Genomic DNA, 54,803 nt, shown 5'->3' with positions numbered 1-54,803 from the left:
GAATTATGGCTGACCACGACGCGCGTGACGCGAACGTGGGCGGCGAAATTCTCTTCACGGTGTTCTGAGGAAGGGAAGAATTATGTCACGCGTAGGCAAAAAGCCCGTCCCGATCGTCTCCGGCGTCACCGCCAACGTCGAAGGGCAGACCGTCAAGATGAAGGGGCCGAAGGGCGCTCTTCAGTTTGTGGTTCACGACGACGTGTCGGTCGAGCTCAAGGACGGCGCGATCCGTGTCGCGCCGCGCTTCGAAACCAAGCGCGCGCAGTCGCTGTACGGCACCGCACGGGCCCAGATCGCAAATCTGGTCGAAGGCGTCACCAAGGGCTTCGAGAAGAAGCTTGAAATCACCGGCGTCGGTTACCGCGCCGCGTTGCAGGGCAAGAACCTGCAGCTCGCGCTCGGTTACAGCCACGACGTGATCTATCCGATCCCGGAAGGGATCCAGATCACCGTGCCGAAGCCGACCGAAATCACCATCGTCGGCAACGACAGCCAGCGCGTCGGCCAGGTCGCCGCCGAAATCCGCAGCTATCGTCCGCCGGAGCCCTACAAGGGCAAGGGCGTGAAGTACGCCAACGAATTTATCTTCCGCAAGGAAGGCAAGAAGAAGTAACGGAGCCGGTCATGTCGAAACTCAAGGTCACGAATGCCCGGCGCAAGCAGCGCGTGCGTCTCGCGCTGCGCCGGACCGCGAACGGGCGTCCGCGCCTGTCTGTGTTCCGCTCGTCGAAGCACATCTACGCTCAGGTCATCGACGACCTGAAGGGCGAAACGCTGGCGTCTGCCTCGTCGCTGGAAAAAGCCATGCGCGACGGCGGCAAGACCGGCGCCGACATCGATGCGGCGAAGGCTGTCGGCAAGTTGCTGGCGGAACGCGCTGTGAAGAACGGCGTCAAGGAAGTGGTTTTCGACCGTGGTGGTTATCTCTACCACGGCCGCGTCAAGGCGCTTGGCGATGCTGCCCGCGAAAGCGGTCTCAGCTTCTAAGCTGCTGGTTTGAAAATTTGAGTTTGAACGGACACAAGGACAGGAACGCAAGTTCCTCAAGGATTGGAAAACACCATGGCAGGTGAACGCGAACGCGGTGGCGGCCACAGGGGCGGCCGGGAAGAGCGCGATAGCGAGTTTGTCGACAAGCTCGTCCACATCAATCGTGTGGCGAAGGTCGTCAAGGGCGGCAAGCGCTTTGGTTTCGCAGCCCTCGTCGTTATCGGCGATCAGAAGGGTCGGGTCGGATTCGGCCACGGCAAGGCGCGCGAAGTTCCTGAAGCGATCCGCAAGGCGACCGAGTCTGCGAAGCGCAACCTGACGCGCGTTGCTTTGCGCGATGGCCGCACGCTGCATCACGACATCGCTGGCCGTCATGGCGCCGGTCGCGTCTATCTGCGCGCTGCACCGGCCGGTACCGGCATCATCGCCGGCGGCCCGATGCGCGCCGTGTTCGAGACGCTCGGCATCCAGGACGTTGTGGCGAAGTCGATCGGTTCGTCGAATCCGTACAACATGGTTCGTGCGACTTTCGACGCGCTGAAGCATCAGGATTCGCCGCGTTCGGTCGCGGCACGCCGCAACATCAAGGTGTCCACGCTGCAGTCCCGCCGCGTCGGTGGCGATGCGGAAGCGGTTGCCGAATAGTTTGGTGCATGATCCGGAAAAGTGGTCTTCCGGTTTTCCGATAAGATCATGCCGCTCTAGAGAGACTTTTTGGAGTTAAGACAATGGCCAAGGCCGCAACGAAAACCATCAAGGTCGAGCAGATCGGCAGCGCAATCCGCCGCCATCACTCGCAGCGCGAGACGCTGATCGGCCTGCGTCTCAACAAGATCGGTCGCGTCGCCGAGTTGCAGGATTCGCCTGCCATTCGCGGCATGATCGCCAAGGTTCAGCACCTCGTTCGCGTCGTCGACGAGAAGTAAGTTCGCGTCGCAAGACAGCGGAACGCAAGAAGGAATCGAACGATGAAGCTCACCGAGATCGCCGACAATCCCGGCTCGCGCAAGAAGCGTATGCGGGTTGGCCGCGGCATTGGCTCCGGCAAGGGCAAGCAGGCAGGCCGCGGCGGCAAGGGCCAGACCGCGCGTTCAGGCGTGCGCATCAAGGGCTTTGAAGGCGGCCAGATGCCGCTGCATCGCCGTCTGCCGAAGCGCGGCTTCAACAACATTTTCCGGCTCGACCTGACCGAGGTCAATCTCGACCGTCTTCAGGAAGCCATCGACGCCAAGAAGCTCGACGGCAAGGCCACCATCAACGCTGAATCGCTGGTGAAGTCCGGCCTGCTGCGCCGTTCCAAGGACGGCGTGCGGCTGCTCGGCCGTGGCGAACTCAAGGCCAAGGTCAACATCGAAGTGCACGGCGCGACCAAGTCCGCGATCGAGGCAGTCGAGAAGGCCGGCGGCACGGTGAAGATCCTGGCGCCTGCCAAGGACGCAGCCGCGCAGAAGGCTGCTGCCAAGAAGCCGAACAGGAAGGCCTCGTAACGTCGCGATCCCGCCCTTGTGACGGGTATTCGCGGCGTGACTACCTATATGCTCGCGGGAAGTCGCAGCACTATGGGGCACCGAAGCCGGTCATGACGGACAACGGGATCGGAGCCGGCGCTGCGAAAATGATGCGAACTTCGGATTCGGGACACTAGTTATGGCCTCTGCAGCGGAACAACTGGCGGCAAATCTCAACTTCGCGGCATTCGCAAAGGCTGACGAACTCAAAAAGCGCATCTGGTTCACACTGGGTGCGCTGCTTGTTTATCGGCTGGGCACCTACGTCCCGCTGCCGGGCATCGATCCGAATATCTGGAGCCAGATCTTCAAGTCCCAGGCCGGCGGTATTCTGGGCATGTTCAACATGTTCGCCGGCGGCGGCATCAACCGCATGGCGATCTTCGCGCTGAACATCATGCCGTACATCTCGGCGTCGATCATTCTTCAGTTGCTGACCAGCGTGTCGCCCCAGCTCGAAGCGCTCAAGAAAGAGGGCGAGTCGGGCCGCAAGGTCATCAACCAGTACACGCGCTATCTCACGGTCGTGCTCGCGACGTTCCAGGCTTACGGCATTGCCGTCGGCCTTGAAGGCGCAGGCAACGTCGTCGCCGATCCCGGCATGTTCTTCCGTCTCTCGACCACGATCACGCTGGTCGGCGGCACCATGTTCCTGATGTGGCTCGGCGAGCAGATCACCTCGCGCGGCATCGGCAACGGCATCTCGCTGATCATCATGGCGGGCATCGTCGCGGAATTGCCGTCGGCCATCGCCGGCACGCTTGAACTCGGCCGCCAGGGCGCGTTGTCCACGTTCCTCATTCTCGCGATCATCATCATGGCAGTCGCGGTCATCGCGCTGATCGTGTTCGTCGAGCGCGCGCAGCGCCGACTGCTGATCCAGTATCCGAAGCGTCAGGTCGGCAACAAGATGTTCGAGGGCCAGTCCTCGCATCTGCCGCTGAAGCTGAATACGTCGGGCGTGATTCCGCCGATCTTCGCATCGTCGCTGCTGTTGCTGCCGACCACCATCGCGAGTTTCAACGCGGGCAGGGGACCGGAGTGGTTCCAGTGGCTGACGACACAGCTCAGCCACGGCCGTCCGCTGTTTCTCGTGCTGTATCTCGGCATGATCGTGTTCTTCGCGTTTTTCTATACCGCGATCGTGTTCAACCCGACCGAGACCGCCGACAATCTCAAGAAGCACGGCGGCTTCATTCCGGGCATCCGTCCGGGTGAGCGCACCGCCGAATACATCGATTATGTGCTGTCGCGCATCACGGTCGTTGGCGCGATCTATCTCGCGGTGGTCTGTCTCGTTCCGGAAATCCTGATTTCCTACGCGTCGGTGCCGTTCTATCTCGGCGGCACGTCGCTGCTGATCGTCGTCAGCGTGACGATGGATACGGTCGCCCAGGTGCAGGGCTATCTTCTTGCGCACCAGTACGAAGGGCTGATCCGTAAATCCAAATTGAGGGGCCGCCGTAAATGAGGTTGATTCTTCTCGGGCCGCCGGGGGCGGGCAAGGGAACACAGGCGCAAAGACTGGTTCACAAACACGATATCGTTCAACTCTCCACCGGAGAGATGCTGCGTGCCGCTGTTGCAGCCGGAACGCCGATCGGTCTCAAGGCGAAAGACATCATGGCCAGCGGCGCGCTGGTCCCTGACGAGGTTGTGGTTGGAATCATCGCCGATCGCATCGAGGAGCCGGACGCCAAGAAGGGCTTCATTCTCGACGGCTTTCCGCGCACCGTTCCGCAGGCCGCTGCGCTGGACGAATTGCTCAAGAAGAAGCACCTCAAGCTCGACGCCGTGGTCGAACTGCGCGTGAACGAAAGCGCGCTGCTGGAGCGCGTCGAGACCCGTGTCGCGCAGATGCGCGAGCGCGGCGAAGAGGTTCGCATCGACGATACGCCGGAGGTGCTGTCGAAGCGCCTGGCCAGCTATCGTGCGCAGACCGAGCCGTTGGTTCACTACTACTCGGAAAAGCGGAAGCTCATCACCATCGACGGCATGATGACCATCGAGCAGGTGACGGCGGCCATCAATCGCGTGCTGGCGGCTTTGACCGCGACCGAATCGACGGCCAAGGCGACCAAGGCCAAGACGGCCAAGAAGAAGTCCGGCACCAAGACCGCGGCCAAAAAGGCCAAGAAGGGTGCCAAGAGCTCCGCCAAGACGGCCAAAAAGGCTGTGAAGGCGTCGGCTAGGAAAGCCAAAAAGGCCGCTAAACCGGCCAGCAAGGCTTCCAAGGGGCGTAAAAAGCCGGTTGCGAAGGCCAAAAGCCGGGCCAGTGGAACCAAGGCGGCCAAGACCCGGAAAGTGGCCAAAAAGGTCGCTAAAAAGCGAGCTAAGGCCGTCAAACGGTTGACGAAACGCCGCTGAATACATTAATAAGCCCGCATCCAGTCGGATAGTTCAGACGATGCCGGGCCCCGAACCAAAAGTGGGGAGGGCGTCGTGTTCGCCGTTTGTGAACACCCGCCCGACGCCAAAGACTTAACAAGACAGGCCGTCCGACACGGATGGCGACAGGAGCGAAGACCGTGGCCCGTATTGCAGGCGTCAACATTCCGACCAACAAGCGCGTGCTGATCGCGCTTCAGTACATTCATGGCATCGGCCAGAAGAATGCCGCGTCCATCGTCGAGCAGCTCAAGATTCCGGCCGAGCGCCGCGTCTCGCAGCTCACCGACGCGGAAGTCTTGCAGATCCGCGAAATGATCGACCGCGACTTCCTCGTCGAGGGCGACCTGCGCCGCGAAGTCGGCATGAACATCAAGCGCCTGATGGACCTCGGCTGCTATCGCGGCCTGCGTCATCGCCGCGGCCTTCCGGTGCGCGGTCAGCGCACCCACACCAATGCGCGCACGCGCAAGGGTCCGGCCAAGGCCATCGCCGGCAAGAAGAAGTAATTTCGTATCGACGACCAAACCGATCCGGTCCGCAAGGGCCGGATGATCACCTGAAATTCCCCAGCGTCTGGCACCACGGACGCGCTTGAAGGAAGAGACCAAGACTATGGGTAAAGAAGCCACTCGCGTCCGCCGCCGTGAACGCAAGAACATCGCATCCGGCATCGCGCACGTGAATTCGTCGTTCAACAACACGACCATCACCATCACCGACGCGCAGGGCAACACCATTGCATGGTCGTCGGCCGGGACGATGGGCTTCAAGGGATCGCGCAAGTCGACTCCGTATGCGGCGCAGGTTGCCGCCGAAGACGTGTCGAAGAAGGCGCAGGAGCACGGCATGCGCACGCTCGAAGTCGAAGTCGCGGGTCCGGGTTCGGGCCGTGAGTCGGCGCTGCGTGCCCTGCAGGCGGCGGGCTTCACCGTGACGTCGATCCGCGACGTCACCACGATCCCGCACAACGGTTGCCGTCCGCGCAAGCGTCGGCGCGTCTGATTGTTTTTTACTGCCGCGGGCAATATGTGCCCGCGTTGTTTTTAAGATGCGATGACGCGGGTCGCTCCCGCGCCGCAAACCTCCAACGCCAAGAATTCGAGTGGCATGGGTGAACAAGTGACGATCCAGAAAAATTGGCAAGAACTCATTCGTCCGAACAAGCTGGCGGTCACGCCGGGTTCGGATCCGACCCGTTTCGCAACCCTCGTCGCTGAGCCGCTCGAGCGCGGCTTCGGCCAGACGCTCGGCAACGCGCTGCGCCGCGTGCTGCTGTCGTCGCTGCAGGGCGCTGCCGTGCAGTCGGTTCACATCGACGGCGTGCTGCACGAGTTCTCCTCGATTGCAGGCGTCCGCGAGGACGTGACCGACATCGTGCTGAACATCAAGGACATCTCGATCAAGATGCAGGGCGAAGGCCCGAAGCGCATGGTCGTGAAGAAGTCCGGCCCGGGCGTCGTCACTGCCGGTGACATCCAGACCGTCGGCGATGTCGTCGTGCTGAACCCGGATTTGCAGATCTGCACCCTCGACGAAGGCGCCGAGATCCGCATGGAGTTCACCGTGAACTCCGGCAAGGGCTACGTCGCCGCCGAGCGCAACCGTCCCGAGGACGCGCCGATCGGCCTGATCCCGGTGGACAGCCTGTTCTCGCCGGTTCGCAAGGTGTCCTACAAGGTTGAGAACACCCGCGAAGGTCAGATCCTCGATTACGACAAGCTGACGCTGACCATCGAGACCAACGGCGCGATCTCGCCGGACGACGCGCTCGCTTACTCGGCGCGCATCCTGCAGGACCAGCTCAACGTGTTCGTGAACTTCGAGGAGCCCCGCAAGGAGGTTGCCGCCGAGATCATTCCGGATCTCGCCTTCAACCCTGCGTTCCTCAAGAAGGTCGACGAACTCGAACTGTCGGTTCGTTCGGCCAACTGCCTGAAGAACGACAACATCGTCTACATCGGCGACCTCGTGCAGAAGTCGGAAGCGGAAATGCTTCGCACTCCGAACTTCGGCCGCAAGTCGCTGAACGAAATCAAGGAAGTGCTGGCCCAGATGGGTCTGCACCTCGGCATGGAAGTGCCCGGCTGGCCGCCGGAGAACATCGACGAGTTGGCCAAGCGCTTCGAAGATCACTACTGAGCGATTCAATCGTCGTGGCCGGGTGCAAGCTCGGCCACCACGTTTTGGGCGAACGCAGGCAGCCCACCTGAGCAGCATCTCCGGCAAGCCGTCGGGATAGAGATTGAGGACTAAACTATGCGTCACGGAAAAGTACATCGTAAGCTCAACCGCACGGCAGAACACCGCAAGGCGATGTTTGCAAACATGTGCGCCGCGCTGATCAAGCACGAGCAGATCATCACCACCTTGCCGAAGGCGAAGGAATTGCGCCCGATCGTCGAGAAGCTGGTGACGCTCGGCAAGAAGGGCGGCCTCTCGATGCGCCGTCAGGCGATCAGCGAGATGCGCGATCTCACGCAGGCCAAGAAGCTGTTCGACGTTCTGGCTCCGCGTTACAAGGATCGTCAGGGCGGCTACACCCGCATCATCAAGGCCGGCTTCCGCTACGGCGACAATGCGCCGCTCGCGGTGATCGAGTTCGTCGACCGCGACGTCGATGCCAAGGGCCTCGACTCGGGTCCGGTGCAGGAGAAGTCGGCAGACGCCGCCTAAGCTTCCTCACTTCAGACATTCGGAAAAAGCGGCGTCTCAAGCGCCGCTTTTTTGTTGCCCGATCCCTGATGTTTCCCCTGAGGCCACGATGCCGTGAACCCGGGGACACGGTCCTGCGATGGCGTTCGCGCTTTCGCACGCCATATGAGGCTCCGTAGCAAAGGAGCATTCCATGAAGATCGATCTTTCAGGCACCACGGCTGTCATTACCGGCTCGACCGGCGGCATTGGACTCGCCATCGCCAGGGGCCTCGCCGGAACGGGCGCCAGCGTGGTGGTCAATGGACGGACACAGGCCAAGGCTGACGCGGCGGCGGCTGCCATCGTCCAGGCTGTGCCGGGTGCGAAAGCGCGCGGTGTCGCCGCCGACGTGTCCACCGCAGCCGGCTGCAAGACGCTGGTCGCCGCCGTGCCCGACGCGGACATTCTCATCAACAACGCGGGCATCTTCGAGCCGAAGGACTTCTTCGAGATATCCGACGAGGACTGGAGCCGCTTCTTCGACGTCAACGTGATGTCCGGCGTGCGGCTGTCGCGCGCCTACATGCCCGGAATGCTGAAGCGCAACTGGGGCCGCATCGTTTTCATCTCGTCGGAATCCGCGATCAACATTCCGAAGGAGATGATCCACTACGGCACGACCAAAACGGCGCAGCTTGCGATTTCGCGCGGGCTCGCGGAGATGACCAAGGGCACCAATGTGACGGTCAATTCGGTGCTGCCGGGGCCGACCATGTCGGAAGGCGTCGAGACCTTCGTGAAGGATCTCGCCAAACAGAACGGCCAGTCGGTGGAGGAGGCGGCGTCCCAGTTCGTCAAGCAGCATCGCGGCACATCGCTGATCCAGCGGTTCGCGCGCGTCGACGAGATCGCCAACATGGTGGTCTATGTCTCGTCGCGTGAAGCCTCCGCGACCAATGGCGCAGCGCTGCGGGCTGAAGGCGGCATCATCCAGACGATCGCGTAAGTCTGGATACCTGCAGGCTTGTGAGAAACAAAAAAGGCGGCGCAGGGTGCGCCGCCTTTTTCAGATGCCGGCCCGCGGGCATGCGAGCGAAACATGGAAGGTTCTGAGCGAAAGAGGCACGCACCCGAAAGGCAGAAACCGCTTTGAAACTCGGGCGGAAGCTAAAAGCTTTCGATGACAGATTTGTAACAACGGCCTGATCGTTGCTGCAACGCGGCCATGCGCCGCAATGCGGCACGAAGATCACGCACATCGAGAATCGCAGCAACCGCGACGGAGGTATGATTGAAAAAAGAGAGCAGCGTTTGGCGCTGCTCTCTTTGAATGCGTGATCCCAAATTTGAAATTACGCGAGGTGCTGTAATACAGGCGGAACTTACCAGCCTTCCAGCACCAGCTTTCCGGTCGAGCGTCCACCCTCAATCGCTACGTGCGCTGCCTTGAGATTTGCCGCGTTGATGGTGCCTATCGTCTTGTCGAGTGTTGTCCGCAGCACGCCGCTGTCGATCAAGCTGGCAACCTCGTCGAGCAGCTTGTGCTGTTCGATCATGTCCTCGGTCTGGAATGACGAGCGCGTGAACATCGATTCCCAATGCAGCGATACGGCTTTGCCTTTCAGCAGCATGACATTCGGCGGCGTCGCGGGATCGTCGATCAGGCCGATCTTGCCTTGAGGGGCGATGATGTCGGCGAGCGCCTGGAAATGCTGCTCGGTGTTGGTCAGCGCGGCGATCAGTCCGACAGGCGGTGCGTTGAGGGCCGCAATCTGCTCCTTCATGGACTTGGAGTGATCGATGACATGATGGGCGCCGAGATCGAGACACCATTTGGTGGATTCCGGCCGCGATGCCGTGACGATCACGGTCAGGCCGGTCAGCTTGCGGGCGAACTGAATCAGGATCGATCCGACGCCGCCTGCGCCGCCGACAATCAGCAGCGAACGCGGCTCGGCGGTTTTGCCTTGCTGCGCGCCGAGGCGGTCGAACAGCAGTTCCCATGCGGTGATCGAGGTGAGGGGAAGTGCAGCCGCCTGCGCAAATGACAGCGTCTTCGGCTTGCGGCCGACGATGCGCTCGTCGACCAGATGAAACTCCGAGTTGGTGCCCTGACGCAGGATCGAGCCGGCGTACCAGACTTCGTCGCCCGCCTTGTAGAGCGTGACGTCCGGTCCGACCGCGTCGACAATTCCTGCCGCGTCATAGCCGAGGACCTTGGTTTCGCCTGCCGGCGGTTCGGCCCGCTTGCGGACCTTGGTGTCCACAGGATTGACCGAGATCGCTTTCACCGCGACGCGGATGTCGCGCCCCTTCGGCTCCGGCTTTGCGGCGTCAAAGTCCACCAGCGCGTCCGGTGCATCGATCGGAAGTGATTTTTTGTAACCCACGGCTTTCATTTCTGGCTCCAATTGATGATCGGCGGTTTGTCGGAACCTACGTGTCTCGCTTAAGCCCGAATTGCAAGTACTGTCGTTTTGGGGATATAGTCACCGTTCGGATACCAATGGATTTATCTCATGAAACGACGAGATTTCGGCTGCGCCCCGGGCTGCTCCGTGGAGGTCACGCTCGATCTGATCGACGGCAAGTGGAAGGGCGTCATCCTGTACCACCTGCAGGAGGGGCGGTTGCGCTTCGGCGAACTGCGCAAGCGGTTGCCCCGGATCACGCAGCGGATGCTGACAAAGCAGCTTCGTGCGCTGGAGGAGGATGACCTCATCATCCGCAAGGTGTATGCCGAGGTTCCGCCACGGGTGGACTATGAACTGTCCGAGACGGGCCAGCGGCTGCGGCCGGTGATCGATGCGCTCAAGTCGTGGGGCGATGACAATCGGGCCCGGCTTGACGCGTCCTCTGGAGACAAAGCCGTGACGACAGGACAGAAAAGCAGGCAGCCGCCCGAGACAGCGCCTCGTGCGTCGACGCAGCCGCAACCCGCGTGACTTCATTCGCCGTATTTGGGCGCGACTTTAACTTAGGCATCAGATTCAGGACCAATTTCATGATCGTCGTTCGCGCGCTCATTGCGCTTGTTATCTCCTCGGCTTTCACCGCACCGGCGCTGGCGCAGGATCGCATCGTTCCGGTCTCGCCGAACCAGCTGCGCATGTCGTATGCGCCCATCGTGCAGCGCGTACAGCCGGCGGTGGTGAACGTCTACGCCGCCAAGGCGATCCCGCGTAATCCAATGCTCGACGATCCGATGTTCCGCCGCTTCTTCGGCGTGCCGGGCGGACAGCCGGAGCAGATGCAGCGCTCGCTGGGCTCCGGGGTGATGGTCGATCCGTCGGGTCTGGTCGTGACCAACAATCATGTCATCGAAGGCGCGGACCAGGTGAAGATCTCGCTGTCCGACAAGCGCGAGTTCGAGGCCGAGATCGTGCTGAAGGACAGCCGGACCGATCTCGCCATCCTGCGGATCAAGGACGCCAAGGAGAAATTCCCGACGCTCGAATTCTCGAACTCGGACGACGCGCTGGTCGGCGATGTCGTGATCGCCATCGGCAATCCGTTCGGCGTCGGCCAGACGGTGACTCACGGCATCATCTCGGCGCTGGCGCGCACCCAGGTCGGCGTCAGCGACTACCAGTTCTTCATCCAGACCGACGCCGCCATCAATCCCGGCAACTCCGGCGGCGCGCTGGTGGACATGACCGGCAGGCTGGTCGGCGTGAACACGGCGATCTTCTCGCGTTCCGGTGGGTCGCAGGGCATCGGCTTTGCGATTCCCGCCAACATGGTGCGTGTCGTCGTGGCCTCGGCAAAGAGCGGCGGCACCGCGGTGAAGCGTCCGTGGCTCGGCGCGCAGTTGCAGGGCGTGACGCCGGAGATCGCGGACACGCTGGGAATCAAGCGTCCCACAGGCGCTCTGGTGACGAACGTGCTGTCTGGAGGTCCGGCTGCGCGCGCCGGCCTCAAGGTGTCCGACCTGATCGTGGCCGTCGACGGCCAGGCGATCGATGATCCCAACGCGTTCGGTTATCGCTTCGCCACGCGCCCGCTCGGCGGTTCAGCGCAGGTGGAGGTGATGCGTGCTGGCAAGTCGGTCAAGCTCACAGTTCCGCTCGAAACCGCGCCGGACACCGGGCGCGATGAAATCGTCATCAAGGCGCGCTCGCCGTTCCAGGGCGCGAAGGTCGCGAATATCTCTCCGGCCCTTGCCGATGAATTGAAACTCGATACGAGCACCGAAGGCGTGGCCGTGACCGAATTCACCGACGACGCGCTGGCAGCGAATGTCGGATTCAAGAAAGGTGACATTATTCTGGCCGTGAACGGCCAGAAGATCGCCCGCACGTCGGACCTTGAAAAGGTTACGCGCGAAGGCGCGCGGCTCTGGCGCATCACGGTCCTCCGCGGCGGCCAGCAGCTCAACGTGGTTCTCGGGGGGTGAGCCCGAAGCGACCACAGTCGTCAGCGAACCTCTTCGCCGCCGCCGGCCTGGAGCAGGACGCACCGCGTCCGCTGCCGGACAAGCTGCGGCCGCGTTCGCTTGCCGAGGTGGTCGGACAGGATCACATCCTGGGGCCGGATGGCGCGCTGACCCGGATGCTGGAGACGCGCTCGCTCGGCTCGCTGGTGTTCTGGGGACCGCCCGGCACCGGCAAGACCACGGTGGCGCGGCTGTTGGCGGACGCGACCGAACTTGAGTTCGAGCAGATATCGGCAGTGTTCTCCGGCGTCGCCGATCTCAAGCGCGTGTTCGACGCCGCGCGCGCCCGCCGCGAAATGGGCAAGGGCACGCTGCTGTTCGTGGACGAGGTGCATCGCTTCAACCGCGCCCAGCAGGATTCATTCCTGCCGGTGATGGAAGACGGCACCGTGGTGCTGGTCGGCGCGACCACGGAGAACCCGTCGTTCGAGTTGAACGCGGCGCTTCTTTCACGCGCGCGGGTGCTGGTGTTTCATTCGCTGGATACCGCGGCGGTCGAGAAACTCTACGCCAACGCCGAACAGGTCGAAGGCAAGAAGCTGCCGCTCGATGCGGAAGCCCGCGCCGTGCTGGTGCGGATGGCCGATGGCGACGGCCGCGCTGCGCTGACGCTGGCGGAGGAAGTCTGGCGTGCCGCGCGCGCCGATGAAGTGTTCAACGCCGCGCAGTTGCAGGACATTCTCCAGCGCCGCGCGCCGATCTACGACAAGTCCGCCGACGGGCATTACAACCTGATCTCGGCGCTGCATAAGTCCGTGCGCGGTTCCGATCCGGATGCGGCGCTGTATTATCTCGCGCGGATGCTCGACGCCGGCGAAGACCCGTTGTTTCTGGCGCGGCGGGTGGTGCGGATGGCGGTGGAAGACATCGGCCTTGCCGATCCGCAGGCGCTGGTGATCTGCAACGCCGCCAAGGATGCCTATGACTTTCTGGGGTCGCCCGAAGGCGAACTCGCCATCGCGCAGGCGGTGATCTATCTCGCCACCGCGCCGAAATCCAACGCGGGTTACATGGCCTACAAGGCCGCTATGCGCACGGCGAAGGAAGGCGGCTCGCTGCTGCCGCCGAAGCACATCCTCAATTCGCCGACCAAGCTGATGAAGTCCGAAGGCTATGGCGGCGGCTACGAATACGACCACGACACCCCGGAGGCTTTTTCCGGGCAGGACTACTTTCCCGAGGCGCTTGGCCGCCAGACGTTCTACGATCCGCCGGACCGTGGGTTTGAACGTGAGATTCGCAAGCGGCTCGATTACTGGGCCAAGCTGAGAAAAGAAAAATCATCATGAGCCGCCGCGTCAGAAAACCATTGGCCAAAAAGTCTGTTCGTGACGCGGGAAAGCGCACAGGTCCCAAACGCGCGTCAGACAAGCGTGGGTCGGAGAAGTTCGACAAGCGGGACGGCGAACGCGGGCCGGTCCGGTCGACCGCCGGCAAGTTTCCGCCACGCCGTCCGGCCGCTGAGTTTTCGCGCTCGGCAAAGCCCATGCGTGAGCAACGTCCTGAGCCGGTGAGGGAAGAGAAGCCCGCGCCGCCGCCGTTGCCGACAAAGGTGCAGACCGTTGTCGTCACCGCCGACGAGAACAACATGCGCGTGGATCGGTTTCTCGAGCACCGTTTTCCCGGCCTGTCGTTTTCCCACATCCAGCGCATCGTCCGCAAAGGCGAGCTGCGGATCAACGGCAAGCGCGCCGACAGCAAGGACCGGATCGAGGAAGGCCAGAGCATCCGCATCCCCCCGCTGCAACTCGATACGCCGAAGGTCGGCGGCGAACTGTCCGAGGCGGCAAACAAGACGCTCGACGAATTGCGCAAGATGACGCTGTTCGAGGACGCCGACGTGATGGTGCTGAACAAGCCAGCGGGCCTGGCGGTGCAGGGCGGTTCGGGTATCACCAAGAACGTCGACCAGATGCTGGAAGTGATGCGCGACGCCAAGGGCCAGAAGCCGCGCCTTGTGCATCGTCTCGACCGCGAGACCTCCGGCTGTCTCTTGATCGCCAAGACGCGCTTCGCAGCGACCGCGCTGACCGGCTCGTTCCGTCATCGCTCTGCGCGCAAGATCTATTGGGCGCTGGTCGCCGGCGTGCCGAAGCCGAAGCAGGGCCGCATTTCGACTTATCTGGCGAAAGACGAGAGCGAGGACGATTCCATCATGCGCGTGGCCGCCCACGGCGATGAGGGCGCGGCCCATGCCGTGACGTATTACGCGGTGGTGGAAGCCTCGGCGCAGAAGCTGTGCTGGGTGTCGCTGAAGCCGGTGACGGGGCGCACGCATCAGTTGCGCGCGCACATGGCGCATATCGATCACGCTATCGTGGGCGATCCGAAATACTTCAACAAGGAAAACTGGGAACTGCCCGGCGGGATGCAGAAGCGGTTGCACCTGCTGGCGCGGCGCATTGTGATTCCGCATCCGCGCGGCGGATTCATCGACGCCACCGCGCCGTTGCCGCCGCACATGCTGCAATCGTGGAACCTGCTCGGCCTCGAGGCCGACCGTTTCGATCCGATCGAGAACGCGCCGGAGGAATGATCACTCAAGGGTGATCCTCTTGCCGCCACGCTGCGGGATGACGATATGGTTGTGATGAACAAATTTGCTTTTGCAGTTCTGGTTGCGTTGTCTGTGGTTGCCGTTTCCGGCGGCGCGAACGCGCAGCTCTTTCCGCCTGGCGGCATCAACAACCAGCCCGTTATCCCGTATCCGACTGCGCCGGCCGCGCCTCCGCCGCCCCGGATCGAAGTGCCGGTGGTGCCGCAGATGAATTCGCCGCCGCCGTTTGCGCTTCAGAACACGAGGCCGGGAGTCGTGACGCAGGACACGCCGCCGAAACAGGTGCTCAAGCGCGACCGCCGCCCGTCGTTCAGCGACCGCGTGGCGCGCTGTCTTGACGACGGCGCTGCGTGGGGCATGAATCCGAACCAGCGGGCGGCCTATTCGCGCTCGTGTGCGAACCAATAGGGCATGACCCCGAAAAGTGGGTACCGTTTTCGGAAAAGGTCATGCCTAAAAAATGAGAAGGCTGGCGAGCGTATGCGCGAACTGTTCGATGAAGTTGCAGGCAAGTCGCCGCTCGATCCCCGCGAGGCTGTGCGCAATTCGTCCCGCACGCCGCTGCGCAAGCGTTTCTACACGACTGCGGGTGTGACCGAAGGACCGGAAGGTTTTGCGGTAACGCTCGACGGCAAGCCGGTTCGCACGCCGGGGAAGAATCTGCTCGCGGCGCCGACGCGCGAGCTTGCCGAGGCGATGGCCTCCGAATGGGAGGCGCAGACAGACAATATCGATCCGATGGCGATGCCGCTGACGCGGCTGGCCAACAGCGTGATCGACGGGGTCGCGCGCGATGTTCAGGCCGTCGCGGACGATGCCGCGAGGTATTTCGAGACCGATCTGCTGTTCTATCGTGCGGGCTTCCCCGAGGGCCTGATCGCGCGGCAGGCCGAGCATTGGGACCCCGTGCTGCGCTGGGCGGCCGACCATCTCGGTGCGCATTTCATTCTCACCGAAGGCGTCATGCATGTGCAGCAGCCGGAGACGGCCATCGCTGTAACACGCGCCGCATTGCCGGCCGATGCCTGGCCGGTCGGCGCGTTTCATGTCGTGACCTCGATCACAGGCTCCGCACTGCTGGCGCTGGCGTTGAAGCACGGCGTGCTGGACGCGGCGCAGGTCTGGGCCGCGGCGCATGTGGACGAGGACTGGAATCGCGAGAAATGGGGCGCCGACGACGAGGTTGAGGCTCTCCGCGCCGCCCGGCTCAGGGATTTCGAGGCTGCGGCGAAGGTGCTGAAGGCGCTGTCCTGACCGGTTCGGTTAACAAGACGTTTACGACGCTGGGCTAGCTTCCGGCGAGCATGATGCCGAAAAGTGTGAAGCGGTTTTCGGACAACATCATGCTCCAGATTCACGGAAACCGTCCGCATGTCGATTGCCATTAATCCCGTCTTTCCCGTCGTTGCGGCCCAGGGGGTCGCGGCGGGCGTGGCATTGCAGCCGGGCACTGTGATCGACGCGACCGTGCTCAAGCAGCTCGACGCCAATCTGGTCCGGATCGCGATTGCGAACCTCACCATCGAAGTGTTGTCGGAAGTCCAGTTGCAGGTCGGGCAGACGCTGCAACTGGCGGTGTCGCAGACGCCGCAGGGCGTGCGGCTTCAGATCGTGCCGGGCGAGGGCGACGCCCAGTCCCTGCCTGCCGCATCCGCTGGAGCAGCGAAGGTCGATAGCGTCAGCGTCCCGAAATCCGATGTGCCGGTGCAGGCCGCAGCGGCGGGACGCGTGCTGACCAATCTCGAAGCGCTGGCGGTGTCCGCCGCCGTGCAGACAGCTGCCGCGCGGCAGGGCAGCCTGTCGCCGCTATTCGCGAACCTGAGCGTCGCGGCGCAATCCTCCGCATTGCCCCAGACCCTTCAACAGGCGGCGGCGCAACTGTTGGCGCAGCGCACGCCGCTGGGCGACAACCTGACCGGCGATGCCCTCAAGACGGCGTTTCAGAAATCAGGATTGTTTCTCGAACAGACTCTTGCAAGCGCATCGCCGCCGTCGGCATCCACGCCCGACATGAAGGCGGCGCTGATCGTGTTTCGCCAGACCGTTGCGTCGTGGCTCGGCAATGCGCCTGCAACTGCGGCGACGCCGCAGCCGTCGACTGTGCCGCCATCCGCCGCGCCACCGCTGTCCCCGGAGGGTGACGTCGAAATCCTTCTTCCGCAGGCGCCGATCGTCATTGCCGATGATGCTGCCGGGCCTGATGCCAAGGTCCGCATCTTCGCGCCGAACGAGCCGTTGCCGACGGCGGCGAACCGCGCCGCATTGGCGAGCGCCGGGCTGACGGAGATGCAGGAGATCCTGCAAGGTTTTCCGAAGGGCGTTCGCGATGCCGTCGCGAACCTGCTCGATGCCGAGGGGCGCGCGATGCCGCGCGCGGCAGCGGACGGCGACGCCGCATTGGCGCATACCAACATTCCGCCGCCGCCGTTTCGCGGATCGGCGACCAGCGCACAACCCATCGCCTTGCCGTCGCTCGCGCCGGACGATGCGCCGGTCATGATGGCTCATCGCCTGATCGAGGATACCGACGCAGCACTCGCGCGGCAGACGCTGCTGCAAGTGGCCTCATTGCCGCTCGATGCGCCGGGCGTCCGGGCCGATCCGGCGATCCCGCGCTGGAATTTCGAGATCCCGTTTGTGACCCCGCAAGGTACGGCCGTGGCGCAGTTCGAGATTTCGCGCGATGGCAAGGCGGGAGAGCTTGAGGCCGCACAGCGCGTCTGGCGTGCGCGTTTCTCCCTCGATGTCGAACCGAGCGGGCCGGTCCATGCGCTGGTCTCGCTGAGCGGTGGGCGAACGTCGGTGCGGATGCGGGCGGAACGGCCTGCGACAGCGGCGCAGTTGCGGATCAACGCGCCGCAGTTGTCGCACGCGCTGCGCGAGGCCGCCCTCGAGCCGGGCGACATTGTGATCGGCGAGGGCGCGCCGCCGAAGGCCGCGCCGCCTGCCGGACATTTTCTGGATCGTGCGCTATGAGCATCGACGTCAAGAACACGCTCGCGGTCGCGCTGCATTACGACAAGAAGGGTGCGCCCCGCGTCGTCGCCAAGGGCCGGGGCACGCTCGGCGACAAGATCGTCGAGATCGCCAAAGAGAACGATATTCCGATTCAGGAAAACGAAGTGCTGGCGGGCGCGCTGTCCAATGTCGAGCTTGGCGAGGAAATTCCCGCCGAGCTTTACAAGGGCGTCGCGGAAGTTCTCATTTTCGTCATGCGGCTGACGGGACGGCTGCGCTAAACGGCAGGCGCGGGTCCGAAAAATCCAATCATCTTCGTCAGGCGGCCATCGGGGCCGATCTCGCCGATATCGATCGACGTATCGCCACGGCTGCCGTCGCCGCGCACGAGCCGCCAGAGAAAACGCAGCACATTGTGATGGGCGTCGACGCCGCTCATGAATTCGAGATAAGCGCCGGGCCGTCCGGCCTGAACCTCGGCGATGCGGCGGGAGAGGCCAGCGCGTCCGGTAATCTCGACGTTCGGATCGACATAGATGCCGTTCTCGGCCCAGCATGAGGCCAGCAGCGCGTCGCGCGCGGCGGCATCGGTCTCGTTCCATGCCGCAATGTACTGCCGCACAATCTCGCCGGTATCGCTCTTCGTCATTAACGCTCGCTCCCTGATTTTCCCGACAGTAGCCCGGCTGCTGTCATGCTTTCAACACGAAGCACGGGACATTGGCTGGCGGTGTCTGGAGACCTTACGATGATTGATCGCCGCAACGTCCTTGCCTTGCTTGCCGGTGCCTGTGTCCCGGCGCGGGCGCTGGCCGATACCGCGCCCCGGCGCGAGAGCCGCCCCGGTTTGCTCAAGTATTTTGCGGACGAAGGCACCGTCGGGACGTTCGCGGCTTACAAGGCAGGCGACAACGCGATCATCGTCAGTGACGACACGCGGTCGCGCGCAGCCGTCCTGCCGGCATCCACCTTCAAGATTGCGAATTCCATCATCGCGCTAGACACCGGCGTGGTCTCCGATCCCGACAAGGATATGTTCAAGTGGGACGGCGTGACGCGCAGCATTCCCGACTGGAACAAGGATCACACCCTGCGCTCGGCCATCGCGGCCTCTGCCGTGCCGGTGTATCAGCAGATCGCGCGGCGGATCGGCGCGGAGCGGATGCAGAAATATGTCGATGCGTTCGATTACGGCAACCGCAACATCGGCGGCGGCATCGATCGCTTCTGGCTGACGGGCGATCTGCGTATTAGCCCGATGGAGCAGATCGCGTTTGTCGACAAGCTGCGGCGCGGCGTGTTGCCCGCCTCGAAGCGCGCGCAGGATCTGACGCGCGACATTCTTCCCGTCACCATATTCGGCGACAGTCTCATCCGCGCCAAAACCGGACTGATCGGCGTCGATGACCGGACCGCCATCGACGGCATCAAGAGTTCGCTGGGCTGGCTGGTGGGCTGGGCGGAGAAGGGCAGTGCGCAGACCGTGTTCGCGCTGAACCTCGACATTCGCGAGCCGAAACATTCCGCCAGCCGCGCCATCATCGCGCAGAAATGTCTCGCGGACATCGGGGCGATCTGACGTTTTGTCCGGTTTCGCAGGGATGCGAGATGCGTTACGCTCACCCCAAGAACATAAAATCAGGGAGAGCCAGCCATGTCGTCGTCAGCAGCAGCAAAGATTGCGCCGTCCGCATCCTGGAAGGACATCGCGACCCGCTACAACGCCGCGTGGAACGCGCACGATATTCCGGCGATCATGGCGATGCACGTCGACGACACCAGCTATCAGCGTCACGGCAACCCGAAAGTTTACAAGGGCAAGGACGCCGTCGCCGAGCAGTTCGGCAAGGATTTCTCCGGGCTGCCTGGACTGCATTTCGAGGGCGTCGCGCTCTACGGCAGCGACGATCATTTCGTCTCGGAATCGATTCTCACCGCGACCAGGCCCGACGGCACGCCGGTGACGATGGAGCTGGTCGACGTCATCACGCTGCGCGACGGCAAGGTGGTGCACAAGTCGAGCTATTTCGTCGCGAGCCGTCCGCCGAAAACATAAGGCGAGTCCTTTTACCTCTCCCCGTTTACGGGGAGAGGTCGGATCGTGAAACGATCCGGGTGAGGGGCGCTTCCAGCGATCAAGCTTTGCCCCTCACCCCAACCCTCTCCCCGCTAGCGGGGAGAGGGAGCGCATCTTCAAGTGCGCGCCGCGTCCTTCCCGATCCGCCCGAGATGCGTGAACGAAAATCCCGCGTCGTATTTCAGGCCGTAGCCGAGCGCGCGGTCGATGCCGATATGCGTCAGCCAGATCAGCGACAGGTGCATCGCGAGCGGTGAGGGCATCACCATCCCGGCGATGCACAACAGCGTCGGCAGGATGCTGGAATGAACCGTGTTGTAGGCCGCGGCCCCGGCGCGGGGACCGGCGAGATAGCCGAGAAAGCTCAGATCGGGCGCCAGCAGCAGGATCGCGAACATCCACCAGGAGCCTTCAAAAACGCCGTAGAACACGATGGCCGCGAGGCCGAGCGCGGCGCCCTCCAGCCGCAGCAGGGTGCGGACCCCGCCGGTGGCGGCGCCCGTCGTGGCCGGTATGGTCGTCCTGTCGGTCATGGCCGCGAATCCCCTGTAAAGAGCGCCTTTTACCATGCGGTATGGGCTGTCCGGACCCGCCAATTCGAGCCCGCCGGGCCATTTTCTCCCGCTCGAACAGCGTGCTAGAAAGCTGGCCACATTCGTGAGAGGGCGGCGCCCGCCGCCAAGCTGGGGCGACATCCATGAAGCATATTCTCGAAGCACTCGATGACCGGCGCGCGGGCGCAAAAAAGGGCGGCGGCGACAAGCGCATCGAGGCGCAGCACGCGCGCGGCAAGCTCACCGCCCGCGAGCGCATCGAACTGCTGCTCGACAAGGGCTCGTTCGAGGAGTTCGACATGTTCGTCGAGCATCGCTCGGTCGAGTTCGGCATGGAGAAGAACAAGATTCCCGGCGACGGCGTCGTCACCGGATGGGGCACGGTCAACGGCCGCACCATCTTCGTGTTCGCCAAGGACTTCACGGTGTTCGGCGGCTCGCTGTCGGAAACCCACGCGCTGAAGATCACCAAGTTGCAGGACATGGCGCTGAAGGCGCGGGCCCCGATCATCGGGCTTTACGATGCGGGCGGCGCGCGCATTCAGGAAGGCGTCGCGGCGCTGGCGGGTTACTCCTACGTGTTCCGCCGCAACGTGCAGGCCTCGGGCGTCATTCCGCAGATCAGCGTCATCATGGGCCCGTGCGCGGGCGGCGACGTCTATTCGCCGGCGATGACCGACTTCATCTTCATGGTGAAGAACACCAGCTACATGTTCGTCACCGGGCCGGACGTGGTGAAGACCGTGACCAACGAAGTGGTGACGGCGGAAGAACTCGGCGGCGCCAGCGTTCACGCCACGCGCTCGTCCATCGCCGACGGCGCGTTCGAGAACGACGTGGAGACGCTGCTGCAGATGCGCCGGCTGATCGATTTCCTGCCGAGCAACAACACCGTCGGCGTTCCGGAATGGCCGAGCTTCGACGACATCGAGCGGGTGGACGACTCGCTGGACACGCTGATCCCGGCGAATCCGAACCAGCCTTACGACATCAAGGAATTGATCCTTAAAGTTGTGGACGAGGGGGATTTCTTCGAACTCGCCGATACGTTCGCCAAGAACGTCGTCACCGGCTTCGGCCGCATCGCGGGCAAGACGGTCGGCTTCGTCGCCAACCAGCCGATGGTGCTGGCGGGCGTGCTCGACAGTGACGCCTCACGCAAGGCCGCGCGCTTCGTGCGTTTTTGTGACGCATTCAACATTCCGATCGTGACGTTTGTGGACGTGCCGGGCTTCCTGCCGGGTACCGCGCAGGAATACGGCGGGCTGATCAAACACGGCGCGAAGCTGCTGTTTGCCTACAGCCAATGCACCGTGCCGCTGGTCACCGTCATCACGCGCAAGGCCTACGGTGGCGCGTTCGACGTGATGGCCTCGAAGGAAATCGGCGCGGACATGAACTACGCCTGGCCGACGGCGCAGATCGCGGTGATGGGCGCGAAGGGCGCGGTGGAGATCATCTTCCGGCAGGACATCGGCGATGCGGAGAAGATCGCCGCGCGCACCAAGGAATACGAGGACCGTTTCCTGTCGCCGTTCATCGCCGCCGAGCGCGGCTATATCGACGACGTCATCATGCCGCACTCGACCCGCAAGCGCATCGCCCGCGCGCTGGCGATGCTGAAGGACAAGCATGTCGACGTGCCGATGAAGAAGCACGACAATATTCCGTTGTGATTATTTTGAGGGCTCAGAGATCAAACCCGAGGCCATGCGCTGAACTATTGCCTTTTCAATAAGCAGCTTAACGATTGAATCGATATTCTTCAGCTCTAGCTTGGTGGAAAATTCTAACGGCCCTAACTCGAGAAAGAGTTTCCCAAAAACCTCATCTGCGAAGCTGCTCGAGACCAAGTTGATGTCGGTAAAGTCAACTACAACCCTATTGCCTTCGAGGAAGCTTATAAGATTTTTAAGCTTCTTTCTGACTGGAGTGCCTGCAGTCCTAGAGCCGAAGGACGCACTTTCCTGCTTTAGTAAGAATAGAATATTACCATCTGCGGACGCTTCATACTTAAGTTCGATCATGTCAACAGGGGAGTAACCGCGCGATTTGATGTTTAATGCCTCCTCCAAGAGAAGGGGTTGAGTGTAATCGATGCCGCACACCACCACGGTGCCGTGTAAAGGAACGAACTCTTTTCGAGTATGCATTCCGGTTTTTGGAGTGTAGTAGAGTGTAGCATTGCCTGAATGGACGCTAAAGTTAGCTCCGCTTTTAACTGCGATTTGATAGCTCCCATAAAGGCCGTTTCCCTGTCCGACCGATTTGTCTCGCGTCACGCCTTGTTCAATAGCCTTTGCCAAGGCGTCAACGTCTGAGCCAACATACAATCCGGAAGATTTGAGTGATTTAGGGACTCCGATACCGCTATCGCAAACTACGAATTCGACTCTTTTGGTATTCTTCATCGCCGTAAGCTGGAGGAATCCGCCATGTGATGATTCCGAATGTACTAAAACGTTGTCAGTGATTTCGTTGATGGACCATTCGATCGCTTTAAAGTGGGAGCGATTGAAATCAGTAATGCTTCCCAGAATTTTGTTGAGAATATCGTCCACAAGACGATGTTGATCATCGGGCGTCCTATACCGCAATGCAGGCATATGAATAGGGCTTGCAAACTCAGACGGAGCAAATGCCGACGGTTGGATAATGTGTGCCCAATTCGAGTTCTGAAAGAGCCGATTAAGTGTCTTGTCTGTCGGTAGAATCAGCTCAAAATCTATCCTGCTTTCACGATAATATTCGGTTGCGGTTGCAAGCGCGAGCATGGGCGGTGCATGAGTGAAGGAGCATTCTGAGAAATCCAATACGATGTCGAGGTATCCTCGATCAGCGATTAGTTCGCGAATGGCCCCGAGAGATCGGCGGAATTGTGAGATATCATACCGTCCAATAAACTTTGCAGTGTTTCCCGTTGTGACGAGATTGAATCCATTGGAGGGAAATTTGGCTTCCGGGGGCATGATGCACTGCTCTGGAATTCGGTGGTAAAGAGCTTGTTTCTAGCGCGTTGAGTCGTTTCGTGTGCCGATTGGAAATAGTGGAACAAATACCAGTGGCCCACAAGCCTTCGTAGGCATTGGACGCATCTTACAACCAACGCGGAGTGACGCTTGCCCCTTCATATCCTCTGCATCCGCGCCACTGTCCCCGATGAATCAAAGCGCGCTACGTTCGATGCGTGGTATTCGCGCGAGCATCTGCCGATGCGGTGAAGTCGTTCGGCTCGAAGCGTGCGTGGCGCTACTGGCTCGCCAACGATCCCGCCGTGCATCTGGCGATGTATGAATTTCCGGACCGCGCGTCGCTGGATGCCGCCGCAGGCGGCGAGGAGATGAAGCGGCTGGTGAAGGATTTCGACCGCGACTGGCCCGAGGTGAAGCGCTCGCGCGACATCATGGTGCAGGCGGAAGAATATTCGGGCGCGTAGCTCGGATGCAGCGAAGCGCAATCCGGGATTTTCGTGGGATGCCGCCTCCGCATTTCGCTGCGCTTCAAGCGGGCTACGGCTCGCTTTACAAAAACTTCGCATCTTCGCCGGTCAGCATATCCCTCGCGTGTTGGGGGACGGGCAGGCCGAAGCCGTTCCAATCCGAACTCCAGTTAAGTTTTCCGGACTTGTAGGAGCCGTTGAAATAGAGTTCGAGTCCGATTTTCTGCATTGCGCACAACAGCGCCTGCATGGAGTCCGATCCACCAGCAGCGCTATTCCATGGCTTATCAGGCCAGACTATTTCATAAGCACACATCCAACCGCCATCGTCCCCTTGTTGGGGGAGTGAGATATTTATAAAAACGTCGATACTTCCGCTTGCTGTGCGAAGCTTTAAGACGCGTGATGCAATGATCATGATGGCTGCCTCAATAGTTCAATGGCGGGATTTGGCTGCCGTTTTCGCAGGCGACCAGCCGAACCATCGCTTGTGCGTAACACTGCGGAACTCCGACCATTTTGCACTGAAATAGATCCTTACGGTATTGCGCGTTACAGGCAGCAATATTCGAATAGCTTGCGAACTTGGAGAAACCAAAGTCGCGACCGGATGAAATTGTACTTGTCGCGTCTGCGGCGGCACCATCTGTCCAAGTCAATTGTTAAATTGCGTAATCGAGCGGCAGGCACTTGCATGCCATCTTGACCTTCATATTTTCTTGGAATATAATCCTATTGTCTCTTTCGCTCCCTCCACGCTCATGACGCGGAGGGAATGAGAGCCGCAGCCCGCCCATATGTCGGGGCCGTGGCTGGTGGAGCGCCGGGAGGCGCAGCGTCGGCGCGGTGGGCTTCGCAACCCCATCGATGCAGGGCGCGCGCGCCTCGCGAGACGGACTCGCAATCCGTTTCGTGGCGGCTCGCGGACGAACCTCTCGCAAAGGTTCGTCGAAGGGTGCCTCGCAAGCACCCTGGCGCCTCCCGGCGCTCCATTTCTTCTTGAGAGGAAATGAAACGGGACAGGGTGGTCCGCGCCCTCATATGAAGCGGATGCTGTGCCGTGCGTGTGGCGGTAGTCGTGTCCGCATCGGATGTTCGCGCGGACGCGCGTTCGACACGCGCACAAGCCTGGCGCTGCGAGGGCAGTGGAACTGTGCTAGGCCTTCGCCATGGAACCCGCCGAATCGGTACTCTTTATTTTCGGGTTGTTCGCCATGGTCGCCGAGGCCATGACGGCAGCGCTCGCGGCCGGGCGGCGCAAGATGGACTGGTTCGGCGTCGCGATGCTCGGATGCGTGACCGCGCTTGGTGGCGGCTCGCTGCGCGACGTGCTGCTGGGGCATTATCCGCTGCTCTGGGTGAAACATCCCTCGCTGCTGTTTCTCACCGGCGGATCGGCGCTGCTCACCATCGCGCTCGCGCGGGTTGTGCATCGCTTTCATTATCTTTTTCTCGTCCTCGACGCGATCGGCCTCGTGGTCTTCACCATCATCGGTTGCAGTGTGGCCAGGCAAATGGGCCAGCCGCTGACCATTGTGGTGGTGGCGGGCATGATCACTGGATGCGCCGGCGGCGTGCTGCGCGATATTCTCTGCACCGAAGTACCGCTGCTGTTCCGCAGCGAGCTTTACGCCAGCGTTTCCTTGATGACGGGCGCGATCTATGTCGCGGGCACGCATTTCGGCGTCGAACATGTCGCGGTGGTCATCGGCTCGGTGGCGTTCGGCCTGACGTTTCGTCTCCTGGCAATTCGTTACAAATGGGAAATGCCGAAGTTCATCTACGAGCGCGAAGGGCCGCACTGAGCTTCCGGGTTCGTGCATCGGCGTTTTCGTCCGGCGCTCCGCGGCATTTTGTTCCGGGGAACATATAAGCAGGCTGCGCGTTTGTTTTGCATGCCGACATCAAAGCCGCCGCCAATGATCATTCAGCCGCCCGCCGACGGCAGCCACGTGCCACGGCAAATGGTGTCGCGGGTAGCGCTGGTCGGGCCGACGCAGCCGACGCCTCATGACAAGGCGCTCTGTGCCAAGACGCGGAGCGAGGCGTTGAAATTGCAGCGCGAAGCGTTGGGCCGGTCGATCCCGAAAACGGATTCCGCACAAGCCGGGCACGAAAAGACATCCTGAAGATGCGACGTGAGTTGGCGTGACGCGCTAGCCGGTGCGGCGGGCGCGCGCTGTGAAACCTGCAACAATCTGCATGCACGCACCGAGCAGCCAAGCGACGGCCAGCGCCACTGTCCATGTGGCGTCGCTGTCGGCATCGGCCACAATAAAATAGACCGAAACCAAAGCCGTCAGTGCGGTGAGAAATGTGCCTGCGGAGCTGAGAAGTTCCACTGGATCGGTCGGAACTGCGGGCTCGCCGTTGGGCGCCATGTGGACCCTGCCGGACCGATGCGGCGGAACATCGATCCCCAGATAGAAGCCGACCGCTCCCAGAAGCGTCAGGAACAGCACCAATCCGACCGAACCGAGCGCTTCCACGCGCGCGTTGGACACATGGGCGGCGACAAACAGGCCGCATGAAGCTCCCGCCATGGAGAGTCCGATCCGCTCAATGACGTGTGCGCAGCGGCTGGTGCGCGAACGAGTTGCAGGCTGGACGATGATGCTGTCTGCCATCTGACACCAACACCGGAACCGCAAAAGGTTTCATCGCTCCGGAAAAATATATTCGCATGTTTCTGCCGGCGCGGGGTGCGCCTTGTGCGGCGTGCGCGCTTGACATTTCCCCTTCTGGAATATAATCCTATTTGCGTGCTCAAGGTCTCGCTGAGGGGACGAGGCAACGGCCACCCACACATCGGGCGATAGCTCAGGGGAGTGGAGTGCAGCGGGACGCGCGGAGCATCACGCAAGTCGAGGTGACATGCGCGGCGTTGCAAGAGCTTCGACCGTGACCGGCTTCATGAAGAGATGCGGGATTCTGCGCGCGCGATATCGACTCGCGCGCGACGATCTGCGCGAGAGGTAAGATGAGACGCTGCGAAGAATTTTCCTCAAGTGGTTCGCAAAGTTTGCGCGCGTGACCGGCGAGTGTGGAACCAACAGGGTTCATACTGCGTTCATCGCCTGTGCGGGACAGTCGTGCCGTTGCAAACTTCGCTTCCACCACGGAGGAATAAACTATGGAACGTCGTGAGTTTCTGAGATTCGCGTTCGGCGTCGCTGCCGGCGCGGGAGCTATCGCAGCCGCTGCTTCGGCCGCGACCGCGGCTCCGATGCTGGCCCCGCATCACGATCTGACTCCCCGTCAGGAACCCGACATGGCTGCCAAGCCCGCTGTTGCCGATCAGGACGATCTCGCACGCGCCGGCGTCGAGCAGGTGCAGTGGCGCCGCCGCAGGCATTATCGCCGCCGTTACTGGCGCCGTCGCCGCTGGTAAGCAGCGGTCACCAATAAAAACTCCGGCTTCGATGCGATCGAAGCCGGAGTTTTTATGTACGCTTATGCGTCTTGCGTTATTCCCGGCGGCATTTGCCCATCACGTTACGGCGATATCCGAGCGGGCATTTGCGGGCGAACAGTTTCATCAGCCTCGGACCGTCAGGTTGCGGACGGCACACGCCGCTCGGCAGGCGATGAAATCCGATGCCGCATCCGTCTTTCACCGTCACAACCTCCGCTGTCATTTGAAATGCCAGGGGAGCCAGCGGCGCCGCGCGCGCGGCGTTGGCCGGAAGCGCCACGATTGCCAGGAGAACTGCTGCAAGAAGCGTCTTCATCGTGGATGTTCTTTCAGTCGTAATGCAGCGGACGTTCAGAGCTTCGGTGCGTTCCCGAGCGGGGTCTTGTTCAGCGCCTCGTTCTTCTCGGCTGCGAAGGCATCTGCGTCGATCTTCGCCGCGCTGATGATCTGCTTGAAGTCGATCAGCGTGAATTCGGTTTTCGCGACCCGGTCCGGCGTGATGCCGGATGAAATCTCGACGCTGACCAGAGCATCGCAATTGGCTGCCTTGGCTTCGGCGGCGAGCTTGTCCAGCGACTTGTCCGAGGTCTGGGCGCGCTTGAGCGTCGCGACGCAGCTTCCGCGTCCGTTTGCGTCATTGAGTGCAACGGCAGCCTTGGGATTGATCGGCGCATTGAGCGCGTCCACCGCGGAGGCGGGCGTGTACTTCTGCTTCACCGACATCACCTTGCCGGCCTTGTAGAAATAATACATGCGTCCGTCGCCGATCGCGGTGGGTGGACCGTATTTCGTCGTCACGCGTTCGATCATTTCCGTCTTCAGGGGCTGCTTGTCGGAGGCGAATCCGAGAGTGCGCGCGATGTAATAAGCGCGGTTGGCGCTGGCGGGCGAGGAAAACACCGCCATCATCGATTCGCCTGCATGATTGCTGCTGGCGGGCGAGACGAACTTCATCGACGTGATGTAGGTCACGTTGGTGCCGCCGAATTTCTGCTGCGCGGCCTCCGGCTTCACGCCGGGAAGATCCTTCAGATAGGTCTCGAAGATCGGCGACGCCTTGCTGCCCTCGGTATTGCTCGACAGGCCGACAATGTCGGGCTGGAGTTTTCCGGAGAATGCCGTCTCGGGCGTTTTCGGCCTGATTTCATAGGCCCAGCTGGCCGCGGGCGCAGCAATCGAAAACAGCGCGAGAAATGCCACCAACCCACTGCGAAACATGGAACACCTGTCTGAAAATCGGGAAATACAAAAGCGCAAAGCGCGGGGAATTACGCCAATTTTTGCGCGGCGCTGTCAACACCGGATTATTGCATTTTAATCGGCCTTCGTACCGAACAGCGCGGTAAACCGCGCGGCGCCGTTCGGTGAAAAGGTCACGACCCGGTTGTTCTTTTCGCGCCTTGCCCATTTCAGTTCGTAAAGCCGCGAGAGGATGGCGGCGCCCAGCGATCCCGCGAGATGGCTGCGCCGTACACTCCAGTCGAGACAGGTCTTGCAAAGGGGACGGCGCGACCCTTCAAGCGCCGGGATGTCGATGCCGAAATCGGCCACGAAGCGTTCGCCGCGGGCGGTCAGTGCGACGCTGCCGTCCAGCGCGCGCAGTAGTTTTTTCTCGGTCATGGAATCGAGCATCCGCACGCCGAGATCGCCCGCGAGATGATCGTAGCAGACGCGGGCGCGCCGCAGTCCGGGATCGGCCGGTCCGGTGCGGACCCGCAGGTGGCCGGCGCGGGCGGCAAGTCCCATCAGTCCTTCCAGCACTGCGGCTACGTCGGGGCCGGAGAGGCGGAAATAGCGGTGCCGGCCCTGTTTTTCGGGAATCACGAGATGTCCGGCTTCAAGTTTGGCGAGATGGGAACTGGCGGTCTGTGCCGTGATGCCGGCTTCCTGCGCGAGTTCGGTGGCGGTGAGGGCCCGGCCGCTCATCAACGCCGTCAGCATGTTCGAGCGCGCGGGATCGCCGACGAGCGAGGCGATCATGGCCATGTCCGGTCCTGCCTTCATAGTTCGATCTTAATCGAAGCGTTAACGGCAGGCAACGGCGTAGCTTCCGGCTGGCAAAGGGAAGCATCTCATGACGATTACCGTGTTCATTCGTTACCGGCTCGACCCGTTCAAGCGCGATTTGTTCGAGCGATACGCGCAGCGTTGGCTGACCGTCATTCCGAAGTGCGGCGGCGATCTGCTCGGCTACTGGATGCCGCATGAAGGGACCGACAGCATCGCCTTCGGATTGATCTCGTTCCCGAGCCTCGCGGACTACGAGTCCTATCGGGCGCGCCTGAAAGCCGACCCGGATGGTATTGCGAATTTCAACTTCGCGCAGGAGCACAAGTTCATTCTCTCCGAGGAGCGAACCTTTTTACGGCATGTGCAGAACTGACACGCGATCAGGACCGATTGATTTCCGATCGGCGCGGCGGCATCGTCCGCCGGTCTCAAGATGAACTATAAACAGCCGGGGAGAGTTAGCATGTCGGTTTCGGTCAACGAGAAGCGCGCCGCGTTTCGCAAGCTTCATGACAGCGGCTGCTTCCTGCTGCCCAATCCGTGGGACGCCAGCAGTGCACAACTGTTGCAGACCATGGGGTTCAAGGCGCTGGCCTCGACCAGTGCAGGGTTTGCATGGTCTATCGGACGGGCAGACAATCGTGTGACATGCGATGATGTGCTGGGGCATCTGAAGGCTCTTTGCGACGCCACTGATCTTCCGATGAACGCTGATTTCGAGGGTGGCTTCGCCCATGATCCCGCAGGTGTGGCTGCGAATGTCACGCGCGGCGTTGCCACGGGCATTGCCGGGTTATCGATCGAGGATTCGACCGGCGATGCAGCCGCGCCGCTGTACGATGTGAAACTTGGCGTCGAGCGTATTCGCGCGGCGCGCGCGGCGATCGATGCAACGGGGGAAGATGTTTTGCTCGTGGGGCGATCCGAAGGATTTCTGGTGGGACAGCCCGACCTCAAGGCCACCGTTGCCAGACTGATTGCTTACGCGGAAGCCGGCGCCGATTGCCTGTATGCGCCAGGAATCCGGACGCGGGAGCAGATCGAGACGGTCGTAAAGGAATTGTCGCCAAAGCCTATCAACGTGCTGTTGAACGGCCCGTTGTTCACGGTGGCGGAAATGGCGGATATTGGCGTGCGGCGCATCAGCGTCGGTGGTGCGTTGGCGCGCGCGGCGTGGGGCGCATTCATGAAGGCTGCGCGCGAGATGGCTGACAGCGGAACGTTTGGCGGATTGACGCAGGCCGTGCCGCATCCCGAAATCAACGGGCTGTTTGCCGAAATCAGCAAGAGACGATCATAGCGGTCAAAAAAAGCGGGCACCCTTTCGGATGCCCGCTTTGATCTACAGCCTGGTCTGGCTGCGTTAGTTGCTCGACGGAGCTGCCGGTGCGCTGTTCTGTGGAGCCGAGGGTGCCGGATTAGACGGCCTTGCCGCAGGCGGAGAGGCCGGCTGTGCAGGGTTTATCGAGGATGATCCGGTGGTCTGGCCTGCCGGAGGACGCGGCGCCTGAGCCGTGCCGCCTGCCGATGGCGTGGCCGGTGTGGTCTGTGCCGTCGGCGTCGCATCAGGCGACGTGCTGGACGTATTCAGTCCGTAGAACACCACGCCGAGGATCGCGACCAATGCAATCGCGAACACCGCGATACGTCCACCGCTTGCAGGGCCTTCCGCCAATTCGGGATCGGCCTGAATTTCGTTGTCGAACTGTTCGGCGCGCCGATGGAGCAATTCGTCATCCGTTGAACTGCCGCGGAAAGGTTCGTTGGGATTGCGCTCGATAGCCATGCGTTGCTCCTCCAGTCGTTGTATCTGAGAAGACAATCGCCGGACTCGATGGTCGTTCCCATGTCCGGCGATCAATCATGGTGTGTGTTGGAACCTTGCAGGTGTCCGGGTATTCATCGCGCGTCCATGCCCGTCGTTTGTCCCGTTGTAATTGAGGGGTTGTTCGATATGTCATGCGGCACTGGATTCATCCGCGACAATGCCAGCGCGAGAATCACAAGAAGGGCGATGCCGATAACAGCCTTGACCGGCTTGTCCTGATGTTTGGACCCGAAACCCTCGTTTGTTGGGGACAGCGCGTCGTAGCCGTCCTTTTCGTTGTCCGATGTCCAACTGCGTCCCGGCACATGGGTCATGGCAATTCCTCCATTGAGACGAACCGTTGAGACCGGTCTGCCTGCTCAGGAGGCAACGGTTCGCAAGGTGTGAGTGTTCCGGTTGAGCGTTGCGCCAGGCGAGGGGCTGCCTTGCGGGAGGGCTGCCGCAACGCAGCGCCGCATCGCGCCTCACGGCCATCGTAAATGCCGGTCGCAATGTCCTTTCGAAGCCGCTGGCAAATGCGACACAACACGTCCGGCGCGTGGGAAAAGCAGGCCTAAAATTTCGTTTAGAAACAAAGGTCTGATGATTGCGATTTATGATGTGCGGGAAACAAAAAGCGACATAGACTGGTTCTAATTGGACTCGTCACCACGCAACAAGAGCCCGGCAAAGAGGCAAACGAATTATGGGAATCAACCAAGGGCCGATCAGCCTCGATCAGAAGTACACGCAGGCTTCGGGGCACATTTTTCTGACCGGCATACAGGCGCTGGTCCGGCTACCGATGGCGCAGGTGCGCCGCGACCGGGCCGCGGGCCTGAATACGGCGGCCTTTGTCAGCGGATATCGCGGGTCGCCGCTCGGCGGCTACGATCAGCAGCTCTTCGCGGCGCGCAAGCATCTGGCGGAATACAACGTCAAATTTCAGCCGGGCGTGAATGAAGACCTCGCCGCAACCGCGATCTGGGGGTCTCAGCAGCTCAATCTTTCGCCCGGCGCCAAGTACGATGGCATTACCGGTATCTGGTACGGCAAGGGCCCCGGCGTCGATCGCTGCGGCGACGTATTCCGGCACGGCAATGCCGCGGGATCGGCGACGCACGGCGGCGTCCTTTGCCTTGCTGGAGACGATCACGGCGCAAAGTCGTCCACGGTGCCGCATCAGTCGGACCACGCCTTTATCTCCGCGCTGATGCCGTATCTCTATCCGTCGAGCATTCACGAGATGATTGAGATGGGGCTGCTTGGCATCGCCATGTCGCGCTATTCCGGCTGCTGGGTCGGCATGAAGGTCATTACCGAAACGGTGGAGACCACAGCCGAGATCGATCTCAGCGACGAGATGACACCGTTCATCATTCCAACCGATTTCGAGATGCCGCCGGGCGGTCTCAACCTGCGCTGGCCCGATGATCGCTACGCGCAGGACAAACGCTTGCAGGACTACAAGGGTTTCGCAGCGGTCGCTTTTGCGCGGGCCAACAAGATCAACCGCGTCACGATGGATTCGCCGAACGCGCGCTACGGCATCATGGCGTCCGGCAAGAGCTACGAAGACATCCGGCAGGCGCTGCGCGAACTTGGCATCACACCCGAGGTTGCCGCGAAGATCGGCCTGCGTCTTTACAAGATCGGCATGCCGTGGCCGCTGGAGCCTGAAGGTGTGCGGCAGTTTGCGGTTGGCCTCGAGGAAATCTTCATCGTCGAAGAGCGCCGCGAGATCGTCGAGAACCAGGTCAAGCAGGAATTGTTCAATTGGCGCGACGACGTGCGTCCGCGCATCATCGGGAAGATGGACAATCACGACAAGCGCTTCCTGCCGTTCGCGGAAGAGCTGAGCGTCGCGTCGCTGGCAAGTTCGCTCACCGAGCGGTTGTTGCAGCTCGATCTCAATCCCGAAATCGTGGCGATGCTGCGCGCCAAGGCCGACTGGTTCAACGGGCGGCAGGCGACACAGGTGCAGGCCGTTGCGCCGGTGACGCGCACGCCGTATTTCTGCTCGGGCTGTCCGCACAATTCATCCACCAAGGTGCCGGAAGGCAGCCGTGCGATGGCCGGTATCGGTTGTCACTTCATGGCCTTGTGGATGGACCGCAACACGGAAACCTTCACGCACATGGGCGGCGAGGGCGTGCCGTGGGTCGGTATAGCGCCTTTCACCAACGAGAAGCACGTCTTCGTCAATCTTGGCGACGGCACGTATTTCCATTCGGGCAGCCTGGCGATCCGGCAGGCGGTCGCCTCCAAGGCCAACATCACCTACAAAATTCTCTACAACGACGCGACGGCGATGACCGGAGGTCAGCACGTCGACGGCGAGCTGTCGCCGCAGCAGGTCACGTTCCAGCTTCACAGCGAAGGCATTCGCGACATCTATCTGGTGTCCGAGACGCCGGAAGCCTATCCGGCATCGGACATCGCGCCCGGCACCAAGGTCGCGCACCGCGACCAGTTGGATGAAGTTCAGCGCACGTTGCGCGACACGCCCGGCTGTTCGGCCATCGTGTTCGTCCAGACCTGTGCCGCCGAAAAACGCCGCCGCCGCAAGCGCGGGCTGATGGAAGACCCGTCGAAGCGCGTCATCATCAATCCGGCCGTCTGCGAAGGCTGTGGCGATTGCTCGGTGCAGTCGAACTGCATTTCGGTGGAGCCGCTGGAAACCGAGTTGGGGCGCAAGCGAACCATCAACCAGTCGAGCTGCAACAAGGATTATTCCTGCGTGAAGGGCTTCTGTCCGTCCTTCGTCACCGTGGAAGGCGGTACGCTGCGTAAACGCGTGCCCGTTGATCTCAGCAATCTCGGTGAGCTTCCTCCGCCGCCGTCGATGCCGTCGCTCGACAAGCCGTACAACATCGCCGTCGGCGGTGTCGGCGGCACTGGCGTGCTGACCATCGGCGCGCTGCTCGGCATGGCCGCGCATATCGAAGGCAAGGCCAGCATGATCCTCGACATGTCGGGGCTTGCGCAGAAGGGTGGCGCAGTGTTGAGCCATGTCCGGCTGTCGAAGAATACGGCAGACGTGACGAGTTCGCGGATCGTCACCGGAACGGCGGATTTGTTGATCGCGGCGGACGAAGTGGTCGCCGTCGCCAAGGAGACGATCACGCTGGCTGAATCGTCGCGAACCTACGGCGTCATCAACACCCATCTGATTCCGATCGCGGACTTCATCCAGAATCGCGACTTCAACTTCCAGCGCGGCAAGGTCAACCTTGTGCTGGAGAACGCGCTGCGCAAGGAGTCCGCGTTCCTCGACTTCACCCATCCGGCCGAAAGCCTGCTCGGGGATTCGATCGCGACCAACATGATGATGATGGGCTTCGCCTACCAAAAGGGCCTGCTGCCGGTCGGCGCCGAAGCCATCGAGCGGGCGATCGAACTCAACGGTGTCTCGATCAAGATGAACACGCAGGCATTCCGGCTCGGACGGCTTGCGGCCGCGGACCCGGCGCGCCTTGCCGCGATGATGAAGGATGAGGTCGCAGCGCCGAAGACTCTCGAGGAGATGACACTCGATGAAGTCATCGCGCACCGCACGCAATTGCTGACCGACTATCAGAATGCGGCTTATGCCGCGCGCTACCGCAGTCTGGTCGATCAGGTCCGGAAGGTCGCATTCGATGGCGGGTATGGCGAAGCGCTCCCGCGCGCGGTGGCGATCAACTACGCCAAGCTGCTCGCCTACAAGGATGAGTACGAGGTCGCCCGGCTGTATACCGATGGCCGGTTCGAGAAAACCATCCGCGAGCAGTTCGAGGGTGATTTCAAGATGAGCTTCAATCTCGCTCCGCCGATGCTTCCCGGCAAGGATGCAATGGGTCGCCCGAAAAAGCGCGCTTTCGGCGCATGGATGATGCCGGTATTCGGGCTGCTCACGAAGTTTCGCTTCCTGCGCGGCACGCTGTTCGATCCGTTCAGCTACAGCGAGGACCGCAAGCTCGAACGTAACCTGATCAAGGGCTACGAACAGGACGTGGTCACGGCAGTGAGATTGCTCTCGCCGAAGACCCACGACATCGCGGTCGAGTTGTTGTCGCTGCCCGACCAGATCCGCGGCTATGGGCCTGTGAAGGAAGCATCCGTCGTGAAGGCGAAGGCGCGATACGAACAGCTTGCCAGGGACCTGGTCAATCCGCCGCCCATGATTACGCCGCAGATCGCGGCGGAATAGAAAACGCATAGGGCGCATTCCGTAAACGGGATGCCGGTTTTGCGCCAGAATACGCGTTAAAGCGACATGCGCGGCGCTCGTTCGCCCTGCGAAACTCAAGGTGCTTGCCAAGCCTGCTCAAGCGGGCGAGATATTCGCTGGAAAAAAAGCGCCAGCGGAGAAACCTTTTGACGATCAAGAACAAGGCCTACATCGCCGGGATTTACGAGCATCCGACACGGCATGCGCCGGATAAATCGACCGCCCAGCTCCACGCTGAATGCGCCAAGGGCGCACTGGACGATGCGGGTCTGACCAAGGCCGATGTCGACGGCTATTTCTGCGCCGGCGACGCACCGGGCGGCATCTGGCAGATGTCTGACTATCTCGGCCTCAACAAGTTGCGCCACCTGGATTCCACCGAGACCGGCGGTTGTTCCTATATCATCGCGCTGGGCCATGCTGCCGAAGCGATAGCCGCGGGCAAGTGCTCCGTGGCGCTGATCACGCTAGCGGGTAAGCCGCGCACCGGCCCGATGCCGCCGCGCGCTTATGGTCCGGAGGTGGATTTTGAAATGGCTTACGGGCCGACCACGCACAATGCTTACGGTATGTGCGCGATGCGCCACATGCATGATTTTGGCACCACCAGTGAACAACTGGCATGGGTCAAGGTCGCGGCGTCGCATCATGCGCAGTACAATCCGCACGCCATGCTGCGGGACGTCGTCACCGTGGAGGACGTCGTCAACTCGCCGATGATTTCCGATCCGCTCCACCGGCTCGACTGTTGCGTTGTTTCCGATGGCGGCGGTGCGGTCATCGTAACCACGCCGGAGATCGCGAAGTCGCTGAAGCGTCCGCTGGTACGTCTCACCGGCCACGGTGAATCGAACAAGGGACCGAATGGCGGCCGCAACCTCGACCTGACATATTCGGCGGGCGTCTGGAGCGGTCCGACCGCATTTACCGAAGCGGGCGTCACGCCGAAGGATATCAAGTATGCGTCGATCTACGACAGCTTCACCATCACGGTGGTGATCCAGCTTGAGGATCTTGGTTTCTGCAAGAAAGGCGACGGCGGAAAGTTCGTCGCGGACGGCAACCTGATTTCCGGCGTTGGCAAGCTGCCATGGAACACCGACGGCGGCGGGTTGTGCAACAATCACCCGATTAACCGCGGCGGCATCACCAAGATCATCGAGGCGGTGCGGCAGTTGCGCGGCGAGGCGCATCCGAAGGTTCAGGTTCCGAACTGCGATCTCGCGGTGGTGCATGGCACCGGCGGATTGCTTGGTGTGCGGCATGCGGCGTCGACCGCGATTCTGGAGCGCGTGTGATGACCGATAAACCGAAATATCCCGCGCCCGTCGGCAATCCTGAGACCGCACATTTCTGGGAAGCTGCGAAGCAGGGCAAATTCCTGATCAAGCGCTGCACCGCGTGCGGCGAACCGCATTATTTTCCGCGCTCGATCTGCCCGGTGTGTTTCTCGGACCAGACGGTATGGGAAGAAAGCAAGGGCGAGGGCGTGATCTATAGCTACAGCCTGATGCGCAAGTCGCCGACCGGGCCTTATGCCATCGGTTATGTCACGCTCGATGAGGGGCCGTCGTTGCTGACGAACTTTGTCGATTGCGATCTGGCCGCGCTGAAAATCGGCCAACGCGTGAAGGTTGTTTTCAAGCCGACGGACGGCGCGCCGCTGCCGTTCTTCACGCCTGTCGGATAACAATAACAACAGCGAGGAAGCATGCCGATCAAATACGATGAGGTGATGGCTCTCAGGAATGTCGGCCAGAAGTATTCGTGGACCGATCGCGAAGTCATGCTTTACGCCTATGGCATCGGCATGGGCGCCGACCCGATGGACGAGAAGGAACTGTCTTTTGTCAACGAGGGCTACTTCACGCCGCGCGAATTGAAAGTCGTCCCGACTTACGCTTCGGTTGCGGCATGGGGGTCGGTCGCGGGACATATCGACGTCAATCGCGTCATGGTGGTGGACGGCGAGCGCGACATCACCTTTCACAAGCCGCTACCGGTCGCAGCGAACATTACGGCGGACTCGAGCATTCTCGGCGTATTCGACAAGGGCAAGGACAAGGGCGCGGTGATCCTGCGCAAGACCGTGCTCAAGAATGAGAAGGGCGAAGACCTTGCAACCCTGATCGCGTCGCAGTTCGCGCGTGGCGATGGCGGCTTTGGTGGCCCCTCCGAGGGCCAGCCCGAACCCCACGCCATTCCAAAGCGAGCCCCGGACATGACGGTTGATATTTCGACGCGGCCGGATCAGGCGTTGATCTATCGGCTTTGCGGCGATCGCAATCCGCTGCACAGCGATCCGGAGTTTGCCAAACGCGCGGGCTTCGATCGTCCAATCCTGCACGGCATGTGCACCTATGGGCTCAGTTGTCGGGCGGTGCTGCAGACCTATGCCGACTATGATCCGCTCGCGTTCAGGCAGCATGTCACGCGGTTCTCGGCCCCCGTGTTTCCGGGCGAGACGGTCTCGTTCGATCTGTGGAAAGACGGCAACGTGATTTCTCTCGAAGGCCGCGTGAAAAGCCGCGGCGTAACCGTCATCAAGAACGGCAAGACCGTACTCGCTTAAAAGAAGAAACCGGAGGACGCCATGGGTCTGCTCGACGGTAAGGTCGCGATCATCACCGGGGCAGGCGGCGGTTTGGGCGAGGCTTATGCCAAACTGTTCGCGCGCGAGGGCGCGGCGGTGATTGTCAACGATCTCGGCGGCCCGCGCGACGGCAGCGGCGCCGACACATCGATGGCGCAGAAAGTCGTCGATGCGATCAAGGCCGAGGGAGGCCGCGCTTACGCCAACGGCGCCGACATCTCGACCATGGTCGGCGGCCAGTCGGTGTTCGACGATGCCATCAGGCATTTCGGCCGCGCCGATATTCTCGTCAATAACGCCGGCATCCTGCTGGATACGACCTTCGCGAAAATCACCGAGCAAAGCTGGGACCGGGTGATGAAGGTGCATCTCAAAGGCACGTTTTGCGTCACGCTTCCGGTCTTCAAATGGATGAAGGACAATGGCGGCGGGGTCATCGTCAACACGTCTTCGACATCGGGCCTGATCGGCAACTTCGGCCAGAGCAATTACGGGGCGGCCAAGGGCGGCATCTGGGGCCTGAGCAATGTACTCGCCATCGAAGGCCGCAAGTACAACATCAGGCTCTGGACGCTGGCGCCCGGCGCGCTTACGCGCATGACGGCAGATTTGCCGCGCTATATCGAGAATCCCGGTGCGGCGATGGGGCCGGACGAAATTGCACCGGCGGTGCTTTATATGGTCAGTTCGCTGTCCGGCGAGCAGACGGGCAAGGTGCTCGGCGTTTCCGGGCCGCGCGGCGTGCGCGAGATGAAAATGCTGGAAATGGAGGGCTGGAAGCCCGGCGGTCCCTGGAAGGCGGAGGATATTGTGAACCACGCCAGCGAGATTTTCTTCGGCGAGCAGGATAAGATGACGGCTCGCAGACTCTAATCCACGAAAGAAACTAAGACTATGAAGCTGACTCACGAAGCGAGCGGCACTTTTGCCATCGCGCCAACGCCATTCTTCGAAGATGGCCGCATCGACTATGACTCGATCGACCGGCTGACCGATTTTTACGCCGAGGTCGGCTGCAACGGCGTGACGGTGCTCGGAATTCTCGGCGAGGCGCCGAAAATGGAGGCCGATGAATCGCTTCAGGTTGCGACCCGCTTCATCAAGCGCGCGACGAACAAGCAGATCATCGTCGGCGTATCCGCGCCAGGCTTTGCGCAGATGCGCACGCTGGCGCGCGCCTCGATGGATGCCGGCGCCGCCGCCGTGATGATAGCGCCACCGCCGCACCTGCGTACCGACGAACAGATTTTCGGTTATTTCCGGCAGGCGACTGAGGCCGTCGGCCCAGATGTGCCGTGGGTGTTGCAGGATTATCCGCTGACCTTGACGGTCGTCATGACGCCGTCCGTCATTCGCAAGATCATCATGGACAGCCCGTCCTGCGTGATGCTCAAGCACGAGGATTGGCCCGGACTGGAGAAGATCTCGACACTGCGCGGTTTCCAGAAAGATGGCTCGCTGCGGCCGCTGTCGATTCTGGTGGGCAACGGCGGACTGTTTCTCGACTTCGAGATGGAGCGCGGTGTCGATGGCGCTATGACCGGTTATGCCTTCCCGGACTTGCTGGTCGATGTCGTCAACCTGTCGAAGGCCGGAAAGCGCGATGCCGCGCACGATCTGTTCGACGCTCATCTGCCGCTGATCCGCTATGAACAGCAGCCGGGCGTCGGTCTTGCCGTGCGCAAGTATGTCCTCAAGAAGCGCGGCAAGATCGCGTCGGACGCGCAGCGCAAGCCGGGATCGAGCATGAGCCCGCTCGCGCGCAGCGAAGTCGACTATCTCCTGTCGCGCGTTGGGCGCGTTGACAAGCGGGCTAATCTGGCATGAGCGAAAACAAGAGCGCGCCGGATCCGTCGAAAGCGTTGCGGGTTGCCGCAACGGTCCTGCTGCTGCGTGAGGGCAGGAGCGGCATGGAGATTTTCATGGTGCAGCGTCACCATGAAATCGAGTTCAGTTCTGGCGCTCTGGTGTTTCCGGGCGGCAGCCTCGATCCCGGCGACCGCGAGATCGCGGCCGATCCTGCGCTTGTGTCCGATCGCAGTGGCCTTGGGGCCGATGCAGCCGCCATCCGCATCGGCGGCATTCGCGAGACGTTCGAGGAAAGCGGGATCATGCTGGCGCGCCCGCGCGGGTCCGGAGCGCTGATCCCGGCGGAGCAACTCGCGGACCTGGACCCGCAGCGGGTTGCACTTGACGAAGGCAAGGTGAGTTTCGCGGATATTCTGCGTCAGCATGCATTGACGCCTGCGATCGATCTGCTGGTTCCCTTCGCGCACTGGATCACGCCGGTGAACATGCCGAAGCGATTCGATACCCACTTCTTGCTGGCCATGGCGCCGGACGACCAGATCGGCAAGCACGATGGCAAGGAGTCGGTCGACTCGATCTGGCTCTCGCCGAAGGAGGCGCTCGACAGTGCCGCGTCCGGCCGTTTTACGCTGCCGTTCCCGACCATCCGCAATCTCATCAAGCTGGACAAGATCGGCACGGCGAAGGCGGCGATGGATTTCGCGCGAGCGACACCCGTGGTCACCGTTGTTCCCGAAATGACCAGGGAAGGGGGAGGGATGCGGCTGCGCATTCCCGCGGAGGCCGGTTATGACGGTGAGGTTTTCGACGTTTCTCGCCCATAGTCTGCCCAACCTCCGCCATTGAATCCGTCGATCCTCGTCACCATTCTCAAATGGCGCGATTGCGTCTGTGACGGTGTGCGATGAGATTGTGGAAGATGGTTCTGGCGGCTTTTCTGATCCTTGTGTTCGCCCCCATCGGCGTCTCCGCGGCATCGTATTTTCTGAGCGATCGCGCCTCTGCCAACTGGTATGCCGCCGATCGGTCAAGCGCGGGTGTGCTCCCGCAAGCGTCGAGTAATCCTGACGCTCTGGTTCGCATCTACGCCGCACGGACAGTGCGCTGGCGCGGCATCGTCGCCGTGCATTCCTGGATCGTGTTCAAGGACAAGGGCGCGTCGCGTTACAGCCGCTACGATTACACGGCGTGGGGCGAGCCGATCCGCGTTAACGGCTTTGTCGCGGACGGGCGCTGGTTCGGGCAGGTGCCGGAAGAAGTGTTTAGCGCCGACGGCGAGCAAGCCGCGCGCCTCATCCCGAAAATCAAGGCCGCTATCGACAGCTACAAGTATCGCAATCTCGGCGATTATCGCGCGTGGCCGGGCCCGAACTCCAACACGTTCGTTGCCGCGATTATCGATGCCGTTCCGGAAATGCAGGCCGTGCTGCCGCCCACGGCCATCGGCAAGGACTTTCCCTATGACGGGGAATGGCTCGGCCGCACGCCATCCGGCACCGGGCTGCGCGCTACGCTGGGCGGCTATCTCGGCGTTACCGTCGGCTGGCTGGAAGGCTTTGAGCTGAATGTTCTCGGCGCGGTTCTCGGCATCGACATCCGCAGGCCGGCGATCAAGATTCCCGGCATCGGGCGCATTGGCATGAGCGCCGCCTCGGCGTAGTCAGTGCTGATTGCGCTGCTGCGCGCGGTCGCCCGCCCTGGAATTTCCGTACATGACAGTCTTTCCTCCGCGCCGGATCGTGTGCCTCACCGAAGAAACCGTCGAGACTCTTTATCTTCTCGGTGAGCAGGATCGTATCGCCGGCGTATCGGGTTACGCGGTGCGGCCGCCGCAAGTGCGGCGTGAGAAGCCGCGCGTGTCGGCGTTTATCTCGGCGGATATTCCCAAGATCCTCGCGCTCGATCCCGATCTGGTGCTGGCGTTCTCGGACTTGCAGGCCGACATCGTCGCGGATCTGGTGCGGGCCGGGGTGGCCGTGCATGTCTTCAACCAGCGCGACGTCGCAGGGATACTGGCGATGATCCGCACGCTTGGCGGGCTGATTGGCGAGCCTGCCAAGGCTCATGATCTCGCGGAGCGATTTGAAGGACGGCTTGCGGAAGCCGCCCGGATCGGACGCTCGCGTCCGTCGCGCCCCAAAGTTTATTTCGAGGAATGGGACGATCCGCTCATCAGCGGCATCGGCTGGGTCTCGGAGCTCATCGCGATTGCGGGCGGCGAGGATGTGTTTCCGCAACTGGCGAAGGAGAAAGCCGCGAAGGACCGCATCGTCGCGTCGGAAGCCGTGATCGCAGCCAACCCCGACATCATCCTTGCGTCGTGGTGCGGCAAGAAAGTCGTACCCGCCAAGATCCGTCATAGACCGGGGTGGGACGTTGTCGCTGCCGTGCGCACCAACCGCATCGTCGAGATCAAATCGCCGCTGATTCTGCAGCCCGGTCCTGCCGCGCTGACCGACGGGCTTGATGCGATTGTCGGGGCGTTGTGGGGCGAAAAGGCTTGAGACGCGGCGCCCCAAGGCGGCGCGTCAGATGTTAGAAGCCCTGTATTAGTATCGGGAGTATCGCTCTGAGCAGGCCGGAGGGAGGCTTGTCGATCAGGTTTAATCGTGGCCATAATGGATATGGACAAGAAAAACTGATCGATATGGTGTCTCTTAAACAGCTCAAATATTTCGATGCCGTGGCCCGGTTGGGGCATTTCGGCAGGGCCGCGGAGCACTGCTCCGTCACCCAGCCGGCGCTGTCGATGCAGATTCAGGAGCTCGAGAAGTTCCTCGGGGTCCAGCTTCTCGAGCGTGGGCGCAACGGCGTGATGCTCACCGAGGGCGGCAAGGACATCGCGAAGCGGGCCGCGGGGGTTCTGGCCGATGTACGCGACATCGTGGACTTTGCGCGCGGGCAAGGGGGCGTGCTGTCAGGTCCGCTCGGATTCGGCGTCATTCCATCGGTGGCACCGTATATCCTGCCACAACTGCTCCCCACGATTCGGAATGCGTTTCCGGATATCGATCTCCATATCCGGGAAAGCCAAACCCAGACGCTTGTCGGCGAACTTCTCGACGGGCAACTCGACGTGCTGCTGCTGGCGCTGCCGGTCGAACACGCCGACATCGAGACGACCCGGCTGTTCGATGATCGTTTCCTGTTGGCAATGGCGACGTCGCACCGCATGTCGAATCGGGCACGCGCCACGCCCGATTTGCTTGACAGGCTGCTGCTTCTGGAGGAGGGGCACTGTATGCGGGATCAAGCGTTGGCATTCTGTAATCTGCGGCGGATCGAGAACATCAATACGTTCGGCGCTTCGAGCCTGTCGACACTGGTTCAGATGGTGGCGAACGGTCTCGGCATGACCCTGCTGCCGGAGCTTGCCGCTCCGCTCGAAACCCGCCGAGGCAACATCCACCTCATGCGATTCGCCGATCCGGAGCCGCAGCGGGTCATCGGACTTGCATGGCGCAAGAGTTCGCCACGCAAGCGTCACTTCGCTGAACTCGGAGAGATGATCGCAGCAGCGGCAAAGGCGCCGTTGTAACCGATTGCAAAGCGGTGGCTTTTCACGCTGCCAATCTCACTCAAAGTGATCCTGTAAAATCCTGGAAAAAAGCAGTTTTCAGCCGGTTTGCCGGGGTGGATTTCGCGCCCCGCTTGGCTATGGTGCGCGCGTCAGCGCTCGTAGCTCAGCTGGATAGAGCATCGGATTTCGATTCCGAGGGTCGGGAGTTCGAATCTCTCCGAGCGCGCCATTTGCATACAAAACTGCGAACGTCGGGACCGGCGTTTTGGTCCCCGACTTTCTCCAGGGGCGCCTTCGCGCTGTTCCAAGGCTATGCCTAGGCAGGAAGCGCCGCACTTACCACAGGATGCGCACGCCACCCTTGCCGGCGACGATTGTGCTGTTGTCGTTCATGCCGGTGACCTCACCTGAGGCGAACAACGCGACATTGCCGGTCTGCCACGTAAAACCGCCGCCGGCATAGAGGCCGTAGGAGTCCCGTTCTCCGATGGCGGCCAAGACGCTGGTTCCGCCGAACGCGATGTTGACCGTCTGGTCGCCGGCGTACTGGCGCGCCAGCAGGCCGACATGGCCGCGGAACGTGATTCGGCTGCCGTCCCGGTTTTGGACGCCGGCGAGGGTGACTTCGGCGCGCTCCTCCGCGCCACGGAAACTCTGGGCGGCGATGGTGAGATTGACGTTCGATCCGCTCTCCGTATAGCCGTCAAATTGCGCCGCGACGTAGCGCACCTTCACGGTCGGCGTCAGCGTGAGATTGTAGGGCAGCGCGAAGCGATGGCCGAACGTGAGCAGCGGCGTGAGGAGCCAGCCGTCATAGCGCGCGCTCGCGGTCTGCGGCGTGACGCCGTTGATATTGCGCTTTGACTCGTTGTCGAGCGTGGCGCCGATCAGCGCCAGATCGAGGAAGCTCGAACCGGTGAGGGTGCGGCTGTAGAGCCCGGCGAACATGGTGTCGATGCCGATGCTGCCGGCATTGAGAGCGAACCGGGTGTCGTTGTCGCTGCCGCCGGCAAACACGCCCAGCCGCGTGTTGCCGGTGACGTCGGCATCGAAGCCGATCGCGACGCCCGCGCCGGTGGTGATACCTGCAATGACGCCGTCACCGGCGCCCTGGTCGCGGCGTCCGCCGAAGCCCTTGGCCCAGAACGCATTGCCATGCGCGTCGTTGACCGTGCCGCCCGTGAACGCGGGTGTCGGTGTGTGGGGCGACGCGGAGGGGAAATTCGCAAAGGCATTATCGAAGCGCGGCGCGGGTGCGTCGATGGCGGCATAGGCATTGGAGCCGCTCGTGGCGGAGGTGTCGAACACCGGACTATCCGGCAGCACCGACGAAATCCACCCGGTGATGTCCATGATGGCGCGCTTCATCATGCGAAAGCTGGAAGTGTCTGCGACGATGATCTGGTTCGGGGTGATGAAATAGGGCGTGCCCGGCGTCGTGACGGTGGAGAGCGCAGCGTCGTACTGCGCGGTGTCGAGCACCCAGTTGCCCGGACCGAAATTCACCCTGTCGGCACCGCCGCCGAAATCGACTCGTCCGCCGAAGCGTGCGCCGGGCAGGATGTTGAGGGTGTCGGAGGCGGCGGTGCCATTGGCGTTGAACTGGATCGCCGTGCCGTTGCCGCCACCGATGAATCCGGACGTGGTCACGACGCCGGTGCCGTAGGTCCAGATGCCGCTCAGAGCGCCCGTGATGGTGCCGGTGTTGGTGACGGCTGCGGTGTCGTTGGATGCGATGCCGTTACCGCCTCCCGTGATAATTCCCGAATTGGTCACGGTGGCGTTGATGTAGCCGAGAATGCCACTCCGGTTTTGTCCGATAATGGTGCCGGAATTGATGACCGTGGCGAATCCTTCGCTGCCAACGCCTGTGTTGAGGCCTCTGATGGTTCCGGAATTGGTAACGATGGCGATGCTGTTGCTTCCAACGCCGACGGTGCCGCCGTTGATGGTCCCGGAATTGGTGACGGTGGCGGTCCCGATGCTTCCTATGCCGTTGTTGTTGTCGCTAATAATGGAGCCTGAATTGACCACCGTGCTGTTCAGCGCCGAATAGATGGCATTGTAGGTCGTCGCCTTGATGGTGCCGGAGTTGGTCAGGGTAACATCGCCACCCCATCCGATTATGCCGGTATCGCCGGCGATGGTGCCGGAATTCCACACAACGGCGCTGCCGTTACTGATGATACCGGTGTTGCCTCCGCTAATGCGGCCTGTGTTGGTCACGTTTGCGACAGAGGCCGCAAGGATGCCATCCATGGTCCCTGTGATGGTGCCGGAGTTGGTGACGTTCGCGATGTCGGCGGCAACCCCTCTTCCGCCAGCCGTAATGGTGCCGGAATTAGTGACGAGAGCGGTCACAGCCCTGACGCCCTCGCCAGTTGTTGCGATGATGCTCCCGGAATTCGTTACGGTGGCGGTGGTGTCGGCGAAAACGCCGTAACTAGCGCCTGTAATCGTGCCGGAATTGGTCACCGTGGCAGCGTTGGCAGAGATGGCAACGTCGCCGGTGATCGTGCCGGTGGCGTGATTGGTCACATTGGCGGTGGTGCCTGCGTAGATGCCTCCGCTGTTGCCGGTGATAGTGCCGGTATTCGTGACGGTCGCGGCGCCAGTGGTGGCCTCGATGCCGTTTCCGTTGGTGCCGGTAATGGTGCCGGAGTTTGTTACGAAGGCGTTGACGGCCGCCGAGATGGCGTCGAGGTTTCCAGTGATGCTGCCGGAATTGGTCACGTTGGCAATGTTGGCACTGATTCCGAAGTCGCCGCCGGTGATGGCGCCGGCGGCGTGATTGGTCACATTGGCGGTGCCGCTGGCAAAGATGCCTCTGCTGCCCGCGATGGCGCCCGAACTGATCACTGTGCCGTCGAGGAAGGCGATGCCGATGATCGTGCCGGTGACGCTGGCCCCGGGGGCGACCGTGACGTGAAGATTGGTCAGTGCCGGGTCGCCGTAGCCGATGCCGGGGTCCGGTCCCTGATTGGTTGTGGTGCCGGTACAGGTCGCGGTGCTACCGTTGACGGGTGGATTCGGATTGCAGGCGGCGTCCGCAGCGGCGGTTGCCGACAGTACGGTTGCAAAGGCGGTCGACGCCAGTAACGCCATCCGCAGCGCAGGCGACAACGCCGCCGCGGCCCGGGTGTCTCGCGCCATTCCCATGCCCCCAGGAGGTCGCCGATCACATCGTCCGAATAGCGCCTACCCAGATACTTGCCGCGCCCTGTCCCGGTATAGAGTGAGGCGGCATGGCCGCAATTGACGTCGCGTCCCATCTATTTGCATTTCGTCCCAAAGGGCGAAACGTCGCAGATCAAACAGGTCTGCTTGCCGCATCGCCTCGCTTGCTCGACAATCACTTCAAACTGTTTGCTCACCAGATTCTTTTTCTCCTCCCTGGTCCTCCCCGCATGGCCCACCGACGCTTCTTCACGACGAACGGCATTGCCGCGCGCGATGCTTATGAGGCGTGGAGCTGCCGCGAGTGGCCGAGCCTCGCGCCGGTGTTCGACACCCAGCCGCCCGAGGGCGACTTCTTCGCCAACAGCGAGACCTTCGGATTTCGCGATCTGGCGGTCACACGATCGCACATCACCGGGCTTGGTTTCGCCCGAAGCGGGAATCGCATCCGTGTCGACGAGATCGATCATCTCGGCGTGCTGATACTGTTCGACGGAAGCCAGGCGGGCGATGCCGAAGGGCGTTCGATCGCCTGCGGCGGCGGCGTGGTGCTGGCCGATCTCAGCCGCCGCGCTCAATGGATATCGACGACAAGCCGCACGATGACATTCGCCATCCCGCGCGCGATAGCCGAGGAAATCCTGCCGCCGGTGCGCTCCCTGCACGGGTTGGTGTTGAGCGCGGCCCGCGCGCGGCCGCTGATGGATTATGTGCGGGCGCTGTCGCCGCATCTGCTCGGCCTTCCGCTCGCGAGCGGTCCGTCGCTGGCGCGGGCCTTTCTCCACATGCTGGCTTTGGTGATCGAGCATCCCGCTGTGCCGGAGCTGGAAGGGGATACGCGGACCATCCTGCGCCTGGCCGCGCGCGAGCGCGCCGAAACGTTGATCGAGCGGTATCTCCACGATCCCGCTTTCGGTGTGCAGGAACTTGCGCGCCTGCTCAGACTGTCGCGATCGGCGCTCTATCGGCTGTTCGAACCGGATGAGGGCGTGGCCGATTTCATCCGCGCGCGCCGTCTGCAACGGCTGTGCGCCGTGCTGGCCGATCCGGCGGATCATCGCCGGATTGCGGAAAAGGCCTACGCCAGCGGCTTCGCGGATCCGGTTCAGTTCGTTCGCGCGTTCCGCCGCGCCTATGGAATGACGCCCGTGGAATATCGTGCCGCGATGCTGGACGCCGGGATGCGAACGCCGCGCACGTGATGCGCTTCGCGCAGCTAACCTGCCGCGAGTTGCCCGTCCCGACGCAAAAACTCTCGTCTGAGAACCCGGAGTTCTTCGCGGACCGCAAAGGCCCGTTGGAATGATGAAATTATATCATTACCTCAATGACATATGAGTTCGCAGTTTTATTCGGAATGGCGCGCCAATCGATCCCTCTGCCGACCGTTCCGGGCCTGATCGTGGCCTGCAAGTGATCCACTCGCCCAATCGTTGATTCCATCAAATCTCTTGCCGAGAGGGTGCGGCTTTGGCACCCTGAAACGATACTGCTGCAAATAATTGAGGTCACAATGATCAGGGCAATTTTGAAGGGAGCGGTTCTGGGCGCTCTCCTGCTGGTCGTCCTTCCGGCCGGCGGCGCACAGGCCTTTGGCGACCAGCCTCGCTGGCCAGAGTTTGGGTATGGCTACGAGCCGGCCATCGCCTCGGGTTGCTTGAGGTGGAATTGGCAGCAATACGCCTGGTACGATCACTGTCCGGCCTACGTTCACCCCAAGGCCTACATGTATCCGCGGTCCTCGCTTCGCACGGTTTTGCGAACCAAGGGCTGAGCGGACGCTGAGCGTGCTCGGCCGGTGTAGACCGGCTGGATCAGGCGTGGATGCCATGGGCGCGCCCGTGCGCGGGACGCCCTCCGAAAAATGGATGGGTTCTTAGCCGTGCGTTTCGCTCAGGAGAGCGAAACGGAGCAGGCGACAGAGTTGTTTTTGCCGAAATTGAGCTGTGCGTTTCCGCGCAGACCATCGAGCCAGATACCTTTGCCAGCGTAGCGATAGCCGACGCCCATCGGCACCAGCCGGACATAGGTCGCACTGCGCGGTGCAGTATAGAGCCTGGCCGTAACCAGCTCGCCCGCCACGCTGACGGCAATCGGGCAAATCGGATAATCGCGGCCGTTCTCGCAGGTCAGGACGATCTCCGAGCAGCCTCCCACGCTTCCTTGGGGCACCATCAGGCCGAGGTCGGCGGCCCTTGCATTCAGCACACCCGAACTCAAAGCGAGGCTCAGCACCGCTGTAGTCTTGATAACGTTGAACAATCCGGCGCGCATCACGCCCCCCAATATCAAAAAATCAATAGCTTAATCAAGCAAGAAGGCCGGTGGGGGTCAATCCCGCCGCGAGCCCCCAGCCAACGAAAACCTAAGCGTGTCGATTTAACCACAGCGGCCGGTAACGTTGGATTTACCATAAGGGTTTCTTGACGTCTAACTGTTTGAAAGAGAGGATGATCCTTAAGAAATTGTTAAGCGGCCTATTAAGGCTCAATTTTTATTTTCCGCATTTTTGAGGCGTCGTCATGAATGGACCTTTTCAGGTAGCGCAGGCCAATATTGCAGGGCAGACCGCAGGCAAGCCTCCGGCGCGCATCGTCAAAATAGCGAAGCCTTTCAGCGAGCAGTCGGTCATCGTGGCGCTGAGCTACGACGGAAGCGTCAAGGCCGATCTTTCGGCGATTGCCGGCGAGAAAATTACGCTGGTCCATGTCGGCGAGAAGCTGATCATTCTTTTCGACAACAAATCGACGATCACGCTCGAACCGTTTTTCGATTCCACCGGCAAGCCGCTTCAGTCACTGACGGTTGAAGTTTCGCCAGGCCGCGATTTGACGGGTACCGAATTCGCGGCGCTTTTCCCGGTGACGGAAGATCAATCGATCCTCCCTGCGGCGGGTGATGGTGACGGCGGCAATGCACAGGCGTCAGGCGCGAATTTCAGCAGCGTCGGCGTCGATCCGCTCGCATTGCCGGGTCCGCTCGATCTGCTTGGCCAGGAGGAATTGCCGAACTTCGTCATCACGAACCTTTTGACGCCCGTCAACGTGATCGATCTCATCCCGTCTCAGATTTTTGGCGCGCGCGTCGGCGGGGCGGTGGAAGAAGAACAGCTTGGCGGCTTTATCTTTGAAACTCGATTCACCAAGCAGCTTTTCGAGTTTAACCCGATCGCGTCTCACGGTCAGGAAGATCCAAACGACGCTACCCAGCCGAACAGCGACGGAACGGCTCCCGATGGCCTCGACCGGGATACCGAAGGCAATGATGTCACGACCCAATTTTTCCATGGCGCTGGTGCCAATGCGCTGACGAATCTCGTTGCGGGTGGTGATGGCCCGCTGACGTTCAGCATCGACGGCGCGATTGCAAATTCTGCGGTCAGGGATGGTACCGGCGCCGTCGTTCGATCCGGCGGCCACGACCTGCATTACAGTCAGGTCGAGTCCACAGTGACAGGCGACAGCACTGTCATCGGAGGTTATGGCAGCGGCGGCGAGGAGGGCTTCCACGCCGTATTCCAGCTGACGATTCACTCCGACGGCACATATGACTTTACGTTGTTCGACAAGATCGATCATCCGATCAAAACGCTCGACAGCGGCTCGACCTCGAACGGGCATCTGGAAGAAACCCTGTTTCTGGATTTCACGACGCTGGTGCATGTCGCCGACAACGACAACGACAACTTCACACTGACCGGCACGAATGCATTCACCATTGGTGTTATCGACGATACCCCGGTGGTGTCGGTTTCGGCTGTGGGGGAGACTTCGCTGGCGCTTGCCGCGCTTGATGAATCAATTGGCGCGGATGTCGGCGACCCCAATGCAGATTCCGATGCCACCGCGAATAACCTGCCGGACCCGACAGGAACGAACGCGATCGGTGAAGTGAAGTCCGCGGACTTCGCGCTTCTGAATCTTTTCTCCGTTGCCGGAAACACCGGCGAGGATGGCTTCGGTTCGGTTGACTATGCTTTCAACCTGACGCTGACCGGCGCCGGCCAGAACGGTGGTGTGGCCACCACCTTGTCGGTCACCGATCCCGGCCATCTCCTTTATGGCCTCGACAGCACGATCTATCTTTTTAAAGAGGGCGATGAGATCGTCGGTCGCGTCGGCCGTGCCGATGGCGCGATTGCGCTTCGGATTTCGCTTGAGGACGCGGGCAGCCCCTCAGCGCATTTCGTGGTCGACCAATATCTGCCTGTCGATCATGGCGATGACGGCAATAATTTCGATTCATCGCGGCCACTGACGCTTGTCGGCGAAGGTGCTGCGCTTGGCGTGACGTTCACGACAACGGTGACCGACGGCGACGGCGACGTCGCAACTTCCACGGCAGACGTTACGATCATTGACGGGAAGACCACGCCTATCAGCATCGAAGACGATGGCCCAGTTGTCACCGTCACCAAGGCCGAGGGCTTTACACTCGTCCATGACGAAACCTTATTGCTTCAGAGTCCGCCGTTCGGCGATGACAACGACATCCTGTTTACGTCTGTCTTCAACACGGTGAGCAATCCGGGTCATGATCCGGACGTTCCGTTTGGCCTTCCGATCGGTTATGCGCGCAGCGTCGGCTCAGCACTCTCGGCTCCTGTTATCGACTACGGAACGGACGGCGCAGCAGCAGGCTCTGCAGCGAAGTTCTATTCACTGTCGTTGTTCGACACCGGCGGTGAAGCTACTCCGGGCCCGATCGATTCCAAGATCGAGACCACTGACCATCACGAGATCTTCCTGTTCAAGGAAGGCAACTTCATCGTTGGTCGGTATGACGCCACTGACGACGAAGTCACAGGTGCCGACCCTGCCGCGTTTGCGCTCTACATCAATCCGACAACTGGCGTCGTCTCGTTGGTCCAGTATGTTTCACTGCATCACAATAGCCCGGATGTCGGCGTTGATTCCGATGAATACGTTTCGCTCGGTAACGCGCTCGGCAGCGTCCAGGCGACGGTCACAGTCACCGATGGTGACGGTGACAAGGCTTCGGCCTCCGCCAACATTTCTGGCGATATTCGGTTTGAAGACGATGGTCCTGCCGTCACCGTGACGGTGAAGCATGGCTTTGGTATCACTGCGGACGAATCTGCCGGCATCCAGAACAACGATGTCGCTGGGTCGCTGTCTGTATTCGACCAGGTCAGCAATAAAGGAGCGGATCCCGACAATGGCGGAAATCCGCTTGCGTTCGCGACCAATAGCACACCCGCGCTTGTAGTCTTCCCCTACTTCGGCGTGGACGGGCAGGCGACGTCGGATGCGACTGTCTTTTCGCTTACGCTCAATGGCTGGGATGGCCAGCACGGCGTGCCTTCAGGCGTGAAGCTAACTGACGGAACGACCATCAGCCTCTATTCGGAAGTCGTTGATGGCAACACGCTGATCGTGGGCCGCGTCGATGGAAATGGCGCTGATGCGGGCAAGGCTGCGTTTGCTCTCTCGATCGATCCGGCGACCGGCCAGGTTTCCATGGTCGAGTATCTGTCGCTGCAACACAATCTCAACGGTCTCGATCCTAACGATCAGGTTTCGCTCAAGTCGAACACGATCCTGGCAACCGTCACAATCACGGACGGCGATGGCGACACCGCTTCTGCATCGGCTGACATCTCTGGCAAAATTCATTTCAACGACGATGGCCCGAAGGTCATTTCGACCGCTCACATCACTGCAACTGTTGACGAAGACGGCCTGCAGTGGGCGAACGCCGACGGCAATCCGCTGCGTGATGGTGAAACCAACGGAGACGAAAAGGCGACCGTTACCGGTACGCTCAAGGCGCTTGTCGATTTCGGTGCCGATGGTCCCGGCAGCTTCACGCTCGTTTCTAAAAATCCGACCGACGTCACAGGGCTGTCCTCGAAGCATGAACAGGTCAAGATCGTTTCCGACGGCACAACTCTCATTGGCTACGTCGAGAGCGGCAATGGTGCCGGATTTAGCGCGGGCGACCGGGAAATCTTCACACTGACCGTCGGGCCCGACGGGTCATATGTCTTTACGTTGAAGGATCAGATCGACCATCCGACGCAGGATGGTACTGCCGGAGACAACACCGAAAACCTGCTTGCAGGTACGGGTATCGATCTGTCGGGCTACATTGTCGCAACGGATGGCGACGGTGACCCTGTGACTCTGGGAGCGGGAGCTTTCACCGTCCAGGTCCTGGACGATATCCCGGTTGTCGCGGCACGTCCTGGCGTCGACACGACGACGACCACCACCACCACGATTACCAATGCCTTCAATCTGCACGCCGGTAACGTCGAAGTTCGTGGTGTCGGACAGGGCGGCCATGATCTTCTTTTGACGACGGCTTCCGGCCATTCCGTTAACACGACAAGCAGCACGATCGGTGTCGACAATGCCTGGATCGATGGTGTGGGCAAGAAGAACGGCGCTGAATTCGTAGATGCGCAGTTCGTTACGAATCTGAATCTGAATAACAACGCCTTTGCGGGCTACGATCCGCAAACGGGGGCTTCGTTCTCGCTCGACCTTCAGGGCAAGGGTACAGGCGTGCTTTTCGTCAGCGCCGCCACCGGCGGAATCGGGGGCAACCCGGTCGATCTGACGTTCAAGGTCAATGGAACGGCGGTGACGGCGACGGTTGTCGCAGGTGGATATGTTCTGTCTGGCCTTGAGGATGGCGACAAGGTTAGCGTGACCGCGGTAACCGGAACATTCGACACCTTGAAGATCGGAAACTACGACGGCGTTTCAGGTTTCGAAGGGGGCCCGTTCCGTGTCTACGGTCTCGGGAGCGATGTCACTACGACCGTCACGACAACCACGCATGAGACCTTTACGGTCAGCGAGGACGAGAGCAACGGGCTCAATACGTCTCAAGATCCAAACAGCGCAAATGACGTTAATGCTCCGGCCTCTGGTACGGACGCCTATAACGCGATCTTCGCGGCCAATGCGATCGGCTATGCAAAATCTGGCGAAAGCGTTCTGGTCAGCAATGGTGCCCATGGGTTCACCGCGCTCTTCACCGGCAAGGTCGGTGCGGATCTGAATGGTGAATGGTCGTTCGCCATCACCGACAAGGATGGAGCCGGGTTCGCCGGCGTTGATTCCGGCCTGACGACCCTGGACCATACAAAGATTCTGCTGACTACCGACGCCGACGGCGTACTGGTAGGCAAGGCCGACAACACCACGGTGTTCAAGGTCTATGTCGATCACGTCGGCTTTGTCTGGATTGCCCAGTATGAGGCAATCTATAATCCGGTTTCTGGTCTTGATGCAGCGGCATATGACGACATCGCAAAGGTAGCCGCCGATCTTCACATCAAGGGGACTCTAACCGACGCCGACGGCGACTCTGTCAGCGCTGTGTCCAATGTGTCGCTGCAGATTCAGTTCCAGGACGATGGCCCTGTGGCCGTTAGTGACGCCCACAACCTTGGAACCCAGACTTCGGTCACGGCCAATGTCATTACAGGCGCGAACGAAACTTCGCCTGGTGTCGATACCGTGGGTACGGATGGCGCCAAGGTCACAGATGTCACCAGCAACAACGAACAGGGCCATATCGCGACGAACGTCAACGGTGTGCTGACGATTGTCGGTGAGTACGGCAAGCTCGTTTTGCACCCAGATGGCGAATACACCTATCAGCGCACGAACGGCGCTGCGCTCACGGGTGACGACGTTTTCACCTACACGCTTACGGACGGCGATGGTGATATCGCGACCGCGACCCTGACGATCAATATCAACGATCACGGCGTCACTGTTTCGCCGCCAGCAATCGGAACCGCTGCGGATACGGTTTATGAAGCCGGCCTTCAGAATGGAGGCTCGGGCATAGGATCGACGCAGACCGTTGCAAACGGCTCCGTGACGACCAACGCTGCTGACGGGGTCGGATCCATCACGGTCAATAACCAGACTGTTACTTTGGATGGAACGCATACAACGATCGCCGACGGCACTCGCGGCATCCTCGAAGTGTGGTGGAACAGCGCTACGAACGCGATCGATTATCAGTATACGTTGAATGAGAGCTATAGTCGGAATCCGAAGGCGGATAACGGGCAGGACGTCGAGGCTGAACCGAAGTTTACCGTTGTCGTGACGGATGCGGATGGTGACACCGGAACCGGGGACCTGACGATCAACATCGTTGATGACAAGCCGGCAGCGCAGAATCTGGCTTCCCAGAGCGTCGCTGAGGGCGCTCCTGCCGTTACAGGTGCGTTGGACTTCGTGAAGGGAGCCGATGGTGCCACCGTCACTCAAGTCAACGGCACAAATCTGAATTTCGATCCGACGACCGGCTGGTCGCAGGTCTTCCACGCCACGCACGGTGATTTCCAGGTCAAGGCAGACGGCAGTTATCAGTTCACTGCCCAGGCCAATGACGTTTACAGTGATGCCGGAACAGCGTCGTTTACCTATACGGTGACCGACGGAGACGGCGACAAGTCGACCGCTACGGCGAGTTTTGCGGTGACGGACACGACGAATGTCACGACCGCCAGCATTGCGGCGAGCGGCGCCACGGAAGCCGACGGCAAGGTCACCTTCACGATCACGCTGAGCAACGAGTCCCGTGGCGACACCACGGTCGTGACCGACCATGGCACCATCACCATTGGAGATGGCCAGTCCACCGGCACGCTTCTGGTCGATAATCCGAACGGTGAAGATGTCTACACCGATCCGTCCGACCTGACCGTGAAGATCACGTC

At 61.3% G+C, this 54,803-nt stretch carries 56 protein-coding genes, 1 tRNA gene and 1 pseudogene (1 of these 58 cut by a window edge); 43 read left to right on the top strand and 15 right to left on the bottom strand.

What is annotated here, in order from left to right; genetic code table 11:
• The 13 genes from rpsH to AC1RKJ_RS04910 all read left to right on the top strand — a co-directional run.
• Nucleotides 1–68: the end of a 30S ribosomal protein S8 gene (gene rpsH, locus AC1RKJ_RS04970; RefSeq protein WP_492789975.1), read on the top strand. The gene continues 331 nt to the left of window position 1, outside the view; 68 of the gene's 399 nt are visible here — the last part of the coding sequence; its start codon lies beyond the left edge, outside the window; it ends in the stop codon at nucleotides 66–68.
• 14 nt (nucleotides 69–82) lie between these two features.
• The gene (gene rplF, locus AC1RKJ_RS04965) at nucleotides 83–616 is read left to right on the top strand and encodes a 50S ribosomal protein L6 (RefSeq protein ID WP_492789974.1); all 534 of its coding nucleotides are present in this window, start codon (nucleotides 83–85) and stop codon (nucleotides 614–616) included.
• A gap of 11 nt (nucleotides 617–627) precedes the next feature.
• Complete coding sequence (gene rplR / locus AC1RKJ_RS04960; protein ID WP_492789973.1) at nucleotides 628–990, top strand: 50S ribosomal protein L18; 363 nt, start codon at nucleotides 628–630, stop codon at nucleotides 988–990.
• A 75-nt stretch (nucleotides 991–1,065) separates the two neighbouring features.
• Nucleotides 1,066–1,638, top strand: coding sequence for a 30S ribosomal protein S5 (gene rpsE, locus AC1RKJ_RS04955; RefSeq protein ID WP_492789972.1), 573 nt, complete (start codon nucleotides 1,066–1,068; stop codon nucleotides 1,636–1,638).
• 83 nt (nucleotides 1,639–1,721) lie between these two features.
• Nucleotides 1,722–1,919 carry a 50S ribosomal protein L30 gene (gene rpmD, locus AC1RKJ_RS04950; RefSeq protein ID WP_492789971.1) on the top strand — a complete coding sequence of 66 codons (198 nt, stop codon included), beginning with the start codon at nucleotides 1,722–1,724 and terminating at the stop codon, nucleotides 1,917–1,919.
• A gap of 42 nt (nucleotides 1,920–1,961) precedes the next feature.
• Nucleotides 1,962–2,480 carry a 50S ribosomal protein L15 gene (rplO, locus tag AC1RKJ_RS04945; RefSeq protein WP_492789970.1) on the top strand — a complete coding sequence of 173 codons (519 nt, stop codon included), beginning with the start codon at nucleotides 1,962–1,964 and terminating at the stop codon, nucleotides 2,478–2,480.
• Nucleotides 2,481–2,640: 160 nt separating this feature from the next.
• Nucleotides 2,641–3,972, top strand: coding sequence for a preprotein translocase subunit SecY (gene secY, locus AC1RKJ_RS04940; RefSeq protein WP_492789969.1), 1,332 nt, complete (start codon nucleotides 2,641–2,643; stop codon nucleotides 3,970–3,972).
• On the top strand, nucleotides 3,969–4,868 hold the full coding sequence (locus tag AC1RKJ_RS04935) for an adenylate kinase (protein WP_492789968.1): 900 nt from the start codon (nucleotides 3,969–3,971) through the stop codon (nucleotides 4,866–4,868). Before secY ends, AC1RKJ_RS04935 begins: the two co-directional genes overlap by 4 nt.
• Nucleotides 4,869–5,029: 161 nt before the next feature.
• Nucleotides 5,030–5,398, top strand: a complete 369-nt coding sequence (gene rpsM / locus AC1RKJ_RS04930; RefSeq protein ID WP_492789967.1) for a 30S ribosomal protein S13 — start codon at nucleotides 5,030–5,032, stop codon at nucleotides 5,396–5,398.
• 106 nt (nucleotides 5,399–5,504) lie between these two features.
• The gene (rpsK, locus tag AC1RKJ_RS04925; protein ID WP_006021048.1) at nucleotides 5,505–5,894 is read left to right on the top strand and encodes a 30S ribosomal protein S11; all 390 of its coding nucleotides are present in this window, start codon (nucleotides 5,505–5,507) and stop codon (nucleotides 5,892–5,894) included.
• A gap of 105 nt (nucleotides 5,895–5,999) precedes the next feature.
• Complete coding sequence (locus tag AC1RKJ_RS04920; protein ID WP_492792648.1) at nucleotides 6,000–7,031, top strand: DNA-directed RNA polymerase subunit alpha; 1,032 nt, start codon at nucleotides 6,000–6,002, stop codon at nucleotides 7,029–7,031.
• 117 nt (nucleotides 7,032–7,148) lie between these two features.
• Nucleotides 7,149–7,565: a 50S ribosomal protein L17 gene (gene rplQ / locus AC1RKJ_RS04915; protein ID WP_492789966.1), complete on the top strand. Its 417-nt coding sequence runs from the start codon at nucleotides 7,149–7,151 to the stop codon at nucleotides 7,563–7,565.
• A gap of 172 nt (nucleotides 7,566–7,737) precedes the next feature.
• Entirely contained in the window at nucleotides 7,738–8,532 is a 795-nt protein-coding gene (locus AC1RKJ_RS04910) for an SDR family NAD(P)-dependent oxidoreductase (RefSeq protein ID WP_492789965.1), read from the top strand.
• Between the two features lie 376 nt (nucleotides 8,533–8,908).
• Here AC1RKJ_RS04910 and AC1RKJ_RS04905 read toward each other — a convergent pair whose 3' ends face one another.
• Nucleotides 8,909–9,925, bottom strand: coding sequence for a zinc-binding alcohol dehydrogenase family protein (locus tag AC1RKJ_RS04905; protein ID WP_492789964.1), 1,017 nt, complete (start codon nucleotides 9,923–9,925; stop codon nucleotides 8,909–8,911).
• Between the two features lie 120 nt (nucleotides 9,926–10,045).
• Between AC1RKJ_RS04905 and AC1RKJ_RS04900 the strand changes: the two genes are divergently transcribed.
• The 8 genes from AC1RKJ_RS04900 (at nucleotide 10,046) to AC1RKJ_RS04865 (ending at nucleotide 17,757) form a co-directional block, all read left to right on the top strand.
• Entirely contained in the window at nucleotides 10,046–10,471 is a 426-nt protein-coding gene (locus tag AC1RKJ_RS04900; protein WP_492789963.1) for a winged helix-turn-helix transcriptional regulator, read from the top strand.
• A gap of 59 nt (nucleotides 10,472–10,530) precedes the next feature.
• Complete coding sequence (locus tag AC1RKJ_RS04895; protein ID WP_492789962.1) at nucleotides 10,531–11,922, top strand: DegQ family serine endoprotease; 1,392 nt, start codon at nucleotides 10,531–10,533, stop codon at nucleotides 11,920–11,922.
• Entirely contained in the window at nucleotides 11,919–13,250 is a 1,332-nt protein-coding gene (locus AC1RKJ_RS04890; RefSeq protein WP_492789961.1) for a replication-associated recombination protein A, read from the top strand. The genes AC1RKJ_RS04895 and AC1RKJ_RS04890 overlap by 4 nt, the downstream gene beginning before the upstream one ends.
• Complete coding sequence (locus AC1RKJ_RS04885) at nucleotides 13,247–14,497, top strand: RluA family pseudouridine synthase (protein ID WP_492789960.1); 1,251 nt, start codon at nucleotides 13,247–13,249, stop codon at nucleotides 14,495–14,497. Before AC1RKJ_RS04890 ends, AC1RKJ_RS04885 begins: the two co-directional genes overlap by 4 nt.
• A 45-nt stretch (nucleotides 14,498–14,542) precedes the next feature.
• Complete coding sequence (locus AC1RKJ_RS04880) at nucleotides 14,543–14,926, top strand: hypothetical protein (protein WP_492789959.1); 384 nt, start codon at nucleotides 14,543–14,545, stop codon at nucleotides 14,924–14,926.
• Nucleotides 14,927–14,998: 72 nt separating this feature from the next.
• On the top strand, nucleotides 14,999–15,772 hold the full coding sequence (locus AC1RKJ_RS04875) for an ATP12 family chaperone protein (RefSeq protein WP_492789958.1): 774 nt from the start codon (nucleotides 14,999–15,001) through the stop codon (nucleotides 15,770–15,772).
• Nucleotides 15,773–15,889: 117 nt separating this feature from the next.
• A complete protein-coding gene (gene fliK / locus AC1RKJ_RS04870; RefSeq protein ID WP_492789957.1) occupies nucleotides 15,890–17,494 on the top strand; it encodes a flagellar hook-length control protein FliK in 1,605 nt (534 codons plus the stop codon).
• Nucleotides 17,491–17,757 (top strand): EscU/YscU/HrcU family type III secretion system export apparatus switch protein, encoded by a 267-nt coding sequence (locus AC1RKJ_RS04865; RefSeq protein ID WP_492789956.1) that lies wholly within the window; start codon nucleotides 17,491–17,493, stop codon nucleotides 17,755–17,757. The genes fliK and AC1RKJ_RS04865 overlap by 4 nt, the downstream gene beginning before the upstream one ends.
• Here the strand turns inward: AC1RKJ_RS04865 and AC1RKJ_RS04860 are convergent.
• On the bottom strand, nucleotides 17,754–18,125 hold the full coding sequence (locus AC1RKJ_RS04860) for a nuclear transport factor 2 family protein (protein ID WP_492789955.1): 372 nt from the start codon (nucleotides 18,123–18,125) through the stop codon (nucleotides 17,754–17,756). The genes AC1RKJ_RS04865 and AC1RKJ_RS04860 overlap by 4 nt on opposite strands.
• A 99-nt stretch (nucleotides 18,126–18,224) precedes the next feature.
• On the opposite strand from AC1RKJ_RS04860, the gene AC1RKJ_RS04855 reads away from it, so the two are divergent.
• Nucleotides 18,225–19,055 carry a penicillin-binding transpeptidase domain-containing protein gene (locus tag AC1RKJ_RS04855; protein ID WP_492789954.1) on the top strand — a complete coding sequence of 277 codons (831 nt, stop codon included), beginning with the start codon at nucleotides 18,225–18,227 and terminating at the stop codon, nucleotides 19,053–19,055.
• A 75-nt stretch (nucleotides 19,056–19,130) separates the two neighbouring features.
• A complete protein-coding gene (locus AC1RKJ_RS04850) occupies nucleotides 19,131–19,532 on the top strand; it encodes a nuclear transport factor 2 family protein (RefSeq protein WP_492789953.1) in 402 nt (133 codons plus the stop codon).
• A gap of 137 nt (nucleotides 19,533–19,669) precedes the next feature.
• On the opposite strand, the gene AC1RKJ_RS04845 is transcribed toward AC1RKJ_RS04850, so the two are convergent.
• Nucleotides 19,670–20,086, bottom strand: a complete 417-nt coding sequence (locus AC1RKJ_RS04845; protein ID WP_492789952.1) for a DUF4260 domain-containing protein — start codon at nucleotides 20,084–20,086, stop codon at nucleotides 19,670–19,672.
• 164 nt (nucleotides 20,087–20,250) lie between these two features.
• Between AC1RKJ_RS04845 and AC1RKJ_RS04840 the strand changes: the two genes are divergently transcribed.
• Nucleotides 20,251–21,783: an acyl-CoA carboxylase subunit beta gene (locus tag AC1RKJ_RS04840; protein WP_492789951.1), complete on the top strand. Its 1,533-nt coding sequence runs from the start codon at nucleotides 20,251–20,253 to the stop codon at nucleotides 21,781–21,783.
• On the opposite strand, the gene AC1RKJ_RS04835 is transcribed toward AC1RKJ_RS04840, so the two are convergent.
• On the bottom strand, nucleotides 21,784–23,076 hold the full coding sequence (locus AC1RKJ_RS04835) for an STAS-like domain-containing protein (RefSeq protein WP_492789950.1): 1,293 nt from the start codon (nucleotides 23,074–23,076) through the stop codon (nucleotides 21,784–21,786). It lies immediately after the preceding gene.
• Nucleotides 23,077–23,226: 150 nt separating this feature from the next.
• On the opposite strand from AC1RKJ_RS04835, the pseudogene AC1RKJ_RS04830 reads away from it, so the two are divergent.
• Nucleotides 23,227–23,543, top strand: a pseudogene (locus tag AC1RKJ_RS04830) (hypothetical protein).
• 85 nt (nucleotides 23,544–23,628) lie between these two features.
• On the opposite strand, the gene AC1RKJ_RS04825 reads toward AC1RKJ_RS04830, so the two are convergent.
• On the bottom strand, nucleotides 23,629–23,964 hold the full coding sequence (locus tag AC1RKJ_RS04825) for a DUF6968 family protein (protein WP_492789949.1): 336 nt from the start codon (nucleotides 23,962–23,964) through the stop codon (nucleotides 23,629–23,631).
• Between the two features lie 751 nt (nucleotides 23,965–24,715).
• Here AC1RKJ_RS04825 and AC1RKJ_RS04820 point away from each other — a divergent pair.
• Nucleotides 24,716–25,351 (top strand): trimeric intracellular cation channel family protein, encoded by a 636-nt coding sequence (locus AC1RKJ_RS04820; RefSeq protein ID WP_492789948.1) that lies wholly within the window; start codon nucleotides 24,716–24,718, stop codon nucleotides 25,349–25,351.
• A 351-nt stretch (nucleotides 25,352–25,702) separates the two neighbouring features.
• Here AC1RKJ_RS04820 and AC1RKJ_RS04815 read toward each other — a convergent pair whose 3' ends face one another.
• Entirely contained in the window at nucleotides 25,703–26,173 is a 471-nt protein-coding gene (locus AC1RKJ_RS04815; protein ID WP_492789947.1) for a hypothetical protein, read from the bottom strand.
• A gap of 506 nt (nucleotides 26,174–26,679) precedes the next feature.
• Here AC1RKJ_RS04815 and AC1RKJ_RS04810 point away from each other — a divergent pair.
• Nucleotides 26,680–26,937: a twin-arginine translocation (Tat) gene (locus AC1RKJ_RS04810; protein WP_492789946.1), complete on the top strand. Its 258-nt coding sequence runs from the start codon at nucleotides 26,680–26,682 to the stop codon at nucleotides 26,935–26,937.
• Between the two features lie 76 nt (nucleotides 26,938–27,013).
• On the opposite strand, the gene AC1RKJ_RS04805 is transcribed toward AC1RKJ_RS04810, so the two are convergent.
• The 3 genes from AC1RKJ_RS04805 to AC1RKJ_RS04795 all read right to left on the bottom strand — a co-directional run bounded on the left by AC1RKJ_RS04805 (nucleotide 27,014) and on the right by AC1RKJ_RS04795 (nucleotide 28,965).
• Nucleotides 27,014–27,277: a GCG_CRPN prefix-to-repeats domain-containing protein gene (locus tag AC1RKJ_RS04805; RefSeq protein ID WP_492789945.1), complete on the bottom strand. Its 264-nt coding sequence runs from the start codon at nucleotides 27,275–27,277 to the stop codon at nucleotides 27,014–27,016.
• A gap of 35 nt (nucleotides 27,278–27,312) precedes the next feature.
• A complete protein-coding gene (locus AC1RKJ_RS04800; protein WP_492789944.1) occupies nucleotides 27,313–28,179 on the bottom strand; it encodes a hypothetical protein in 867 nt (288 codons plus the stop codon).
• A 96-nt stretch (nucleotides 28,180–28,275) separates the two neighbouring features.
• Nucleotides 28,276–28,965: an ArsR/SmtB family transcription factor gene (locus AC1RKJ_RS04795; protein WP_492789943.1), complete on the bottom strand. Its 690-nt coding sequence runs from the start codon at nucleotides 28,963–28,965 to the stop codon at nucleotides 28,276–28,278.
• A gap of 70 nt (nucleotides 28,966–29,035) precedes the next feature.
• Here AC1RKJ_RS04795 and AC1RKJ_RS04790 point away from each other — a divergent pair, with 70 nt between their 5' ends.
• Together AC1RKJ_RS04790 and AC1RKJ_RS04785 are read left to right on the top strand one after the other, a co-directional pair.
• Entirely contained in the window at nucleotides 29,036–29,344 is a 309-nt protein-coding gene (locus AC1RKJ_RS04790) for an NIPSNAP family protein (RefSeq protein ID WP_492789942.1), read from the top strand.
• Nucleotides 29,345–29,434: 90 nt separating this feature from the next.
• Nucleotides 29,435–30,271: an isocitrate lyase/PEP mutase family protein gene (locus AC1RKJ_RS04785; protein ID WP_492789941.1), complete on the top strand. Its 837-nt coding sequence runs from the start codon at nucleotides 29,435–29,437 to the stop codon at nucleotides 30,269–30,271.
• Between the two features lie 63 nt (nucleotides 30,272–30,334).
• Here the strand turns inward: AC1RKJ_RS04785 and AC1RKJ_RS04780 are convergent, their stop codons facing one another.
• Nucleotides 30,335–30,757, bottom strand: coding sequence for a hypothetical protein (locus AC1RKJ_RS04780; protein ID WP_492789940.1), 423 nt, complete (start codon nucleotides 30,755–30,757; stop codon nucleotides 30,335–30,337).
• A 113-nt stretch (nucleotides 30,758–30,870) separates the two neighbouring features.
• Entirely contained in the window at nucleotides 30,871–31,113 is a 243-nt protein-coding gene (locus tag AC1RKJ_RS04775; RefSeq protein ID WP_492789939.1) for a hypothetical protein, read from the bottom strand.
• A 371-nt stretch (nucleotides 31,114–31,484) separates the two neighbouring features.
• Between AC1RKJ_RS04775 and AC1RKJ_RS04770 the strand changes: the two genes are divergently transcribed.
• The 11 genes from AC1RKJ_RS04770 (at nucleotide 31,485) to AC1RKJ_RS04720 (ending at nucleotide 43,142) form a co-directional block, all read left to right on the top strand.
• Nucleotides 31,485–34,970 (top strand): indolepyruvate ferredoxin oxidoreductase family protein, encoded by a 3,486-nt coding sequence (locus AC1RKJ_RS04770; protein ID WP_492789938.1) that lies wholly within the window; start codon nucleotides 31,485–31,487, stop codon nucleotides 34,968–34,970.
• A gap of 167 nt (nucleotides 34,971–35,137) precedes the next feature.
• Nucleotides 35,138–36,289, top strand: coding sequence for a thiolase family protein (locus AC1RKJ_RS04765; protein ID WP_492789937.1), 1,152 nt, complete (start codon nucleotides 35,138–35,140; stop codon nucleotides 36,287–36,289).
• Nucleotides 36,289–36,681: a Zn-ribbon domain-containing OB-fold protein gene (locus AC1RKJ_RS04760; protein WP_492789936.1), complete on the top strand. Its 393-nt coding sequence runs from the start codon at nucleotides 36,289–36,291 to the stop codon at nucleotides 36,679–36,681. The genes AC1RKJ_RS04765 and AC1RKJ_RS04760 overlap by 1 nt, the downstream gene beginning before the upstream one ends.
• A 21-nt stretch (nucleotides 36,682–36,702) precedes the next feature.
• On the top strand, nucleotides 36,703–37,563 hold the full coding sequence (locus AC1RKJ_RS04755) for a MaoC/PaaZ C-terminal domain-containing protein (RefSeq protein WP_492789935.1): 861 nt from the start codon (nucleotides 36,703–36,705) through the stop codon (nucleotides 37,561–37,563).
• A 21-nt stretch (nucleotides 37,564–37,584) separates the two neighbouring features.
• Entirely contained in the window at nucleotides 37,585–38,457 is an 873-nt protein-coding gene (locus tag AC1RKJ_RS04750; RefSeq protein ID WP_492789934.1) for an SDR family oxidoreductase, read from the top strand.
• A 21-nt stretch (nucleotides 38,458–38,478) separates the two neighbouring features.
• A complete protein-coding gene (locus AC1RKJ_RS04745; RefSeq protein ID WP_492789933.1) occupies nucleotides 38,479–39,411 on the top strand; it encodes a dihydrodipicolinate synthase family protein in 933 nt (310 codons plus the stop codon).
• Nucleotides 39,408–40,217, top strand: coding sequence for an NUDIX hydrolase (locus AC1RKJ_RS04740; protein ID WP_492789932.1), 810 nt, complete (start codon nucleotides 39,408–39,410; stop codon nucleotides 40,215–40,217). The genes AC1RKJ_RS04745 and AC1RKJ_RS04740 overlap by 4 nt, the downstream gene beginning before the upstream one ends.
• 95 nt (nucleotides 40,218–40,312) lie before the next feature.
• Nucleotides 40,313–41,053 carry a DUF3750 domain-containing protein gene (locus tag AC1RKJ_RS04735; protein ID WP_492792647.1) on the top strand — a complete coding sequence of 247 codons (741 nt, stop codon included), beginning with the start codon at nucleotides 40,313–40,315 and terminating at the stop codon, nucleotides 41,051–41,053.
• 52 nt (nucleotides 41,054–41,105) lie between these two features.
• Entirely contained in the window at nucleotides 41,106–41,897 is a 792-nt protein-coding gene (locus AC1RKJ_RS04730) for a cobalamin-binding protein (protein ID WP_492789931.1), read from the top strand.
• Between the two features lie 143 nt (nucleotides 41,898–42,040).
• A complete protein-coding gene (locus AC1RKJ_RS04725; protein WP_492789930.1) occupies nucleotides 42,041–42,931 on the top strand; it encodes a LysR substrate-binding domain-containing protein in 891 nt (296 codons plus the stop codon).
• A gap of 134 nt (nucleotides 42,932–43,065) precedes the next feature.
• Nucleotides 43,066–43,142 (top strand) — tRNA-Arg (locus tag AC1RKJ_RS04720).
• 107 nt (nucleotides 43,143–43,249) lie between these two features.
• Here AC1RKJ_RS04720 and AC1RKJ_RS04715 read toward each other — a convergent pair.
• Nucleotides 43,250–46,066: an autotransporter outer membrane beta-barrel domain-containing protein gene (locus tag AC1RKJ_RS04715; protein ID WP_492789929.1), complete on the bottom strand. Its 2,817-nt coding sequence runs from the start codon at nucleotides 46,064–46,066 to the stop codon at nucleotides 43,250–43,252.
• Nucleotides 46,067–46,320: 254 nt separating this feature from the next.
• Between AC1RKJ_RS04715 and AC1RKJ_RS04710 the strand changes: the two genes are divergently transcribed.
• Entirely contained in the window at nucleotides 46,321–47,292 is a 972-nt protein-coding gene (locus AC1RKJ_RS04710; RefSeq protein ID WP_492789928.1) for a helix-turn-helix domain-containing protein, read from the top strand.
• A gap of 311 nt (nucleotides 47,293–47,603) precedes the next feature.
• Nucleotides 47,604–47,864 carry a hypothetical protein gene (locus AC1RKJ_RS04705; protein ID WP_492789927.1) on the top strand — a complete coding sequence of 87 codons (261 nt, stop codon included), beginning with the start codon at nucleotides 47,604–47,606 and terminating at the stop codon, nucleotides 47,862–47,864.
• 119 nt (nucleotides 47,865–47,983) lie between these two features.
• Here AC1RKJ_RS04705 and AC1RKJ_RS04700 read toward each other — a convergent pair whose 3' ends face one another.
• The 3 genes from AC1RKJ_RS04700 to AC1RKJ_RS04690 all read right to left on the bottom strand — a co-directional run bounded on the left by AC1RKJ_RS04700 (nucleotide 47,984) and on the right by AC1RKJ_RS04690 (nucleotide 49,668).
• Nucleotides 47,984–48,364 carry a hypothetical protein gene (locus tag AC1RKJ_RS04700; RefSeq protein ID WP_492789926.1) on the bottom strand — a complete coding sequence of 127 codons (381 nt, stop codon included), beginning with the start codon at nucleotides 48,362–48,364 and terminating at the stop codon, nucleotides 47,984–47,986.
• A gap of 206 nt (nucleotides 48,365–48,570) precedes the next feature.
• Nucleotides 48,571–48,798 carry a hypothetical protein gene (locus AC1RKJ_RS04695; protein ID WP_492789925.1) on the bottom strand — a complete coding sequence of 76 codons (228 nt, stop codon included), beginning with the start codon at nucleotides 48,796–48,798 and terminating at the stop codon, nucleotides 48,571–48,573.
• 216 nt (nucleotides 48,799–49,014) lie between these two features.
• Nucleotides 49,015–49,668 carry a hypothetical protein gene (locus tag AC1RKJ_RS04690; protein ID WP_492789924.1) on the bottom strand — a complete coding sequence of 218 codons (654 nt, stop codon included), beginning with the start codon at nucleotides 49,666–49,668 and terminating at the stop codon, nucleotides 49,015–49,017.
• Between AC1RKJ_RS04690 and AC1RKJ_RS04685 the strand changes: the two genes are divergently transcribed.
• On the top strand, nucleotides 49,648–54,803 hold a 5,156-nt coding region (locus AC1RKJ_RS04685), incomplete at its 3' end, for a DUF5801 repeats-in-toxin domain-containing protein (protein ID WP_492789923.1). The genes AC1RKJ_RS04690 and AC1RKJ_RS04685 overlap by 21 nt on opposite strands.

The sequence above is a fragment of the Afipia sp. GW822-FHT04G07 genome (genome assembly GCF_058800765.1).
This window is presented reverse-complemented; position numbering and strand designations above follow the sequence as displayed.

Coding starts and splice junctions, on each gene's coding strand:
- AC1RKJ_RS04855 (WP_492789954.1), top strand. CDS start 18,225: ATGATTGATCGCCGCAACGTCCTTGCCTTGCTTGCCGGTGCCTGTGTC.
- AC1RKJ_RS04700 (WP_492789926.1), bottom strand. CDS start 48,364: ATGCGCGCCGGATTGTTCAACGTTATCAAGACTACAGCGGTGCTGAGC.
- AC1RKJ_RS04935 (WP_492789968.1), top strand. CDS start 3,969: ATGAGGTTGATTCTTCTCGGGCCGCCGGGGGCGGGCAAGGGAACACAG.
- AC1RKJ_RS04780 (WP_492789940.1), bottom strand. CDS start 30,757: ATGGCTATCGAGCGCAATCCCAACGAACCTTTCCGCGGCAGTTCAACG.
- rplR (WP_492789973.1), top strand. CDS start 628: ATGTCGAAACTCAAGGTCACGAATGCCCGGCGCAAGCAGCGCGTGCGT.
- AC1RKJ_RS04705 (WP_492789927.1), top strand. CDS start 47,604: ATGATCAGGGCAATTTTGAAGGGAGCGGTTCTGGGCGCTCTCCTGCTG.
- AC1RKJ_RS04850 (WP_492789953.1), top strand. CDS start 19,131: ATGTCGTCGTCAGCAGCAGCAAAGATTGCGCCGTCCGCATCCTGGAAG.
- AC1RKJ_RS04770 (WP_492789938.1), top strand. CDS start 31,485: ATGGGAATCAACCAAGGGCCGATCAGCCTCGATCAGAAGTACACGCAG.
- AC1RKJ_RS04815 (WP_492789947.1), bottom strand. CDS start 26,173: ATGGCAGACAGCATCATCGTCCAGCCTGCAACTCGTTCGCGCACCAGC.
- AC1RKJ_RS04710 (WP_492789928.1), top strand. CDS start 46,321: ATGGCCCACCGACGCTTCTTCACGACGAACGGCATTGCCGCGCGCGAT.
- AC1RKJ_RS04895 (WP_492789962.1), top strand. CDS start 10,531: ATGATCGTCGTTCGCGCGCTCATTGCGCTTGTTATCTCCTCGGCTTTC.
- AC1RKJ_RS04805 (WP_492789945.1), bottom strand. CDS start 27,277: ATGAAGACGCTTCTTGCAGCAGTTCTCCTGGCAATCGTGGCGCTTCCG.
- rpsE (WP_492789972.1), top strand. CDS start 1,066: ATGGCAGGTGAACGCGAACGCGGTGGCGGCCACAGGGGCGGCCGGGAA.
- AC1RKJ_RS04835 (WP_492789950.1), bottom strand. CDS start 23,076: ATGCCCCCGGAAGCCAAATTTCCCTCCAATGGATTCAATCTCGTCACA.
- AC1RKJ_RS04880 (WP_492789959.1), top strand. CDS start 14,543: ATGGTTGTGATGAACAAATTTGCTTTTGCAGTTCTGGTTGCGTTGTCT.
- fliK (WP_492789957.1), top strand. CDS start 15,890: ATGTCGATTGCCATTAATCCCGTCTTTCCCGTCGTTGCGGCCCAGGGG.
- AC1RKJ_RS04785 (WP_492789941.1), top strand. CDS start 29,435: ATGTCGGTTTCGGTCAACGAGAAGCGCGCCGCGTTTCGCAAGCTTCAT.
- rpsK (WP_006021048.1), top strand. CDS start 5,505: ATGGGTAAAGAAGCCACTCGCGTCCGCCGCCGTGAACGCAAGAACATC.
- AC1RKJ_RS04760 (WP_492789936.1), top strand. CDS start 36,289: ATGACCGATAAACCGAAATATCCCGCGCCCGTCGGCAATCCTGAGACC.
- AC1RKJ_RS04740 (WP_492789932.1), top strand. CDS start 39,408: ATGAGCGAAAACAAGAGCGCGCCGGATCCGTCGAAAGCGTTGCGGGTT.
- AC1RKJ_RS04905 (WP_492789964.1), bottom strand. CDS start 9,925: ATGAAAGCCGTGGGTTACAAAAAATCACTTCCGATCGATGCACCGGAC.
- AC1RKJ_RS04695 (WP_492789925.1), bottom strand. CDS start 48,798: ATGGACCAGCGTAATTTTCTCGCCGGCAATCGCCGAAAGATCGGCCTT.
- AC1RKJ_RS04845 (WP_492789952.1), bottom strand. CDS start 20,086: ATGACCGACAGGACGACCATACCGGCCACGACGGGCGCCGCCACCGGC.
- AC1RKJ_RS04795 (WP_492789943.1), bottom strand. CDS start 28,965: ATGAAGGCAGGACCGGACATGGCCATGATCGCCTCGCTCGTCGGCGAT.
- AC1RKJ_RS04860 (WP_492789955.1), bottom strand. CDS start 18,125: ATGACGAAGAGCGATACCGGCGAGATTGTGCGGCAGTACATTGCGGCA.
- AC1RKJ_RS04885 (WP_492789960.1), top strand. CDS start 13,247: ATGAGCCGCCGCGTCAGAAAACCATTGGCCAAAAAGTCTGTTCGTGAC.
- AC1RKJ_RS04690 (WP_492789924.1), bottom strand. CDS start 49,668: ATGATCGATCTTGTCGAACAACGTAAAGTCATATGTGCCGTCGGAGTG.
- AC1RKJ_RS04820 (WP_492789948.1), top strand. CDS start 24,716: ATGGAACCCGCCGAATCGGTACTCTTTATTTTCGGGTTGTTCGCCATG.
- AC1RKJ_RS04840 (WP_492789951.1), top strand. CDS start 20,251: ATGAAGCATATTCTCGAAGCACTCGATGACCGGCGCGCGGGCGCAAAA.
- secY (WP_492789969.1), top strand. CDS start 2,641: ATGGCCTCTGCAGCGGAACAACTGGCGGCAAATCTCAACTTCGCGGCA.
- AC1RKJ_RS04715 (WP_492789929.1), bottom strand. CDS start 46,066: ATGGCGCGAGACACCCGGGCCGCGGCGGCGTTGTCGCCTGCGCTGCGG.
- AC1RKJ_RS04810 (WP_492789946.1), top strand. CDS start 26,680: ATGGAACGTCGTGAGTTTCTGAGATTCGCGTTCGGCGTCGCTGCCGGC.
- AC1RKJ_RS04920 (WP_492792648.1), top strand. CDS start 6,000: ATGGGTGAACAAGTGACGATCCAGAAAAATTGGCAAGAACTCATTCGT.
- AC1RKJ_RS04800 (WP_492789944.1), bottom strand. CDS start 28,179: ATGTTTCGCAGTGGGTTGGTGGCATTTCTCGCGCTGTTTTCGATTGCT.
- AC1RKJ_RS04790 (WP_492789942.1), top strand. CDS start 29,036: ATGACGATTACCGTGTTCATTCGTTACCGGCTCGACCCGTTCAAGCGC.
- AC1RKJ_RS04725 (WP_492789930.1), top strand. CDS start 42,041: ATGGTGTCTCTTAAACAGCTCAAATATTTCGATGCCGTGGCCCGGTTG.
- AC1RKJ_RS04750 (WP_492789934.1), top strand. CDS start 37,585: ATGGGTCTGCTCGACGGTAAGGTCGCGATCATCACCGGGGCAGGCGGC.
- rpmD (WP_492789971.1), top strand. CDS start 1,722: ATGGCCAAGGCCGCAACGAAAACCATCAAGGTCGAGCAGATCGGCAGC.
- rplF (WP_492789974.1), top strand. CDS start 83: ATGTCACGCGTAGGCAAAAAGCCCGTCCCGATCGTCTCCGGCGTCACC.
- AC1RKJ_RS04865 (WP_492789956.1), top strand. CDS start 17,491: ATGAGCATCGACGTCAAGAACACGCTCGCGGTCGCGCTGCATTACGAC.
- AC1RKJ_RS04730 (WP_492789931.1), top strand. CDS start 41,106: ATGACAGTCTTTCCTCCGCGCCGGATCGTGTGCCTCACCGAAGAAACC.
- AC1RKJ_RS04875 (WP_492789958.1), top strand. CDS start 14,999: ATGCGCGAACTGTTCGATGAAGTTGCAGGCAAGTCGCCGCTCGATCCC.
- rplO (WP_492789970.1), top strand. CDS start 1,962: ATGAAGCTCACCGAGATCGCCGACAATCCCGGCTCGCGCAAGAAGCGT.
- AC1RKJ_RS04755 (WP_492789935.1), top strand. CDS start 36,703: ATGCCGATCAAATACGATGAGGTGATGGCTCTCAGGAATGTCGGCCAG.
- AC1RKJ_RS04735 (WP_492792647.1), top strand. CDS start 40,313: ATGGTTCTGGCGGCTTTTCTGATCCTTGTGTTCGCCCCCATCGGCGTC.
- AC1RKJ_RS04825 (WP_492789949.1), bottom strand. CDS start 23,964: ATGATCATTGCATCACGCGTCTTAAAGCTTCGCACAGCAAGCGGAAGT.
- rplQ (WP_492789966.1), top strand. CDS start 7,149: ATGCGTCACGGAAAAGTACATCGTAAGCTCAACCGCACGGCAGAACAC.
- AC1RKJ_RS04745 (WP_492789933.1), top strand. CDS start 38,479: ATGAAGCTGACTCACGAAGCGAGCGGCACTTTTGCCATCGCGCCAACG.
- AC1RKJ_RS04775 (WP_492789939.1), bottom strand. CDS start 31,113: ATGACCCATGTGCCGGGACGCAGTTGGACATCGGACAACGAAAAGGAC.
- AC1RKJ_RS04900 (WP_492789963.1), top strand. CDS start 10,046: ATGAAACGACGAGATTTCGGCTGCGCCCCGGGCTGCTCCGTGGAGGTC.
- AC1RKJ_RS04910 (WP_492789965.1), top strand. CDS start 7,738: ATGAAGATCGATCTTTCAGGCACCACGGCTGTCATTACCGGCTCGACC.